The organism is Cupriavidus sp. YAF13, assembly GCF_052113425.1.
Taxonomy (GTDB): Bacteria; Pseudomonadota; Gammaproteobacteria; order Burkholderiales; family Burkholderiaceae; genus Cupriavidus.
The window spans coordinates 114,792-172,462 of sequence record NZ_JBFRDD010000005.1; the positions used below are offsets into that span (position 1 = coordinate 114,792).

At 63.4% G+C, this 57,671-nt stretch carries 46 protein-coding genes and 3 pseudogenes (1 of these 49 only partly in view); 19 read left to right on the forward strand and 30 right to left on the reverse strand.

Annotated elements, in window-relative coordinates:
• From AB4061_RS06440 to AB4061_RS06455, 4 genes are all read right to left on the reverse strand, one after another.
• Positions 1–1,214, reverse strand: partial view of a heavy metal translocating P-type ATPase gene (locus AB4061_RS06440; protein WP_441632006.1) — the 5' portion only. The gene continues 1,087 nt to the left of window position 1, outside the view; only the first 1,214 of its 2,301 coding nucleotides appear in the window; the start codon lies at positions 1,212–1,214; the stop codon falls past the left edge of the window.
• A 29-nt stretch (positions 1,215–1,243) separates the two neighbouring features.
• Positions 1,244–1,579: a DUF883 family protein gene (locus AB4061_RS06445; RefSeq protein ID WP_441632008.1), complete on the reverse strand. Its 336-nt coding sequence runs from the start codon at positions 1,577–1,579 to the stop codon at positions 1,244–1,246.
• 193 nt (positions 1,580–1,772) lie between these two features.
• Positions 1,773–2,549: a COG4705 family protein gene (locus tag AB4061_RS06450; RefSeq protein ID WP_441632009.1), complete on the reverse strand. Its 777-nt coding sequence runs from the start codon at positions 2,547–2,549 to the stop codon at positions 1,773–1,775.
• Between the two features lie 221 nt (positions 2,550–2,770).
• Positions 2,771–3,262 (reverse strand): NAD(P)H-dependent oxidoreductase, encoded by a 492-nt coding sequence (locus AB4061_RS06455; protein WP_441632011.1) that lies wholly within the window; start codon positions 3,260–3,262, stop codon positions 2,771–2,773.
• 235 nt (positions 3,263–3,497) lie between these two features.
• Here AB4061_RS06455 and AB4061_RS06460 point away from each other — a divergent pair.
• The 3 genes and pseudogenes from AB4061_RS06460 to AB4061_RS06470 form a co-directional block, all read left to right on the forward strand.
• A pseudogene (locus AB4061_RS06460) lies at positions 3,498–3,632 on the forward strand (pirin-like C-terminal cupin domain-containing protein); the annotation flags it as partial.
• Between the two features lie 78 nt (positions 3,633–3,710).
• Complete coding sequence (locus AB4061_RS06465) at positions 3,711–4,388, forward strand: isochorismatase family protein (protein WP_441632013.1); 678 nt, start codon at positions 3,711–3,713, stop codon at positions 4,386–4,388.
• Positions 4,389–4,416: 28 nt separating this feature from the next.
• On the forward strand, positions 4,417–5,229 hold the full coding sequence (locus AB4061_RS06470) for an acyloxyacyl hydrolase (protein ID WP_441632015.1): 813 nt from the start codon (positions 4,417–4,419) through the stop codon (positions 5,227–5,229).
• Positions 5,230–5,277: 48 nt separating this feature from the next.
• Here AB4061_RS06470 and AB4061_RS06475 read toward each other — a convergent pair whose 3' ends face one another.
• From AB4061_RS06475 to AB4061_RS06490, 4 genes are all read right to left on the reverse strand, one after another.
• Positions 5,278–6,582, reverse strand: coding sequence for an amidohydrolase (locus AB4061_RS06475; protein ID WP_441632138.1), 1,305 nt, complete (start codon positions 6,580–6,582; stop codon positions 5,278–5,280).
• A 314-nt stretch (positions 6,583–6,896) separates the two neighbouring features.
• Positions 6,897–7,634, reverse strand: coding sequence for a hypothetical protein (locus AB4061_RS06480; RefSeq protein WP_441632017.1), 738 nt, complete (start codon positions 7,632–7,634; stop codon positions 6,897–6,899).
• Between the two features lie 677 nt (positions 7,635–8,311).
• Positions 8,312–10,624: a two-partner secretion domain-containing protein gene (locus tag AB4061_RS06485; protein WP_441632019.1), complete on the reverse strand. Its 2,313-nt coding sequence runs from the start codon at positions 10,622–10,624 to the stop codon at positions 8,312–8,314.
• 373 nt (positions 10,625–10,997) lie between these two features.
• Complete coding sequence (locus tag AB4061_RS06490; protein ID WP_441632021.1) at positions 10,998–12,683, reverse strand: ShlB/FhaC/HecB family hemolysin secretion/activation protein; 1,686 nt, start codon at positions 12,681–12,683, stop codon at positions 10,998–11,000.
• Between the two features lie 206 nt (positions 12,684–12,889).
• Between AB4061_RS06490 and AB4061_RS06495 the strand changes: the two are divergent.
• Positions 12,890–13,039, forward strand: a pseudogene (locus AB4061_RS06495) (carboxymuconolactone decarboxylase family protein); the annotation flags it as partial.
• A 111-nt stretch (positions 13,040–13,150) separates the two neighbouring features.
• Here AB4061_RS06495 and AB4061_RS06500 read toward each other — a convergent pair.
• From AB4061_RS06500 to AB4061_RS06545, 10 genes are all read right to left on the reverse strand, one after another.
• Positions 13,151–14,146, reverse strand: a complete 996-nt coding sequence (locus AB4061_RS06500) for a fimbrial protein (RefSeq protein WP_441632023.1) — start codon at positions 14,144–14,146, stop codon at positions 13,151–13,153.
• Between the two features lie 628 nt (positions 14,147–14,774).
• The gene (locus tag AB4061_RS06505; protein ID WP_441632025.1) at positions 14,775–15,809 is read right to left on the reverse strand and encodes a fimbrial protein; all 1,035 of its coding nucleotides are present in this window, start codon (positions 15,807–15,809) and stop codon (positions 14,775–14,777) included.
• 236 nt (positions 15,810–16,045) lie between these two features.
• Positions 16,046–16,399: a hypothetical protein gene (locus tag AB4061_RS06510; protein WP_441632027.1), complete on the reverse strand. Its 354-nt coding sequence runs from the start codon at positions 16,397–16,399 to the stop codon at positions 16,046–16,048.
• A 71-nt stretch (positions 16,400–16,470) separates the two neighbouring features.
• A complete protein-coding gene (locus AB4061_RS06515; protein WP_441632029.1) occupies positions 16,471–16,923 on the reverse strand; it encodes a fimbrial protein in 453 nt (150 codons plus the stop codon).
• Between the two features lie 375 nt (positions 16,924–17,298).
• Complete coding sequence (locus AB4061_RS06520) at positions 17,299–18,297, reverse strand: fimbrial protein (RefSeq protein ID WP_441632031.1); 999 nt, start codon at positions 18,295–18,297, stop codon at positions 17,299–17,301.
• 315 nt (positions 18,298–18,612) lie between these two features.
• Positions 18,613–21,243 (reverse strand): fimbria/pilus outer membrane usher protein, encoded by a 2,631-nt coding sequence (locus tag AB4061_RS06525; protein WP_441632033.1) that lies wholly within the window; start codon positions 21,241–21,243, stop codon positions 18,613–18,615.
• A 186-nt stretch (positions 21,244–21,429) separates the two neighbouring features.
• The gene (locus AB4061_RS06530) at positions 21,430–22,209 is read right to left on the reverse strand and encodes a fimbria/pilus periplasmic chaperone (RefSeq protein WP_441632035.1); all 780 of its coding nucleotides are present in this window, start codon (positions 22,207–22,209) and stop codon (positions 21,430–21,432) included.
• A gap of 112 nt (positions 22,210–22,321) precedes the next feature.
• Entirely contained in the window at positions 22,322–22,873 is a 552-nt protein-coding gene (locus AB4061_RS06535; RefSeq protein ID WP_441632037.1) for a fimbrial protein, read from the reverse strand.
• A gap of 234 nt (positions 22,874–23,107) precedes the next feature.
• Positions 23,108–23,764: a response regulator gene (locus AB4061_RS06540; protein WP_441632039.1), complete on the reverse strand. Its 657-nt coding sequence runs from the start codon at positions 23,762–23,764 to the stop codon at positions 23,108–23,110.
• Between the two features lie 653 nt (positions 23,765–24,417).
• Entirely contained in the window at positions 24,418–25,572 is a 1,155-nt protein-coding gene (locus AB4061_RS06545) for an EAL domain-containing response regulator (RefSeq protein WP_441632041.1), read from the reverse strand.
• A 433-nt stretch (positions 25,573–26,005) separates the two neighbouring features.
• Here AB4061_RS06545 and AB4061_RS06550 point away from each other — a divergent pair, with 433 nt between their 5' ends.
• The 4 genes from AB4061_RS06550 to AB4061_RS06565 all read left to right on the forward strand — a co-directional run bounded on the left by AB4061_RS06550 (position 26,006) and on the right by AB4061_RS06565 (position 32,476).
• Positions 26,006–26,671 (forward strand): response regulator, encoded by a 666-nt coding sequence (locus AB4061_RS06550; protein WP_441632043.1) that lies wholly within the window; start codon positions 26,006–26,008, stop codon positions 26,669–26,671.
• A gap of 80 nt (positions 26,672–26,751) precedes the next feature.
• Positions 26,752–29,805, forward strand: a complete 3,054-nt coding sequence (locus tag AB4061_RS06555) for an ATP-binding protein (protein ID WP_441632045.1) — start codon at positions 26,752–26,754, stop codon at positions 29,803–29,805.
• 190 nt (positions 29,806–29,995) lie between these two features.
• Positions 29,996–30,388, forward strand: a complete 393-nt coding sequence (locus AB4061_RS06560; protein ID WP_441632047.1) for an RT0821/Lpp0805 family surface protein — start codon at positions 29,996–29,998, stop codon at positions 30,386–30,388.
• A gap of 663 nt (positions 30,389–31,051) precedes the next feature.
• Positions 31,052–32,476 carry an aminotransferase-like domain-containing protein gene (locus tag AB4061_RS06565; RefSeq protein WP_441632049.1) on the forward strand — a complete coding sequence of 475 codons (1,425 nt, stop codon included), beginning with the start codon at positions 31,052–31,054 and terminating at the stop codon, positions 32,474–32,476.
• Positions 32,477–32,537: 61 nt separating this feature from the next.
• On the opposite strand, the gene AB4061_RS06570 is transcribed toward AB4061_RS06565, so the two are convergent.
• From AB4061_RS06570 to fdhD, 4 genes are all read right to left on the reverse strand, one after another.
• Positions 32,538–32,795, reverse strand: a complete 258-nt coding sequence (locus tag AB4061_RS06570) for a MoaD/ThiS family protein (RefSeq protein WP_441632050.1) — start codon at positions 32,793–32,795, stop codon at positions 32,538–32,540.
• 55 nt (positions 32,796–32,850) lie between these two features.
• On the reverse strand, positions 32,851–33,411 hold the full coding sequence (locus AB4061_RS06575) for a molybdenum cofactor biosynthesis protein MoaE (protein ID WP_441632052.1): 561 nt from the start codon (positions 33,409–33,411) through the stop codon (positions 32,851–32,853).
• A gap of 46 nt (positions 33,412–33,457) precedes the next feature.
• A complete protein-coding gene (gene moaA, locus AB4061_RS06580) occupies positions 33,458–34,549 on the reverse strand; it encodes a GTP 3',8-cyclase MoaA (protein WP_441632140.1) in 1,092 nt (363 codons plus the stop codon).
• A gap of 245 nt (positions 34,550–34,794) precedes the next feature.
• Positions 34,795–35,664, reverse strand: a complete 870-nt coding sequence (fdhD, locus tag AB4061_RS06585) for a formate dehydrogenase accessory sulfurtransferase FdhD (RefSeq protein WP_441632054.1) — start codon at positions 35,662–35,664, stop codon at positions 34,795–34,797.
• Between the two features lie 500 nt (positions 35,665–36,164).
• Between fdhD and AB4061_RS06590 the strand changes: the two genes are divergently transcribed.
• The 3 genes from AB4061_RS06590 (at position 36,165) to AB4061_RS06600 (ending at position 39,624) form a co-directional block, all read left to right on the forward strand.
• Positions 36,165–37,565: a cytochrome ubiquinol oxidase subunit I gene (locus AB4061_RS06590; protein WP_441632142.1), complete on the forward strand. Its 1,401-nt coding sequence runs from the start codon at positions 36,165–36,167 to the stop codon at positions 37,563–37,565.
• A 4-nt stretch (positions 37,566–37,569) separates the two neighbouring features.
• Positions 37,570–38,577, forward strand: a complete 1,008-nt coding sequence (gene cydB, locus AB4061_RS06595; RefSeq protein WP_441632056.1) for a cytochrome d ubiquinol oxidase subunit II — start codon at positions 37,570–37,572, stop codon at positions 38,575–38,577.
• A 126-nt stretch (positions 38,578–38,703) separates the two neighbouring features.
• A complete protein-coding gene (locus tag AB4061_RS06600) occupies positions 38,704–39,624 on the forward strand; it encodes a bestrophin family protein (RefSeq protein WP_441632057.1) in 921 nt (306 codons plus the stop codon).
• Positions 39,625–39,693: 69 nt separating this feature from the next.
• Here the strand turns inward: AB4061_RS06600 and AB4061_RS06605 are convergent, their stop codons facing one another.
• Complete coding sequence (locus AB4061_RS06605; protein ID WP_441632059.1) at positions 39,694–40,752, reverse strand: Dyp-type peroxidase; 1,059 nt, start codon at positions 40,750–40,752, stop codon at positions 39,694–39,696.
• 209 nt (positions 40,753–40,961) lie between these two features.
• Between AB4061_RS06605 and AB4061_RS06610 the strand changes: the two genes are divergently transcribed.
• Complete coding sequence (locus AB4061_RS06610) at positions 40,962–41,117, forward strand: DUF2474 domain-containing protein (RefSeq protein ID WP_441632061.1); 156 nt, start codon at positions 40,962–40,964, stop codon at positions 41,115–41,117.
• Positions 41,118–41,214: 97 nt separating this feature from the next.
• The gene (locus AB4061_RS06615) at positions 41,215–41,412 is read left to right on the forward strand and encodes a hypothetical protein (RefSeq protein ID WP_441632063.1); all 198 of its coding nucleotides are present in this window, start codon (positions 41,215–41,217) and stop codon (positions 41,410–41,412) included.
• Between the two features lie 17 nt (positions 41,413–41,429).
• Here the strand turns inward: AB4061_RS06615 and AB4061_RS06620 are convergent.
• Positions 41,430–41,765, reverse strand: a pseudogene (locus AB4061_RS06620) (family 1 encapsulin nanocompartment shell protein); the annotation flags it as partial.
• A gap of 499 nt (positions 41,766–42,264) precedes the next feature.
• On the opposite strand from AB4061_RS06620, the gene AB4061_RS06625 reads away from it, so the two are divergent.
• Positions 42,265–45,006, forward strand: a complete 2,742-nt coding sequence (locus tag AB4061_RS06625) for an AAA family ATPase (protein WP_441632144.1) — start codon at positions 42,265–42,267, stop codon at positions 45,004–45,006.
• A gap of 75 nt (positions 45,007–45,081) precedes the next feature.
• The gene (locus AB4061_RS06630; RefSeq protein WP_441632065.1) at positions 45,082–47,358 is read left to right on the forward strand and encodes an FdhF/YdeP family oxidoreductase; all 2,277 of its coding nucleotides are present in this window, start codon (positions 45,082–45,084) and stop codon (positions 47,356–47,358) included.
• Here the strand turns inward: AB4061_RS06630 and AB4061_RS06635 are convergent, their stop codons facing one another.
• From AB4061_RS06635 to AB4061_RS06655, 5 genes are all read right to left on the reverse strand, one after another.
• Positions 47,359–48,891 carry an efflux transporter outer membrane subunit gene (locus AB4061_RS06635; protein WP_441632067.1) on the reverse strand — a complete coding sequence of 511 codons (1,533 nt, stop codon included), beginning with the start codon at positions 48,889–48,891 and terminating at the stop codon, positions 47,359–47,361.
• A gap of 6 nt (positions 48,892–48,897) precedes the next feature.
• Positions 48,898–50,025, reverse strand: a complete 1,128-nt coding sequence (locus tag AB4061_RS06640; protein WP_441632069.1) for an ABC transporter permease — start codon at positions 50,023–50,025, stop codon at positions 48,898–48,900.
• Positions 50,026–50,040: 15 nt separating this feature from the next.
• Positions 50,041–52,815 carry a ribosome-associated ATPase/putative transporter RbbA gene (gene rbbA, locus AB4061_RS06645; protein WP_441632071.1) on the reverse strand — a complete coding sequence of 925 codons (2,775 nt, stop codon included), beginning with the start codon at positions 52,813–52,815 and terminating at the stop codon, positions 50,041–50,043.
• 4 nt (positions 52,816–52,819) lie between these two features.
• Positions 52,820–53,806 carry an HlyD family secretion protein gene (locus tag AB4061_RS06650; protein ID WP_441632073.1) on the reverse strand — a complete coding sequence of 329 codons (987 nt, stop codon included), beginning with the start codon at positions 53,804–53,806 and terminating at the stop codon, positions 52,820–52,822.
• Positions 53,807–54,153: 347 nt separating this feature from the next.
• On the reverse strand, positions 54,154–55,161 hold the full coding sequence (locus AB4061_RS06655) for a zinc-dependent alcohol dehydrogenase family protein (RefSeq protein ID WP_441632146.1): 1,008 nt from the start codon (positions 55,159–55,161) through the stop codon (positions 54,154–54,156).
• Between the two features lie 56 nt (positions 55,162–55,217).
• Here AB4061_RS06655 and AB4061_RS06660 point away from each other — a divergent pair, with 56 nt between their 5' ends.
• From AB4061_RS06660 to AB4061_RS06675, 4 genes are all read left to right on the forward strand, one after another.
• Positions 55,218–55,394, forward strand: coding sequence for a hypothetical protein (locus AB4061_RS06660; protein ID WP_441632074.1), 177 nt, complete (start codon positions 55,218–55,220; stop codon positions 55,392–55,394).
• 111 nt (positions 55,395–55,505) lie between these two features.
• Positions 55,506–55,892, forward strand: coding sequence for a TraR/DksA family transcriptional regulator (locus tag AB4061_RS06665; protein ID WP_441632076.1), 387 nt, complete (start codon positions 55,506–55,508; stop codon positions 55,890–55,892).
• Between the two features lie 99 nt (positions 55,893–55,991).
• Positions 55,992–56,495, forward strand: a complete 504-nt coding sequence (locus AB4061_RS06670) for a BCAM0308 family protein (protein WP_441632078.1) — start codon at positions 55,992–55,994, stop codon at positions 56,493–56,495.
• A 161-nt stretch (positions 56,496–56,656) separates the two neighbouring features.
• On the forward strand, positions 56,657–57,322 hold the full coding sequence (locus AB4061_RS06675) for a phosphoribosyltransferase (RefSeq protein WP_441632080.1): 666 nt from the start codon (positions 56,657–56,659) through the stop codon (positions 57,320–57,322).
• On the opposite strand, the gene AB4061_RS06680 is transcribed toward AB4061_RS06675, so the two are convergent.
• Positions 57,223–57,498: a hypothetical protein gene (locus tag AB4061_RS06680; protein WP_441632082.1), complete on the reverse strand. Its 276-nt coding sequence runs from the start codon at positions 57,496–57,498 to the stop codon at positions 57,223–57,225. The two genes, AB4061_RS06675 and AB4061_RS06680, sit on opposite strands and share 100 nt — an antisense overlap.
• Positions 57,499–57,671: the final 173 nt, after the last annotated feature.

The following is a 57,671-nucleotide window of genomic DNA, read 5'->3' on the forward strand; positions in this document are numbered from 1 at the left end:
GGCGCGGTTGCGCTGGCCACGTGCGCCAGGGAGCCGATGGTGACCACATGCCCGCCGATCCTGCCGCGCAGGCCGGCGCCGGGATCCTCGGCGACCTCGCCCGGCAACGCCAGCGCCAGGCCGCGCTCGCGCGCCGCGGCGACCAGCGCGCGGGAACTGGCATGCACCGAGGCCTGTGCAAGCGAAGCCGCCAGGCGAAGCACTTCGTCCTGCGCGTGTCCCGGCGCCGCCTCGATGGCCGAAACGCGGGCCTGGCCCGTGGTCAGGGTTCCGGTCTTGTCGAAAAACAGCACGTGGCACTGCGCCAGCCGCTCCAGCGCACCGCCGCTCTTGACCAGGATGCCCCGGCTGGCTGCGCGCGACATGCCGCAGACGATGGCCACCGGCACCGCCAGGATCAGCGGGCAGGGGGTGGCTACCACCAGCACCGCGAGCGCCCGGTGCGCATCGCCGGTCATGATCCAGGCCGCGCCGGCCACGGCCAGCGCCAGCGGCACCAGCAGCAGGGCGTAGCGGTCGGCCAGGCGCATGGACGGGCTGCGGCTTTGCTGCGCCTCCATCACCAGGCGAACAATGCCCGAGTAGGTACTTTGCGCCGCCGTGGCGCCAGCAAGCATCTCGAACGGCGCGCCGGCGTTGACCACGCCGCTGCGCAGTGGCTCGCCCGGCGCGCGGCGCAGCGGCACGGCCTCGCCGGTCAGGGTGGATTCATCCAGTTCGGCAGCCTGGAGCAACGTCCCATCGGCAGGCACCACTTCGCCCGCGCGTACCAGCAGCCGGTCGCCGGGGCGTACAAGGTCTAGCGGTATGGGGCGCCATTCGCCGTTTTCGATACGGCTGGCTTCGCGCGGCGCGTGGTGCAGCAGCGCGCTCATCTCGCTGGCGGCGCGCGCTTGCGCATAGCTTTCCAGCGCGCGTCCGCTGRCCAGCATCAGGGCAATCACGGCGGCGGCAAAGTGCTCGCCCAGCCACCATGCGAAGCCGATGGCCAGCAGAGCCAGGACATCCACGCCGGCATTGCGGCGCCAAGCCGCGAGCACGGTGCTGGCGGCCAGGGCAATCAGTACCGGCAGGACGCCGATCAGCCACACGGTGCGCGCGAGCGCCGCCGATTCGTACCAGTACAGCAGCGATCCCGCGCTCAGCGTGAGCGCGCAGATCGCCAGAAGCCCGAGGTTGAGCCAGCGGTGGTAGCGAGGCTGCGCGGGCGCCATGTTGCCTTCAATCGGCCATCAATCGGCCATCAATCGCGGCGCGAGACCGACATGGCGACAAGTGCCCCGCATACGGCGGCAACCGCCGCGGCCGCACCCAGCGCGCGCCATGGGTGCGCATGCACGTACGCTTCTCCCGAATCGGCCAGATCGCGCACCTGGTCGCGGCCTTGCGCCTGCAACTCGCGCAGGCGCAGCTGCAGCGCCTCCAGCCGCGCCTTGAACTGCTCACGGGCCTGGCCGGCTTGCTCGCCGGTCAAGGCGGCGGCGTCGCGCAGCAATGCCTGCACATCGGCTAGCAGGACGTTGACATCGCGCTGTAGCGTGGCGCGGTGTATGGAAAATGCGGATCTGACGTCGTTCATGGCGCACTCCTGACGGGTGGAAACGATGAAGGTGCGGCGGGATGAAGCAAGGCCACATACCACTATAGATACGGCGCCGGCCCGACGGTTGATTGACATCAAGCCTGAGTCGGATGAGGAGCGCAGCCCACCCGCGCTCGCTTCCTGCCGCCGCTCGCTTCCTCCCGCAAGCGGATACAGCCGGGGCCGGCAGCTAGTGCCGGGCCCGGGCTGCGGCCCGCTGCGGCATCAGCAGCAGGCAAAGCGCCATGAAGCCCAGCAACGCTGCCGAAGCACTGAAGCGGCCCAGTGCCAGCCCGCCGGATTGCAGGGGTTTGTCGAGGAAGTCGCCAAGCACCGCCCCGAGCGGGCGCGTCAGGATGAAGGCCGCCCAGAACAGCAGCGTGCGTGAGATCCGCGTGCGGTAGTAGGCCAGGGCTAGCAATGCCAGCAGCAAGCCGAAGATCGCCATGCCGCCCACGTAGCCCATCCCGGCCGTGTCGGCAGTCCAGTCTCCCAGCGCCGTGCCAAGCGTCTGCGAGAACATGATGGTGACCCAGTAGCACAGCTCGGCGCGCGGCGAATGCACGCTGTCGACCGAGACCGTGCCAAGCCAGCGATACCACAACGCCAGCGACGCCAGCAACAGCAACGCCAGCAACGTGGATCCCCCGGCGTAGCCGATGCCAAGCGAGCGGTCCGCGAAGTCCGCCAGGGTCGTGCCGACCGTGGTGGTGGCCACGATGGTGGCCCAGTACAGCAGCGGCTGGAAGCGCGTGGCGCGCACCTGGGCGCAGACCACCATCAGGAACACCGCGGCAAAGATCGCTGTGCTGACCAGGTAGCCCAGTCCCATCGTCATGGACAGCGCATCGCCGCCGGTCTCTCCGAGCGTGGTCGCGGCGATCTTGATCAGCCAGAATGCCAGTGTGACTTCCGGCACTTTGCTGGCCGCTGCGGCGCTGGCCTCGTAGCTGGGGCGTGCTGTCATGTTGAACTCCTTCGACGTTAGGCTTGGCGCGGCGGACTCCTGCCACCGCAAGGATTGCCAGATACTAGTTCGCGCGGGATTAAGGCAGCATTAAGGCCGCGTTGTGGCACGACGGGCGGGTCGGAGGCGGAAAGTTGACTATCAGCCGCTGGCGCGTGGTGGCGGGAGGCTCATCGTGCCTGGCCCGAACGCGCCGGGCCAGAACGTGACGGGATTCGACGTCAAAAGACGCCAAGTGCAAGACCTGCCGCCAATCCAGCGCCCAGTTCGGCACAGTGCGCCAGGTCCTCGGCGCCGATCTCCTTGGGTGCCAGAATGCGTTCAGGTGTCTGTGCATGGGTGCAGACGATCAGGCCCGGCGCCACACACTTGAGCCGCCAGCCGGTAGCGATGCGTTCGACCTGGCGCAGCGCGTTTTGCCCGTCGCTGCCGGCACAGATCATGGCCGCGTACGGGCGGCCGTTCACACGGTCAAGCGCCGCGTAGTAGCAGCGATCGAAGAAGTCCTTCATCAGCCCGGACATCGCAGCCAGGTTCTCCGGCGTCGCGAACAGATAGCCGTCGGCCGCCAGCACATCGTCCGGACCGGTCTCGGCCGCTCGCTGCAGCCTGACCGCGACGTCCGGCTGCAAACGCGCCGCGTCGGCTGCCGCCTCGGCCATCTGCTTTGTTCCCCCAGTCATCGTGTGGTAGATGATCAGCAGCGTCTTCATTCGTTCCTGCTCGCCGTGCGCCGGTATGTTGCGAACTCTATCACGCCCCAAACACCGGCTCGCCGGCGCTGATGGGGGCTGTGAGCGCCAATTCCCTAGCTGAGGATCTGCCAGCGCTTGCACGAGAAGAGCGACCCCATCGTTCTCGAAATAGGACTCTGTCGCCCACTTTGGCAGTCTACCGGCCATGCCGCCTCACACCTATGCTCTAGCCGCAACGACACGATTGAATCCAATCATGCCCTTGATCGGCGAGCCCATTGATGAGCCTGTCGTAGGTTACGGTCCCTTCGTGATGAACAGCCAGGAGGACATCGTCCAGGCCTATGCCGACTTCAACAGTGGGCGCCTTGGCCAGATGGTTGGGTAGATCCTGTTCAGCCGCCACATGGCGGCGGAGCATCCAAAATCCGGTGCAGATGCACCTTCACCCCCAAGGAGAAGCACGATGAGCACACCTGCTAACTTCAATGGCCAGCGCCCGATGATTGACCCCAGCGATTCGGCCATGCTGCTGATCGACCATCAGAGCGGTCTGTTCCAGACTGTGGGCGATATGCCCATGCCTGAACTGCGCGCCCGTGCCGCAGCCTTGGCAAGGATGGCTACGCTTTCCAAGCTGCCGGTCATCACCACAGCCTCCGTGCCGCAAGGGCCCAATGGCCCGCTGATCCCGGAGATCCACGAAAATGCGCCGCACGCCCAGTATGTCGCCCGCAAAGGCGAAATCAATGCTTGGGACAATCCGGATTTCGTGGCGGCGGTGAAGGCCACCGGCCGCAAGACGCTGATCATCGCGGGCACCATTACGAGCGTGTGCATGGCCTTTCCCTCGATTAGTGCTGTCGCGGATGGCTACAGGGTTTTTGCCGTAGTCGATGCATCTGGCACGTACTCGAAGATGGCGCAAGAGATTACGCTTGCCCGTGTTGTACAGGCTGGGGTGGTACCGATGGACACTGCCGCGGTCGCTTCGGAACTGCAGAAGACCTGGCACAGGGATGATGCCATGCAGTGGGCCGAGATCTACACCAAGATCTTCCCCGCGTACCAGTTGCTGATCGAGAGCTACACCAAGGCCCAGAACGTGGTGAAGGACAGCGAGGTGCTGGACTCGGCGCGCTGACGCTCCGCGCGTGCCGGTGCGCCGCTGGATGGCACGCTTGACGCCTGTTCCGTCCAAGTCGTTCCAAATCTGGGACGCTGATATGTGCTGGCGGTATCTATTCGACCGCTTGTGGCGAACGCATACTTCAGGTTTTTCGCGTGAAGTCCAGCCAGGAGGGGCGGCGAGCCGGGGAATGGTTCGCCATGCCGATGGCATCCTCTGGATTTGTGTTCACTTCCAACGCGATCAAGTTGTCAAAGAAACAAAAATTAATCTTCACAAGGCTTTCGTCATGCTTAGATCGGTCTTCTCCTTTGTCCTGATTTCCAGTGCGTTTGCCAGCGCCGCCGCGCTTGCCGCGCCCGCCAGCGAGGATGCCGCGTGGTTTGAGCCGGTTCGTCTTGGGGCAGCGCTGGGTGCGGGCGGCGAGGCTTCGATCGCGCGCCTGGAGGCGCGATGGAACCTGAAGACCGACCTTTGGGCGACGAGCTCGCGGTCAATCCGTGTTCGCCTGGGTCTCGAAGCTTCCGTTGGCGGGTGGAATCCACATGGCAGCAATAGTACCCTCATGGGCGATGTGGGCTTTACACCCATCCTCCGGGTCCAGGGTGCGGGCCGCTCGGGGCCTTTCGCGGAAGTCGGCGCCGGTGTGCACCTGCTGTCGCGGACTCGCATCTCGGACTCAAAGGTCTTCTCGACGGCATTCCAGTTTGGCGATCGCATTGCTGCCGGCTACCGGTTCGGGGACGCGATCGACTCGGAACTGGCGGTGCGCTTCCAGCACTACTCCAACGCCGGCATCAAGGAGCCGAACCCCGGTATCAACTTCTACATGCTTCAGTACTCGGCCCGCTTCTAAAAGGCTTGCGCCCGCGCTCAGGCGGGAGCATCGCACGGCGAAGCGCGTTCAAGGTGCCGCAAGCAGGCTAAGTACGGCCAGGCTCATGGCGGTGACACCGGTCTTGATCGACGGCTCGGGCACCGGGGCGAAGTAGGGCGAGTGATTGAAAACCAGGGGCTTGCCGCCGCTCTTGTTTGCGGCCGAGACGTCTTCAGGGTCAAGCACTCCCACAAGGAAGAACATCGAGGGCACCCCCTCGCCGCCGTACTCCGCGAAATCCTCACTGGTCGTGAGCGGAAGCGTACGGGCCACCTTGTCCTTGCCCAGGCCGGTCTGCAACGCGGCCTCGACGCGTGCGACCACAGTTTCGCTGTTCACCACGCCGAGGCCATTGTCGGTAATCGTGATCTCCGGCTCAGGTGCGGCGGCCGCGCTTGCCGATGCCCGCGCAACGCGCCGCACCCCGTCGACAAGCAATGCCCGCACCCCGGAATCGTAAGCGCGGATGGTGCCGCGCAGGACCGCGCTGTCGGGAATGATGTTGCCCGAGCTTCCTGCCTGGAGCGCGCCGACGGTGATCACGCCGAATGCCATCGGATCCTTTTCCCGGCTCGTCACGGCCTGCACATCCGTGACGAATCGCGAGGCAATGATGATCGGGTCCAGCGCCTTGTTGGGTGCGGAGCCGTGTCCGCCACGGCCTTTGAAGAGGATCTCGAATGCGCTGGCCGCAGACGTCATTGGGCCAATGCTGTAACTGACCGTGCCGTAAGGCCGGGGATCCGTGTGCAAGGCGAGCGCTGTGTCAGGCTTGGGAAAGCGCGTGAACAGTCCGTCGGCCAGCATGGCCCTGGCGCCGGCGCCGATCTCTTCAGCCGGCTGCGCCACGAACATCAAGGTGCCGCGCCACTGGGCCTTCATGGCGACCAGGGCGCGCGCGGCGCCTACCCAGGTTGCCATGTGCAAGTCGTGGCCGCAACTATGCGCAACGAGGCTCTCGCGCCCGTTCCACGTGGTGACTGTCTTGCTGGCATAGGGCAGAGAGGTCTTCTCTTCCATGGGGAGGCCATCCATGTCGGTGCGCACCATGATGGTCGGGCCCGGGCCGTTGCGGTACAGGGCCACCACGCCAGTCTTTCCCACGTTCTCGGTCACCTCGAACCCGAGCGCGCGCATCTCCCTGGCGAGCCGCGATGCCGTGCGGGTCTCGGCGAATGCAAGCTCGGGGTGCGCGTGCAGATCCTTGTACAAGGCGTCCAGCTCGGGATACATGGTCGCCACCAGGCCGCTCAGCCGGGTGGCTCGCCCGTCGTCAAGCTCGCTGGGTTGTGCCAACGTTGCGGCACCGGCATTGACGGCGGCAAGCAGCATGGCCGCGGCCGCCGCACGGCGAGCGAACGCGCGTTTTTGTTGCGCTATCTTTTGCAATTTCTTCTGCACTTGGAGTCTCCTTTCTTCCTGACCCCCAAAGCAAATGCACCGGATCTAAATCCGTTGTTGGAAATGGGGACGTGCGTCTGGAGGCGTTGACGGGTAGCGTTGAGAGAGTTTGACCAACAGGGGCATTCTAGAGACGCATTCGCCCGATTTGAATCGGACAAGTATTAAAAGCACGGCGCTCAACCCTTCTTCCACGGCGGCCGAGATCGAGCACCGGAAATCGGCGCACGTGGAAGGTCGCAGCCTTACTCGTCGATCAGCCGGGAGTGCCCATGCAACGAGATATGCGAGTCGGGCGGCAGATAGGCCACGGCGCTCGGGCGCGAGCCGGCATCGTACGTCGGCATAGCCAACTTATAGCTAACGCTATAGCCCGCGTTATCGTCAGCGCTATCGCCCGCGTCATAGGCTACGGGCACCCTGGCGCTGCGCGCGGCCGCTTGCCTGGCAGGAATCGGCGCGGCATACGAATGCCTGCGGGCTACGGCGTGCTGGACCGGCGCGGCGATGGGGCTGATGGTTGCGCTGGTGATTGCGTTTTTAGCCTGCAAAAGGGCGGGGAGAGGAGCCGCGGGCGCGGGCGAGCCAACCGCGGCCACCACGGCTTCCGGCTGCTCGGCCACAGCGGCTTGCAGCCCCGCATCTGGTGCGGGCGATTGCGCTGGCGAAGACACGGGCGAGGACACTGGCATGGACACAGGCTTGAATGCGGGCAAGGACGCGGGCAAGGGCGCAGGCGCGGGGCCCGTCAACCAGGCCGCCACCAGCCACGCCGCCACGGCCGCCATGCCGCAGCCCACCGTGCCGGCGGCCAGCCCGCGCAGCCGCTCGCGGCGCAATGCCCGCACATGGGTGGGGCGCGTGGCGGCAAGATGGATTTTCACGGCCTCGGCACGGTATGCAGCGAGCGTATCGCGTATATCGAAGCGCGTGCCCCATGGTGGCGGCACATCGAGTTGGGAAGGAATAACGGAACTAGACAAGGCTTACCTCCGAAGCGCAAAAGCGACGCAACGCTGCCGGCCTATCCGGGCGAAGCTGATCAGCGGGCCGATATTAGCACCGCAAACATGGGCTGAGAATCGGACAAATCCGATTCTGCGTAACGGCGGACCCGGTTCTTGATTACCGGGCTCTGGACCTAGATGCGTGTGTGGACTGAGGAGGAAGGCAATTGTCCTGGCTTGATCAATTCGGACTTATCCGATCTCCCGCGCCATTAAATTCAGACTTATCCGATTTCCTGCGCCATGAAACCCCGTTAGACTTTTGTTTGTCGGCATACCCCTATGTGTCGACGATCTACCTTTGCAGAGTGGGTGACCCCCTCCGACCCCGCAATCGCGCCCCAGGCTGTTATCCCCGTGACAGCCTGGGTTTTTTTTGGCGCGACGTGACGAACATCAGCAAAGTGGGCAAAGGGCGGAATCGACATTGGTTAAAGCGCCAAAAACCCCCACGGCGCTTTGCCTGGAAGGAAATCTCTCCGCGGAAAGAGAATTGCGGAGGCTCTTTGTAGTGAGTCGGTCCGTTGCGGCAGCGGTCAGATGGTTGGGCACCAAGGTTTAATTGCAATCTGCACGAAAGGCAGGCGCCGGGACGGCGCCCGCCTTTCCTTGGCTCATCCGCGTCGTGTTATGCGACGAGTGTCTCTAGCGCGTCAGTACCAGCGCGTATTCCAGCTGATGGACATCGTTTGCCACCAGGGGCGGACGACCGGGACCTGTGCGGACCAGCCTTGCTGTACCGGCCAGATTTGCTGTACGGGCCAGACTTGCTGCACCGGCCAGACCTGTTGCACGGGCCAGACCTGCACAGGCCAGACTTGCACGGGCTTGGCTTGCTGAACGGGCTTGGCTGGCTCTACCGGCTTGGCTTGTTCCACGGGCTTGGCCGGCTCCACCGGTTTGGTTTGCTCCACGGGCTTGGCTGGCTCTACCGGCTTGGCTTGCTCCACGGGCTTGGCTGGCTCTACCGGCTTGGCTTGCTCCACGGGCTTGGCTGGCTCTACCGGCTTGGCTTGTTCCACGGGCTTGGCCGGCTCCACCGGCTTGGTTTGCTCTACGGGCTTGGCTTGCTCGATGGTTCCGGTGTTGGAATACAGCGTCGACTGCACTTTGACCTTGCCCTGCTCGGCGGACATGCGGTTCGTATTGGTGAACATGAGGCTGGAGACCTCAACGTTGCCACGCTCGCTGGAGAGAGTCCCCCTGTTGCTGGYGGTCGTCGCTTTGACCGACAGATCCCGGCTTGCGGTGATATTGCCGGAATTCGAGAACGTCGTCCCATTTACCTTGGTGGCTCCGGTCGCGCTGCTGAGCCTACCTGTGTTGGTGATGGTTGTGCTATTCACGGCGAGGTCGCCTCCCTGGGCAAGCACATTTCCATCGTTGATCAGGGTTGTCGTACGTAACGAAAGCGCACCGTCTGCTTTGATGGTGTTCTTGTTCTGCAACGTGGTTGTGCCCACCGTGACGTCGCGGTCCGACTCGATTGTCCCGCGATTGATCAGCGTCGTCGAATTGATCGAGGTACCGGACGCGCCGCGGATCGTGCCGTCATTTTGCATGCTGTCCGAGCGAATATCAGCGGTGCCCGCCGCGATCAGTTGCGCGCCGGACTGTATGCTGAGCTTGTTCTCGGTGGCCTTCCCGGCGGCAACGAAGCCGGTGCCGCCGCCGCTGGCGTTCTCGTCATTCGGAGGGAGCGGACCAGTGACCTTGCCGTTTCCGTTACCGATCGAATTTCCGCTTTCGTTCCAGCTTACGTTTCCGTTTCCGTTACCGTTGCCGACCGAACTTCCGTTCCCGCCCCAGTTTACGTTCCCGTTTCCGTTCCCGCTGCCGACCGAATTTCCGTTTCCGTTCGAGCCTACGTTTCCGTTACCGTTATTGTTACCGATCGAATTTCCGTTTCCGTTCCAGCTTACGTTGCCGTTGCCGTTGCCCGTCGAGTTGCCGCTTCCGTTTCCGTTACCGTTGCCGATCGAATTTCCGCTTCCGTTCCAGCTCACGTTTCCGTTGCCGTTGCCGATCGAGTTCCCATTTCCGATCGAGTTCCCGTTCCAGTTTCCGTTCCCATTCCCGTTGCTCTGAGAGGGCGAACCAATGACATTGCCGCTCTTCTCGACCTTCAGGTCGCCCGTGAGCGCTTGCACCTTGCCTGCGATGTTAACGCCGGCGCCACCTTCGGTGCTCCGCAGCGAAATGGCGTTCGCGTACATGCCGCCAAGCGCGGCCACGTCAATCGCGCGCGCGGGCACGAGATCGTTCGCGTTGGTCTGCCTTGCGTCGATGCGGTCGCCGTCATACGCGATATCGTTGCGGCCTGCCACGGCGCGGATCTGGTCCTTTGCACGCACCACCGCATCGATCTTCATGGAGCGCGACAGCAGGTCCACCTTGTCCACCGTGCTGGCATCGAACCCCTTGCCGCCGATGGCGATGTCGCCGCCAGCCACTACGAAGCCGGACACTGCGCCACCGCTGGCGAGGGTCGGCGTGCCCGTGGTCAGCGTGACGCGGGAGGCGTTCAGCACGCTGCCGCCATCCACCGAGATGCCGTTCGGGTTGGCGACGATCAGCGCGGCGCGCTGCCCGGCAATTTCCGTTGCACCGTTCAACATGGTGCGGGAGTTGCCGACCACTTCATTCAGGATGACGCTGGCGGCGCCATTGGCGAGTGTGGAATTGCCCGCGACGTTGCCGCCGATCTGCGTGGCAGCACCGTTGGCGCTGTTGTTGAGCACCAAGCCATTGGCGCCCACGTTGTAGTTCTGGAACTGGTTGTGCGATACGCCGGCGGCGTTTGGCGCGTTGATCTGCACGAGCGGCACGCCATTGGCCGTCGCGCCGATAGCCGGACCGCCAGGTGCCGCGCTGATCTGTGCGGAAGCGATGGAGGCGTGAAGCGCCGGGACGGCCAGCAACAGTGCGCGCAGCAGGGTGCTGCAGCTGGGCTGGCGGGCAATCATGGATGTCTTTTTCATCATTTGGGCCATGTAAGTAAAGTGAGAGACGGCAGCCGCCGGCATACGGAGATTCGTGCCGATAGGGGGCGGGCATGCCGGGTCAGGGTGCTGGAGCTTCAGTGATGGCTGTGGTTGGCTTCCTCCGTCAGGTTGTGGATCAATGCAATTTCCGTTCATCCGGCTTTCGTGCGGGCACCGTATGCGGGCGGGAGTCGCCGGAAGCAGAACGCTGTTTCGCTCCCCTCTCCCATGAAATGGGAGAGGGGGGTGAGGGAGAGGGGGGCTACGGCAGCGCGGGATTCAGCCCGGCGATGAATCGCCGCACACGACAAACAACACACAGCACACAACACACGAAACCCGGATGAACCCAATGTCAAAGCTTCATGGATAGCTGCACGGCCACCGTCACCCGGGCCGCCTCGAACCCGGCCGGCTTGGCCACCGGCATGCCAACCGACACGTCGTAGCCAACCCTGCCGTACGCACCTCGGATCCCGAGCGCCGCGCCAACGAGCGTTCGCCCTGCGAGTTCGCGCGTTACGCTGCCACCCACGGCGCCCGCGTCTGCCGCGGCATAGGCTTCCTGCCCGGTGTTCCCGATCGCCAGTGCGACTTCATTGCGCAGCACCCATCCGCTTTGCCCCACCAGGGTGCGCGAGCCATCGAAGCCGCGCACGCTGTACCGGCTGCCGATCGAGAGCATCTCGGTCGCTGGAATTGCATTCGGCGCGGCCTGCGCATTCATGCTGGCGCGATAGCCCAGGCGTTGCCGGCCGACGGAGAAGGGCGCGTCGACGCTCGCGTTGGCGCTGAGGATGCTGTAGCGGCCGTTCCATTGCGTTCTTCCGCTCACATAGCCGCTGTTGGCCGACCACGCGGGAATGCTCCCGCGCAGGCTGAGGCCACCGGTGAACGTCATGCGGCGCGCGCGTTGATAGTGGGAGTAGCTGAGCGTGTAGCTGGTGATGTCGCGCGTCTGCACGCCGATCGGCCATTCGCCAAGCCGCACGTCGTCCGACCGCCGCGACAGCTTGGCGCGCACCGTGCCCTTCATGGTGCCGGTACGGTAAGCCACGCTGCCGGCGCCCACCTCGAACGTGCGCGTGCGGCCCGTGTAGGGCAGGTTGCCGGCGGTCGTGGCGATCGTCTGCAGGAAATCATACTGGTTCGCGCCCACCCAGAAGGAGCCATAGCCATACGGCACCGTCCATTGCAGGCCCATCGCGCGCGATCCCACGGTATGGTTGCCGAAGTGCGCATCGTTGTTGTAGGTGGCGATGAGCTGGTCGTACAGTCCCAGGGGCGAGTCGACCACCAGTACGCCGCCGAGCTGGTTCTTGCCCGTCGCGTCGATGCCGGAATTGTCGGCGGTGACGATGGCGCGCCAGCGGCGCACCGCTGGCGCATGATGAATGGCGAGATCGGTCTGGCCAAACTCCTTGCCCGGCTCCAGCACCATCCGTACCGATGCGTCGCCGGCCACGGTGCGGATGTTCTCCAGTGTCTGGTCGAGATCGCGGAGATTGAGCACATCGCCTTCGCGCATCGGCATTGCCATGTGGCGGCGGCCTGGGGCGTCGCCGGTCTCGGCGATGCTGCCGATGCGGCCGGGCACGAGCTCGATCTCCAGCTTGCCGGCGCGCAGGTCCTGCTGGTCGATGAGAACTTGCGTGGTGAGATAGCCGCGCTCGATGAGCAGGTAGCGCAGATGATCGCGCAGGCGGGTGACCCCTTCGGATCCGACGCACACGTCCCGCACCTGCACGGCGCGCACGAGCCATGCGAACGCCTCGGCGTTCTTCCATGCAAGTCGCGAGATGTCGAAGCACGGCGACTCGGCGGGAAAATCGAGTATTGCGTGCGGGGAAGTCTCGCCACCGGACAGGACCGGCGCCGCGGCCGCGGCGCGTGTGAGCGCCTCGTCGACCTGCTGCGCCTGTCGGCGTGTCGCTTCGCTGGTCTCGGCCGCCGCGTGCGGTGTCAGGGACTGGGCGATGCCGGGAGAGATCTGAAGCAGGAGCAGTGCCGCTGCGCCGCCGATCTTAAGGATGGATGTCATGCTGCCAATGCTGCGCGCCCATGTCTGAAACACGGGTGCGGAATTGTTGCGGAAGCGCTAGCCGCCGATACCGAAGCCGCTTAGTGGGCCGGGTGGCAGTCGCTGTGTCTGTGTCGATGCTGTCGTTATCGAAGCAGGTACATTCTGAGTGTCTTAGGCAGGGAAGACAATCGGACAAGTTTGAATATGCGGCGGAATCTTCGAGAAAGTTCGGCGCGTTTCGCCGGTATCGCACCGGCCTGCCACTGCGCCTGCCGGATCCGGCGACGCGCGTCACCGCGGCGCGGTGGCGCTTGCAAGCGGAATGGCACATTCACCATCCGATCGCGGTCGATGCAGGCCTGCCCGCCGCGACAACATGCTGCGACGGACGCGCGGATCGCGTCGTTGACTACCTCGCCCTGTGAGCGCAGTCCGGTCGAATCGCGATCTTCCGGTCTTGACACGGTGACGCGGCCAGTGCGCTCTTACTGGTAGTCCACCAGCACGGACATCATGCCGGAAATCGTGCCGGGAGTGACCGTCGCTTCAGTTTGAACGTAGCGGGCCATCATCGGGATCGAGTAGGTGCCGCCGGTCGAGGTGCTATAGGCGCTGAGCGGCTGCCGTTGATTGAACGTCGCGGGCGTGCCGTTCGCGCCAGTGATCTGGATCGCCACGCCCTTCGCCGTCGAGCCGCCGCTGACCGGCAGCGCGCCGGCGAAGGCGGGCGCCGTGCCTCCGATGGGGGTGAGCGTGTAACCGACGCGTGCGAAGCCGGGTGGGCAGTTGTTGAAGCGAAGCTCGAACCCTTTCGTGCCCGACTGGTCGCCGGTCGATCCCACGCCCTTGAGCTTGTGCAAGACCATCCCGGGCAGCGCGACGCTTTGATCCGGCGTCGAGCAGGTGCCGTTGACCAGCTTGACGGTGGCCGCCAGGGCGATCGCGAGACCGTAGGTGTTCGGCGTTACCATGCACATATCGCCATCATTTACCCAACGAGTCACCGTGCACACATAGAAATAGGACGGGTTGCCGCCTGCCTGGCCCGCGAGGCTGCCGGCCGCCAGCGGGCGGTCGTCGCGCACCAGTTGTACTTCGAGTGGCGAATTGACCGTGATCTCGCTGCCCCATTTGACGTTGAACGCAGTGATGGGCTGGCCATTGACCAGCAAGCGAGTCGAGATGCCCGATACGTTGGTCGCGATTAACGGCCCAGTTGCGGGTGAAATCCCGCCGTATGGCCAGAGCGATATCGCATTAATCTTGCACGATGACGAGGAGCAGAGTTGACTCAACGGAATCGTGTAGCGACTGATCACGGTGCCTGTTGGCAGGGTGGCTGGCAGGTTCAGCGTCGTTCCAAACGCCGTGACCGCATCGAGTGCAAATGCTTTCGGCGAAATCAACACGACGAAGACAAGAACGAATGCCGGGATCAGGCGCGCAGCGAGACCGCGTAGGATCTGATGGAGTTGTTGCATAGCAGAAATATTTCCCTTCCCATCCGGTAAACGAGGGAAACCGAGGTTCCCCTGTGCCACCCCAATTTTTCGGATCATGCATTGCGTTGTCGGGACGCGCGGGCTTGATCTCGGATGCTATCGGGATTGCAGGCCGTTTAAAATCGGACGAGTATTAAAATGCATTCCGTCGACGGAAATACGTCGTCGTTAGCGTATCGAGGGCAGGTCGATGCCGCGTTCGGGCAAGACGCTCCCGATAGATTGTTCCTTAAGCTATCCTTAAGTTGTTGTGAGCGGTAGCGCGGTAGGGCGAGACCGTTGGCCGCGCGGTCGCCAACTGCCGCTTGCCGTGATAATGGGTAACTCATCGTGAACGTAGCGAGGCCATTCGCATAGCCGGCGTCACCTTCGATGCGGTCTGGATGTACTGTGCCGTCAGATAATCGACAGACTGACCGCCAACCGTTACCGTTCAGGCCGCCTGCGTGGCCGAAAAACGAAAAGATAAAAGCTGGCTGCCGCGAAGCCAAACATTGCCTTGCGGCGACAAAACCGTGCATCTATCCTTTCGTGGCACTACGACCTCCTTGGGGTTTCCTGCGTCGGTCGAAAAATCCAGCGTATCTCTTTCAAAAACCGGTCTGCACTACTGATACGAAAACGTGATCGTGCTGAGCGCGCTCACGGCACCCGGCTTGATCGTTTCCGCCGTCTTGATATAGCGCGCTTCGAAGGGCAGCGAGATCACACTGCCAGTTGCCACAGATTTACCGACCAGCCACTGATTAGTATTTCCCTTGGCCGATGAATCCGGCCCAAAATTCAACGGACTGGTCGTACCTTGCTTCATTATTTGAATACCCAAGCCTGTTGCCGTCGAATTCTTCGCCAGGCTAAGGATATTGCCGGTATTCGCAGGATTGGTGGCATCCGTCAACGTTGCATAGACACTGACGCCCGCATCGCATTTGAGTCCCAACGAAAACGGCGCCGACTTGGTGGCAGAGACATCTCCTACCGCTTTCAGGCTATGCGTTACCAACTGCGGCATGACGACCGTGTTGGTCGCGCCGGACGTGATCGTGCATGCTTTTGCTGTAACGGTGATGCTCAATGCAGATATACCTATCGACTCTCGATTCGACACGACAGTTCCATTCAGCATGGCGCCTAGGGTCGAGGTGGTTTGAGCCGGGACACGATAGTTTCCCGTTGGGACAGACCCCGTTACGACGAGCGTCGCCCGCTGGTCGTAGCCCCAACCGCCAGAGCCCGATGGTCCGGCCGGAAGCACAATTGGCTTAGCCCCAATAGACACCAATGGCACGTTGAGATTTCCTGTTTCCAGTGCGTAACCTATGCCGGGAATTCCGGTTTCAAATACAGCAGCGGGGCCGGTTTTGCTCTGATACGTCACACCCGGAACGACTCTCCCGAGCGGCGTTACGAGGATTTCATCGATCTTGCAGCTGGCGTTGTCGATTTGTGCAACATATGCGGTGCTGGCAGTCGATGACGGAAACTGAATCCCTGGGGCTAACGAATCTCGAACATGGCTGATCGTGGTCGGAAGCGCCGGCGACGGAGTCCAACGCGAATCTACCCTACAACCGGCAAACGCTGATTCAGACAGAAACATGACGCCCAGGATTAGAGCACCCGAAATCATTTTAAATAGCATATGAAGTCCACTTACCATATACGTGTCGGATCCATCAAGGTTCCCAATGCCATCCGAACATCGGAATGCATCATCGGGTGCATGTTCCCATCTCTGCCTAGGCAAGATGCCCGCGTTAACGTCACATCCCGCGCGTCGCGGCCGCACGACTCGACACGGTCGGCGCATAGTCGTGCGCACGGCAGCTCGAGGCTCCGGGTACGTCGCCGTGCGTTTCCGCACCGGCAGCGACTACATCAGCAAGGCAGCGGGCCGGTGTGATTGAGCTGGCGATAGGCAAATTGCAGGCTCCATGGCGCGTAAACGTAGTGCAGCGCTCGCCCCACGGCTATGCCGGCGGCTTGCGGGCGGCCCTCATCGCGCACCTTATCGCCCGACTCGTTGCCCAGCTCCATCGCGACAAGGACCAATAGCGCCGCCTTGACGTCGGAGTAACGGTCGCGTGGCAAGAGCCTGGCCGCGATGTTCTGGGCCATGTCCTGCTTTTGCGGCGGCAGGCTTGCCAGGGATGCGGTAGCCAGCGCGCAGTATCCGCTGCCCTTCGAGGCAAGCTGCCATAACTGCCATTTTCTCGGGGAATTCATCTTCATTGGAGAGTCCTTATGTCTTCAAGTCGTTGTCAGCGGGGCGGCGGGGCAGACCGAACCGAAACCGGTTGACGCTACTGATACGAGAACGTGATCGTGCTGCGCGCGCTAGCCGTGCCTGGCTTGATGGTCGGTTCGGTCTTCACATATGTTGCGTCCAGGGGAATGTTGAGGCTGCCCCCCGACGCCGCCGAGCGGCCGACATACCATGGGTTGGTGTTTCCCTTCGCCGACGAATCCGGACGGAGCCCCAGCGGCGTCGTCTCGCCCGAGCGGAACATTTGAACGCCAACGCCGGTTGCGGTGGAACTGCCGGACAACGTCAGCGCATTGCTGGTATTGGTCGGATTCGAGGCATCCGTGAGTGTCGCGTACAGCCTCACATTGCCATCGCAATTCATGTCCATGGAAGAGGATGCCGATGCATCCGACACCGCGCCGACCGACTTCAGGCTATGTGATACCAGGGTGGGCAGCACAACGGCATTGGTCGCTCCGGATGTCACCTTGCGTCCGCGCGTCGTCACGTTGATCGTCCCTGAGGCTCGAAAAGCGGGGGTATCTGTAGTGAGTTGCTTACCGCCTGCATCCCGCGGCCTTGCGGCGACCATAGCCTGAAGCGGCATGGTGAAAGTGCCAGCGACAAGGCGTCCTGAAGCAACAAGGATATCGAGATTGCAGGTCGTTTAGAATAGGACGAGTACTAAAATGCGTGCCGTCGACGAGGATACGCTTCGTTGTTAGCGCATCGAGTGCTGGGCGATGCCGCTTGCGGGCAAGGCACCCTCGATCGGTGGGTTCTCAAGTGGTCATAAAGGCATTGTGAGTGGTAGGGCGCTAGGACACTAGGGCGGCAGGGCGAGACCGTTGGCAGTCCCACCGTCAACGGCCGCTTGCCGTGATCACTGGTAACTCATCGTGAACGTAGCGAGACCATCCGCCGCACCCGGTGTCACCTGCGATGCGGTCTGGATGTACCGTGCCTTGAACGGGATCGTCACGGCGTCATTGCCGAACTGGCCGACGAACCACTGATTCGGATTGTTGCTCTGGGAAGAATCGGGGCCATAGCTGATCACGCTATCGTCGGTGCCGCGCTGTAACTGGATGCCGATACCCGACGCCTTGGAGTTCGACGACAGGGACAGCACGGCGGACCGATTCGCCCAGTTGCTGCCGTCAGTCAGCGTCATATACATCCGCGTGACCGCGCCCTGCGTGCCGCCCGAACACTGCAGCCGAATCTCGAACGGCTGGCTGTTTGTCGTGGTGCCAACGCCCTTGAACGCGTAGGTCGGAATCCTGCCAAGCGGCACAGCGACGGAAGGCGTCGTCACCTTGCATGCCGGCACCTGTGGCCTGATGGCGAGCGAGCCGTTGATGAAGACGCGTCGAATTGCCTGGTTGCCGTGATCGCGCAGCGTAGTTGCTCCAATTTCGCCAGTCAGTGTCCCCGACGCCGTGATCGGGCCTGTTTTGACCAGTTCCACGTCGAGTCCCGAGGCTGGGGAGAGACTTTCGTTCGCCCCTGTAAAGGTAAAGCTTTGCGGCCACCAGGAGTTATTGGCGATGCCTTTGATACGCACACCCACACCGGATACCGGCGTGGCATAAGTGCTAAAGCGCCCCACGGGCCCTTTCCCCTTATAGTCGGCGACGCCTATAGATTGCCCACCACAGGAGATGTTTCCGCCCGGCCCCGATGCTTTCCCGGCACCCGAGAAGAGAACCGTACCGTCAGGCACGGCAGGATCAAAAGTGGGGGCGTTCCAAGCGGGAAGCATGATTTCCAGATAGTCGACCATACCACCGGGGGTGGCCTCTATCGTACAAGGCCTGCCGGCTGCCTGTGCCGCCGAAAGATGAAGAGACGAAAAGATGGCTGCAGTGAAGCCAAGCATTGCTTTCCGGCAACACACGGCGCTTCTTTGAACAATGGATGTTCTTCGTGGCATTTTGATTTCCGCAGGGTTTCCAGCGTCGGAAGGAAAAGCCCAGTGTGTCTCTTTCAAAGGACGCTTGACGCTACTGATGTGAGAAGGTAAGCGCGCTCCGTGCGCTAACCGTCCCTGGCTTGTTCTGCCGTCCGGGGGAAAGCTGAGGGTCCCGCCTGACGCCGATGTGCGTTCATTCTGTTTCCCCGTTATTTCTGCCATTTCGTAGATCTTTAGGTGCTCAATCGAGCATGTGGCGTTCTACGCGTCCTCTCATCGTCTCTATCGACGCGCCTGATTCGAAGCGTAGTTCGGACGAGGCGCGCCATCCGCGCATGCCGCGTCGATGCGCTGCAGCGGCTGCAGCCCCTTTTGCTTCTTGCGCTCCGGCAGGGAGTAGGGAACATGACATACCGACGATTCGTCCTTGCCCCACCTGACAGTCAGTTCGCCCTGCGACTCCAGGCCGCGCGCGAGGATCTTGCCCATCTGGCCGACCGAGCCGACTTCTTTCCCGTGCTCGTTGACCACCGTGGCGCCAAACGGGAGCGGCTTGCCATTCGGCCGCCGGGGCTGGATCAGCGCCGAGCGCCCGGACTCGGTGGCAAATTTCACCATCGGGACGGATCCCGCCAGCGGGGCCACGCGCTGGCTCGTTTCCTTGAGCTCAACGTCGGTCGACAACCCCTTCGGGTCCAGCTCGATCATATTCATATTGAACGGCGTGAGATACGGCACGATCGCGTAGCCCCGGCTATCGACCCGCACGCCCGAGGCATTCGTCACGCGCGCGCCCTCCGCTCCCTGTGCTTCGACGATCGCGAACGTTTCCGAAAGCGGCTGCGACAGCGTGATCCCGCCGGGATGCGCGACCATGGCGCCGCGTGCGGACACGGACGCCTGCTGGTAATCCGCGCCGCCGCTGACGCTGGCGCTGAGTTCGGCATTCGGGGCGCGATACGTCACGTTGGCGCCGCCATTGGTCGTCGAACTGCCGTTGCCGTTCGCGTGATTGGCGTTCAGGCCGTAGGAGAAATTGTTGTCCACGCCGGCCGCACCGGAGACCGCCGTTTGCAGCTGGGTGCGCCCGGCGGTGTCGTACATCATGTTGCCCGACATCGTCACTGGCATCTTCCCGCCCAGCGGAATCGTCAGGCCGACGTAGTACAGCGTGCTCATCTGGCCGCCCGAGTTGCGCTGGCGCGTGGCGGAAACACTGTAGCCAAGATTCTTGTAGGCGTTGCTGTAGCCCACCGAATAACTCACATCCGAGCCGCTGCGGTTCCAGTACGTCGCCGTGGATGCGGTGGCACTGATATTGCCGCCGCGCTCGCCGAGCCGCTGGTTGAGTGTCAGCGATGCACGATTCCGTTGCCGGTAGACCGTGTCGATGGAGAGACCGCGTTCGGCCTGCTCGCGGGCGAGCATGGCGTCGTTGAGCCCGAAGTAGCCGGCCGTCGAATAGCGGTAAGCCGCGATCGAGACGTTGGTGCCGGTCGCCACCACGTTTTTTGCATAGCTCACCCGCACACTGGAGCCATCGAAGCGCTTCACGCCCGGGATCGAGGTGCGGGCCTGCGTGACGTCCGCCCCGAGCGCGCCGTACGAGGTATTCAACACGCCGCCGGCCATCACGGAGACGTAGCCTTCGGCCACGGTGATACCGCCGTATCCGGTCAGCAGGTTGGTGAAACCGTGCTGCCAGGTGCCCTGGGTGAAGAGTGGATTCTTCGAGCTCTGCTGATTGCGCACCGTGCCCGCCACGACACTGTAGCGGCTGGTGCCAGGACGCAGCGAGAGCGGCACCGCCGCATAGGGCACGGAGAACGAATGCACGGAACCATCCGCTTCCGTGACGGCAACGTGCAAGTCGCCGCCGTATCCGGTCGGGTAGAGATCGTCGATCTCGAACGCACCCGGTGCGACCGTGGTTTCGTAGAGCTTGACGCCGTTCTGCGAAATCGAGACCTTCGCGTTGCTGTTGGCCACGCCGCGCACGACCGGCGCGTAGCCGCGCAACGATTCCGGCAGCATCCGATCGTCCGTGGAGATGCGCACCCCGCGGAACTGGGTGGAGTCGAACAGATCGCCTGAGGTATAGGACTCGCCGATGACGAGCTGCGACGACAATGACGGCAGGTTACGCTGCAAGTAGGTGGCGACGTTCTGGTACTTCTGGCGCCCTTTGTCATCCAGGCTGTACGACCCGTCGTGACGGAAATGCCAGCTCCCCAGGTTGGCGCCCACGTTCAAGCCCAGATATCCCTGGGTCTGTGCGTGGCTGCCCTGGCTCTTGGCGCTGTAGACGTTGGCGTTGTAGCCGAGCATGCCGACAGGGACGCCGGCCTCCCACTGGTCTGGGCTGACGTAGCCGCGCGCGTTACGAACCAGCGAAATCTGCGGAATGCTGAGATTGAGGCGCTGCTCGCCGAAGTCGAAACTGGAGCTGGCGTCCGGAATGGCTTGCCCGAGGCGTACGCAGGCATCCGGCTCGGCGAAGGAGGCCTTCACATGGTGAGGCAGCTTGCCAAGATTGACCCCGGCCTGCTTCAGCAGCGCTTCATTGAAGCAAGGCTGGGCATCCGCCGTGCCGGCAACGGCCTTGAACGGCACACTGGCGCGCCCCACCCAATTTTGATCGACATAGATATCGACACTGTACGTTCCGGGCGTGACGATATTGCTGCGCTGGAACTTAGACAGATCCACGCTGCCGCCGCTGTTGTTGAGAAAGCCGCTCTCGAACTCAAGTGGCGTGGACTGGATCTGCGCGATTTGAAACGCCTCCGGCGTGCTACCGTCCGCGTTCGCATTGCTCTGCCAGCCGGCCAGGCTGGTCAGGAGCAAAGCGCATATTGGCCGCAACTGCGGCATGTGGCCAATATCGGATTTCAGACGCTGAATCGGCGGCATACAAAACACTCCGGGAGTAAATCGTCAGGCGATCATGGATCGGACCACGCCATCGGATCTACGGTCCGACCTTGCCACCCGACATTGGTACGTGGCGCACGGATGCGCAACGCTTACTTGTGTGAGATTTCTGTTGGCCCAGCAGTGAAGCTGGTCAGGGTGCGCTTACCGCGCTAACCGGCTACGTTAGTGCCGCGTGTCGATGGCGACGGACATTTGCGTATTCTTGCCGCCGCCCCAATCGTCGATGCTGCTGTAGTCGACCGTTGCATCCGCGGCGGGCATCGATTCCAGCCCCTTGATCAGGAATGTCTGCGATGCGCCGGGGCGGACATAGCCCATGCCTGCATCGAACGTCTTTCCACCCATCTTCAACTGGACACTGCCGAGGCTGACAACAAAGGGGCTTGGGTTGACGGCCTTCAGGACATACTGGTTAGCTTCCGGGCCGCTGGCGATGTGCCACTTGAGCAGTGCCGGGGCGTCCTCGGCCTTACCCGGCAGGCCGGCCGGCCGGTACATCAGTTTGATCCGAGTGCGAAAGGCAACCTGAAGGCGGTTGCGCTCGTCGTCGGCGGTTGGCTTCGGGGGGACGTCCAGTACGTTGAGCCAGAACAGCGATTCCTTGTCGGTCGGCAAGGGCTCATTTGTATAGATGATGCGCAACGTCTGGCCTTTGCCGGGCTCGACGCGGAACATGGTCGGGGTGAGCGTGAATGGCACGTCGATCTTGTCAGGTGAATCATTTTCGTTCCCGGTATCGATCCACGTCTGTACCAGGGAAGGAAGGCGGCCATCATTCGTCACCTTGAGGGTCACCTCGCGCTCTTCGGCGGGAAAGATGACGCGCGTGCCTGACACGACAACGGCTGCGGTGGCCGTTGTCGCGATCGATGCGGACACAATCGATGCGGACACAATCGCCATCACCTTCGATAACTTCGACTTCGGAATGTTGAGGGTCATATGAGTATCCTTTGCGTTAATACCTCCTGTCGCAAGCCACCGGCCGATACCGGCCGGATGGCTTGCAAGCTGGTACGATCAATCCCCGGTGATCAGAGATCCGTCTTTGCGCTTAGGGGTACATCAGGGTGTATTGCACGAACGAGTTCGCGGTACCCGCGGTTGCCAGGCCAGTCGCCGTGTATTCGGCGGCGTAGCTCATATTCGCGACACCGGTCTTGCTATCGATGACCACGGTCTGCGAGTTCTGGTCGGCGCTGGCCGCACCTACCTTGATCGGCATGGACTGATCGTTCAGGATGCCGATTTCCACGTTGGACGCGGCGTCGGTGCCCTGCAGCTTCAGACGGCCGGTGCTGGCGTTGACGGTCGTGCCGGGTTCGAAGGAAACAGAGACCTTCGTGGGCGCGCCTTCAGTGACGGCGCAGCCCGTCAGCGAGAGGACGAACGGCGTGCGGCCGGCAGTGGCGCCCGCCTTGGCCAGCGTGGTGGTGCTCACGCGCGGCAGGGCCACGGCCAGATCGTTGGTGCCAGCGTTGATCTTGCAGGTGGAGGCGATCACGCTGCCGGTGAATGTGATGGTGCCGTCAGCAGCTTGTGCCGAGCCAGCTGCGGTCATCAGGCCAGCCGTTGCCAGGGTGATTGCCAGAATTTTCGATTTCATTTTCAGATTTCCTCTCGGAGGTTGTTAAAAGTAAGCTGCTAGGGTTGCTTGATATGCATGGCCACTCGGCAATATCGCGAGTGAATGGCTTTGCATTCATGCAAGGGTTGAGGCTGCACACTCTTTCATGAGTGATTACCTCGGTACTGAGTGCCTCACAGCCGGTACTGTGGGCGACCCGGTATCAGGGAAGCCAGCCAGAAGATGGCGGGGAGCCGCTGCGAATGCAGTTCATCAATGCTGGCTATGACTAATGTCATTGCCATACTTGATGAGATCGACATTGCTCTTGATTCCGAGCTTTCGCATGGCGCTCATCTTTTGGCAGCTGATTGTCTGCTTGCCCTTCTTGAGGAGGACTGCGATTTCACCGACGGTCAAGCCCGATATGTAGAGGCGCATCACCTCGGTTTCGCGGGCAGAAAGCGGTTGTGACCGATCGATGTTGGACTGCAAGCAAGCTAGCGCCAGGCGGACCCGTGGAGAAATATATTGCCCGCCAGACGCGCTGACATGAATGGCAGTGATTACCTCTGTTGCATCGTCATGCCGACCCACGATAGCGGAAACGCCGAGGGCCAGAACAGACTTGATGATGGCGGGCTGCTTGTGCCTGGTCAGTACAACAATCTTTGTATTCGGGTGAAGGCGGCGAAGGCGGGATATATAAGACAGCCCGTCGCCGGATTCGCCTCCACGAATGGAGTAATTAGTTACGATGACATCGCAATTGATGTCGGACAAAGTATTGAAGAGTTCAGCTGACGATTCACATGACGCCAGGACGTTTATCGTAGAAATTGAATTTAGTGCGCATTTCAAGCCATCCAGTATCAATGGAGTGTCGTCGGCTATCACCACGTTTATATTTAATTTACGCATATTAACCATGGCCCCTTTGTTTGCTGATTGTCTGGTTATCCCCTATAGCGATTGTGGCGTGTGGAGTTGCAATATGTGTATCTTGTACGATTCTTGGTCCGAGATACATAGGACATGTACGAAATTTTCAGGGCTTAATAGGACAAGTCCTAAATTTAACAATTGTTGACACTTTTCATCCCGCAGGGTCACAGACCGGAATTCCATCAAACCTTCATCTGCGCCCTGGCATCTCCGGCGATGTCAGGGCGCGCTGTGGCGCGGGTTTCAGGGCGTTGATCCGTGTTGCGGGCGCTACATAACAGCGCGCAAGTGGCCGTCTTGGCAGGCTTGCGTTTCGCTGTGCCCATGGGGCTGGCGCTTGATCCAGGCGCAAGGATTGCTGGCGGGGCGGCCGCAGCGAAGCGTTCAGGGCGGTTCATGAGGCAAAGCCTTGTTGTGGCTGATGAGAGCCGGGAGGCGATCAGGAAAGGCAGGGCGTGTGGCTGCTTATGCAGAAGCCACCGCGAAAACGACAGCGCTAGCGCCAAGGGGGAGGCCACACCACGGATCGCCACAAATCACCACGAGCCGCTTCCGTTCAATGGTCAGAACGACGAGCGGCAACCGTAGGCGACGCTAAGTGACCCTAAGTGATGGTAGGCGCAGCGCCATGCGCCGGATCAGCTTGCGGAGAAGAAGCGGACGATGGCGTCTCGCTGGATGGCGGGCGATATCAGGAAGCCTTGCGCCCTGTGGCAGCCAAACTCCTGGAGAAGCCGTAGTTGGGCTTCGGTCTCCACGCCTTCTGCCACAACGGTCAGGCCCATCTTGCGCCCAAGCTGCACCACGCTCGAAAGGGCGGCACGGAAGGCATCGATCATGATGGCGTCCTTGATCATGGACCGGTCCAGCTTCAGCTCCGTGAAGGGCGTTGCCACCAGTCTGTAGAACGAACTGAAACCGCTGCTGAAATCATCCTGGGCCAGGCCAAAGCCGTGCATGCGCAGCCGGCATGCGCCCGCGTAGTAGTTGCTTTCCTGCGCCTCCATGGAGTCTTCGGTCAACTCGAAACAGATACGCCGTGGATCTCCCTTGGCCGCTGTTACCTGCGCATGCAATCGATCGGGAAGATCCGGGTCGTCCAGCAGTTTGGTCGTGAGATTCACGGAGACGGCAATATCGTGGCCGCAGGCCTTCCATTCTCGTTGTGCGGCTAGCGTCTGCGCCAGCATGGTCTGCAGCAAGCAGGCCTCAAGCCCCTCGCGCTCGATGGCGGGCAGGAAGGCACCGGGCAGCAGCAGCCCGAATTTCGGGTGTTCCCAGCGCACCAGCGCCTCCGCCGCATGGCCCAGGTCGTCAACCAGCGCGTACTTTGGCTGGAACCAGGCTTGCATTTCGCCGTTTTCCATGGCGGCGATCAGGGTATCGCGGTGAAAATCCGGGGTGTTGCCGGGACGGGCGGGACGTACGCGCTTCACGCTCTCGCCGTACGCGCCAAGCGCGGCATGCACGCCTTGCTGGGTGAGTGGCTTCGGCAAGGTAGCCATTACCGCGATGCCCAGCGACTCGGCGACCTTGCGGGCGCCGACCAGTATCGGCCGTGGCGCGGTGCTTGTGATGACCAGCGCCGGTGCGATCGCAGACGTAGGCAGGCTCTGGATGATCTGGATGCCGTCAACGCCGGCGATATTGAGGCCGGTGACAACCAGGTCGAAAGTGCATTCGCCCAGGCGCTGCAAGGCTTTGGCTCCGTCGGTATAGCCTTCCACATGATGGTCGCCCTGACAGGCGAACATCTGCATCGTGGTGGAGAGGTGCAGCGGATTCTCTTCCACGACCAGGATGCGGTGACGGCTCGCGCTGCCCGGGCCTGCGGGCTGATCGTGGGCGCGCGCGCCACAACCGTGCAATGGGGTGCCATGGAGTTGGGCTTGTTGCAGAGCGAGGGTGCTGAGAGATCCTTTCATACCGACAGGATAAAAGGATGGCCGGCATTAAAGAATAGGACGAGTCTGAATCTAGCGGTTAGAGCGAAAGAAATCGACGCGCCAGCCATGCCCGGCTGGCAAGCGAGGGGGCATYGGCAGGGATCGTATACCATTGATATGGTCTACTTCGCACTTATAGGCGGGAAAGTGATCGAAGAGTATCATTGCGACCGAGGTTGAAAACCCTGGCGCGGTGTGGACCAAGAACTGTTGGTGGTGACGTCGCTATTTGCCATTCGCACCTTGGGGTCTTGTGCAATTTTCTACAAGCGTGGGCTTGATGGATGACTTTCATTTGCGTGTCATGGTGGCGGACGATCACCCAGTCACGTTGCTTGGCATAGCCCATTCGCTGCAGGGGGCCGGTGGCATCGAGGTAACCGGGACAGCCTCGKATTCCACGGAACTGATCGATGCGCTCGGCAAGCAGCCGTGCGACGTTCTGGTGCTCGACTATGTCATGCCGGATGGTAAGTACGGCGACGGACAGGCACTCATCTCGATGATCTTGCGGCGCTTCCCCGAGGTGCGCATCGTGACCATCACCATGGTGGACGATCCCGCGGTGCTGCGCGCCATCCAGACGCTTGGCGTGACCTGCATACTGAGCAAGTCCGATGCCATGGCGCATATCGTCACCGCTGTGCATGCCGCCTATACCGGTGGGCAATACGTGTCGCCCACGGTTGCGTCCTTGCTCGAAGATCAGGAGGACCCTGGCGCCACGCGCAGGCTGAGTGTCCGGGAGGCGGAAATCGTGAGATTGTTCCGGGCGGGCTACAAGGTGGGCGAGATTGCTGCCCAACTGCATCGTAGCAAGCAGACCATCAGCGCGCAGAAGGTTGCGGCAATGAAAAAGCTCGGGGTCACGCGCGATGCGGACCTGATCCGCTACAGCGGCAACGAGACGCAGCCGGAGCCGGAAGGCGGCCAAGAGGAAGCATGACGCCGGCGCGCCCCCCGGCACGCTCTGCCGGGCTGTGCGCCTGATAGATCCAACATAAGCAGAATGATGTCGACTTCGCCGTGAAACTGAAGCCCCTTGTCAGGCACCGCATTTCCCGCGGCCGCCGCGACTTCAATCCTGAGTTGATGAAGCGGTATCAGCTTACCCTGCTGTATGGCGGTGGCGCCGCAATATCGGCCTTCATCCTGCTGTGTTCGGTGTTGGCCTTGTGGATGGCTGCCAGTGACTACAATGCGGCGGCACGCGCTGGCTTTCTGACGCAGGAATCCAGGCTCCTGGTCAGCATGACAGGGGCCGGCGCGGTCTTGAAGCGGGGCACGGGCTATGCGGAAGGCGTGTGGGACCGCCAGGCGCTGCCGTCGCCAGCCTTGCGTGAACAGTACCTTTCCAATCATGGCCAGCTGCGGATCAGCCAGGATTCGGGCCGCCGGGTCTATGCCGTGGCCACCGAGGTCAGCGACGCCCGGCCCGCGTCGAGTTTCTTGCCGCTTCTGGCCATGGTGGAGAAGCAGCTCAAATCCAGTGTCGTGCTGACGCGCACGCCCGAGCTTTCCGCGAACACGTATTTCCTTTCCGTGCAAGGGGATTTCCTGGCCACGCTGCTCCGGTCGGGAAGCGGCTACGGTGTGCCGGCGTCCCGCCTGCCCGATGCGCTCAGATTGTTCAAGGAGACCTGGCCAGACATCGTCAGCCTCACGCAGGCTGCGGTAGCCCATCCCGAAGCCACGCCGGCGGACGTGATCTGGATGGCGCCGCAATTTGATCCGCTCTCGGGCGAGCTGGTGGTCCGCTTCGTGCAGTTCTTGTTTGACAGCGATCACAGGCCGCTCGCCATTGTCGTTGCCAACAGGCGTCCAGGCCGGTTCCTGAATGGCCTGCAGAATCCGGAGGAGGGGGGCGAATTTGCCATTCTCGACGGGCACGGCAAGGTGCTGTTGACGCCTGACGGCGAGCGCAGCGCCTTCATCAACCGTGTGGCAGCCACGCAGATCGCTGCGGCGCGGCCGGGCGTGCAACAGACCTTCAAGGATGGCATCTTCAAGATCAGTGACCGCCTGCCGGGGACGGACTGGAGCCTCGTCTACGCTTATACGCCTTACACGATCCTGGCCGGCCTGAAGTACCGCCTGCTGACGATCAGCGCCCTTGCCCTGGTGGGATGGCTGTTGCTGTGGGTCCGCATTGTCATTTTTCGCCGCAAGATCCTCCTGCCCTCGTATGCGCGCGCGGTGCGCCTGAAGGAAAGCCAGAAGCTCAACCGCGCGCTGATCCATACCGCGCCGGTGGGCCTCAGCCTGCTTGCGCAGGCCGATGGCAGCGTGATCGTGGACAACAATGTGATGGCCCGCTATGCCGAGCAGGTTGGCGAGCCGCCGCTGAACCAGCGCATGTGGGAACTCTATCAGCGCGCGTCGGCAGCGCGTGCGGACCGGCCGAACAGGAACCGGCCGTTGCTCGGCCAGGAGCTGACCATCGGGGCGGGCACGCAGGCCATGACGCATCTGCTGGTGAACTTCACCCGTGTCATGTATCGAGGCGAGGCGGCTCTGCTTTGCGCGCTGCTGGACATCAGCGCGCAGAAGAAGACGGAGCAAAAGCTCAGGGAGGCGCGCCAGGCGGCGGACCAGGCCAACAAGGCCAAATCCACGTTCCTTGCCACCATGAGCCACGAAATCCGTACGCCGCTGAATGCGATGATCGGCTGCCTGGAACTCATGGGGCGCTCGCCATTGTCTGCCGGCCAGCGGCGAAGGCTGGAGATCGTCGAGTCGTCGTCCGCTTCGCTGCTTCGCATCATCAATGACGTGCTGGACGTGTCCAAGGTCGAAGCGGGGCAGCTGACATTCGAATCCATTCCTTTCCGTTGCGACCAGCTGCTGCAGAATGTGCGCGACACGTTCGCGCCGCTTGCGGAGGCCAAAGGCCTGGCGCTGACTTGTGACATCTCTCCCGATGTCGGCGGCTACTTTCTTGGCGATCCGACCCGGATCCGGCAGGTGATCGCCAACCTGGTCAGCAACGCGATCAAGTTCACGGAATCCGGCCATGTGGCCGTTCGCGCCGCCTTTGTGCCAGACAACGAAAGATCTGTCGTGCAGTTCGATATTGCGGATACCGGTATCGGGATGGACCCGTCCGCCGTGCCAACCCTGTTCGCGCTCTACACGCAGGCTGACAGCTCCATCCATCGGCGTTACGGTGGCACCGGCCTCGGGCTGCCGCTGTGCCAGCGCATTGTGGAAGCAGCGCAAGGGCATATTTCGGTCGAATCCACGCCGGGGCAGGGCAGTACCTTCACGGTCAGGTGGCCATTGCAACGCACGGAATCGCCCCTCCAGGGCGCACAGGACAGCGGAGCGGCGTCGGCCAAGGCATCGGACGCTGCAAGCGCGGTGGAGTCCAGTGACGGCGAGCCGCCCATCCAGGTGCTGGTCGCGGAAGACCACCCGGCAACCCGCGCCATGCTGGCCGATCAGTTCGAGCAACTCGGCTTTGACGCGACGATTGTCGAGAATGGCGCGAAGGCACTGGAGGCGCTTGCGCAAAGGCAATATGACGTCGTGCTGACGGACATCGGCATGCCGGTGATGGATGGCTATGCCCTGGCCTCGGCCATCCGGCGGCAGTATCCAGGCCTGCCTGTCGTGGCGATGAGCGCGCATAGCACACCGGAACAGGCGCATCGCAGCCTGGAAGCGTCCATTTCCACGGTGTTGGTCAAGCCCTTGCCGCTCGCGGTGCTGGGGCGCGTTCTGAGGTCGCATGCGGGTCGAAGCGCGCCGAGAGAATCCGCTAGTGACAAGACATTGCCGGAGTCGCTGGAATTGCCGGAATTGCCGATCACCCCTCAGGTGTGCGAGGCGATGCACACTGCCACGCGGGAGACAATGGCGGCGATGACGGAGGCCTTGCCGGCCGGCAACGCCGATGCAGTCCTCAATGCATTGCACTCGCTGAGCGGAGGCTTCGCACTGGTGGGAAATGCGACCCTGGCGGAACTATGCATCGGCCTGCAGCAGTTGGTTAGAAGCGAGGGGCTCGAGAGCTTTCAGGGGCTATGGCCAGCGTTCCAGCAGGAAATAGAAGAGGCGCTGGGGGCGTTGAAAGCCTGAAGCCGGTCATCGCGGCTGCTTGCGAATGCAGCCGCGGCAAATCGGCTCGGGATGCGCACTCGATCATGGGTGGCTATTGCGCTACCATAGGCAGCTTTTTCATGTTCTGAAAAGAGCTGGCGGCCCAGTCGGCAGACGTTTGCCGGGTCATGCTCCCCGCTCTTTCAGCACCCCACTTAAGGATACTTTCATGTCGCTTCGCCTGTTTCTCCGACGCGCGCTGCTCTGCGCCGTCACGCTTGTTCCGGCCGCGCCGGCTCTCGCCTATTTCGACACGTTCATCCATGGCACCGTGATCGGGAGCATGAGCCAAAAGGAAGCGGCCGCACTATACAAGGCGGTCAGCAAGACGCTGGACGATGGCACCGACGGTGCTGTGGTGCCCTGGACCTACCCAGCGTCAGGAAAGCGCAAGCCGATCGAGGGAAATCTAACGCCGATGAACGGTAAGACCGACAAAGGCCAGTCCTGCCGCCAACTGAAGCTTCAGTTGAAACGCGCCGACCAGGAAGACAACTGGACCGGCTGGTTCTGCAAGCAGGGCGACGGGCGCTGGCGCTCGCGCAAGCTCAGCGACGGTTGAGCACCTGTCGGGTTCGCTGTCCGCATTGACGCCGTCGGGCATATTTCGCGTCGTTGGCCAACCGCCTTCGCGATTTGAGGGGGCGGTTTTCCAACACGAGGCGATGCCCCGGCTCATCCCCGATCCGTAGCCACACAAGATAGAAGAAGTGCCTGTCAAGGCATGCCGCCCCAAACGCGCTTGGTCGATTTTCGCGCCAAAAGTGCTCGCCGGCTGCGCCGGAACCAATAACTTCCCTTCCGCATAGCTTGTCACGTGGCGATCTGCGCACAGCATCGCGATGTGAAGTACAGCTTTCCATATCTCACGCCTAGACTGCAACTGTGTTCTATTTCGGCGCACTCATGTGTGCTTCTTATGAATACAGCTTCGCCCCTACTATTCCTTCCAACAAAATCACGCGTGGCCGGTTCCAGTCCCCAAGGCTCGGCGATGCGTATTCATTGGAGCTAYCGTCGTGAGAGACGAAGCAGGGAAGATAAGCGAACTTCGCCCCCACCTTGTCGCCGGGTTGCACCCCGGACGACTCAACATCATTGCGCTGCCCGGCATCAGCGCCATCAGATTTGACGCATGCCGTTCGGCCGCGCAGATGCAACTGGACGATCCAGCTTTCCGCCGCCTCGATGCACCTGGCTGTGACCCGGTTGGAGGGCGCGTCCAATGAAGCTCTACGAGAAGTTCGCCGACGATATCGAGCGGTTGATCCAGCAGGGCGTCTACCGCCATGGCGAACGACTGCCTTCCGTACGGCAGGCTAGCCAGCAGCACCGGATCAGCATCACTACGGTACTGCATGCTTACCTGCTGCTGGAGAGCCGCGGCTTGCTGGTGAGCCGGCCGCAGTCCGGCTACTTCGTCGACCTGCAGCGCGGAAGCGACGAGCGGCAAATGCAAGAATTGCGAGCCTCGAAGCCGATAGCCATGTCCGCCTCGGTGGACGTCAGCCGGCTAGTGCTTTCGACGTTGCGCTCGATTGGCGCCGGCGATGCCGTGCCGCTCGGCTCGCCGTACCCGGATCCCGTTATGTTCCCGTTCGAGAAGCTGAACCGGTATGCCTATATGTCAGGCCGCGAAAAGACGCTCTGGAACGTGACGAACGCGCTTCCGCCCGGCAATCCGCGCCTGGTCCGGCAGATTGCGCGCCGCTACCTTGAGAACGGCATGCCGGTCGACCCGAATGAGATCATCATCACCGTCGGCGCGACCGAGGCGATCAATATCTGCCTTCAGGCAGTGGCAAAGCCAGGGGACGTGATCGCCGTCGAATCGCCAACGTTCTACGCCATGCTGCACGCGATCGAGCGCATGGGCATGAAGGCGATCGAGGTATCGACGCATCCGGAGTACGGCATCGATATTGCCGCCCTCGCAGGGATCATGAAGTCGCAGCCGATCGCGGCCTGCATGGTCATGCCCAACTTCCAGAATCCGCTTGGATTCCAGATGCCGGATGAACGCAAGCGCGAGCTTGTCGAGTTACTGACGAGATCGGACATTCCGGTCATCGAGAATGCCGTGTACAACGAACTGTATTTTGGCGACACGCATCCCAGCACGTTGAAGACCTATGACCGCAAGGGCATCGTTTTGCATTGCTCATCGTTCTCGAAGAGCCTGACGGCAGCCTATCGCATCGGCTGGGCGCTGCCAGGCCGCTATCGCGATCAGGTCGAGAAGCTCAAGTTCCTGAACACCTTGGCGACCCCGACGGTTCCGCAGCTTGCCATCGCGGAGTATCTCGAGCGTGACGGCTTCGAGCATCATCTGCGGAGGATTCGCAAGGCCTACGCGCAGCAGGCCAACCTGATGCGAGCCATGGTTTCCCGCTTCTTTCCAGAGGGAACGCGCATGTCCAGCCCGGCCGGCGGCTACGTGCTCTGGATCGAGCTACCCGCGAAGGTCGATGCAATGCAGCTCTATCAGCTAGCGCTCGACCGTGGCATCACGATCGGACCAGGGTATATGTTCTCGAACTCCGGCAGCTACCGGAACTTTATCCGCCTCAACTACAGCAGCCCGTGGTCGAGTCGGATCGAGGAAGCGGTGATCGAGGTCGGCAAGCTCGTCGCGATGTGTGCCCGCTGACCGCAGCCGGGTGGTGATGCCGGGGCGGCCCTCCGTCCGGGGCCCCGCCGTCAGGCATCGATCAGCCGCCCGTGACAGGGGGAAAGAACGCGATCTCGCTGTCCTCGCGCACCACGAAGGCACCGTCAACCAGCTCCAGGTTGACAGCGGCCCGTACCGGCCGGTCGGTCTGCAACGCTTGCGCCGAGCGTGCGTCTCGCGATGCGAGCGTTTCCCTGATGCCCTCTACGGTGATGCCGGGCGCATGGATATCGACGATCTCCTGCGTGACGCCAAGATGTTCACGAATGCTAGCGAAGTACCTGATGGTGAGTTTCATGTGCGCCGTCCTACTTCTACTTCTACTTTCGGGTTCTGGCTGGATGGGCAGGGGATCAGCCCCAGCGGTTCACAGCCAGTTCGTCACGTGCCTTGGATTCGACCCATTCCGATGTGCCGTCGCGCCGGATCTCCTTTTTCCAGAAGGGCGCATAGGTCTTGAGGAAATCCATCAGGAACTCGCATGCATCGAATGCTGCCTCACGATGTTGAGACGCGACGATGACCAGGACCACCGGATTGCCGAGCGCGATACGACCGATCCGATGCACGATCTTCACGGCATCCAGTCGCCAGCGGGCGTTCGCCTCCTCGATGATGCTCCATAGTGCCCGTTCGGTCATCCCTGGGTAGTGTTCGATCTCGAGCGCCGCAATATCGTCGGCATCGCCGAATTGGCGCACGACCCCCAGGAAGTTCACAACCGCACCCACGTTGGGATTGCGCATGATGGGATCGACCTCCGTTGCGAAGCCAATCGGCTGCTGCTGCACGCGCACCTCGAAGCCAGCGGCGATGGCGCGCTGCGCAAAGTCCGCGTTTTCTGCGTTTTCCGCCGCGTCCGCGGCATCCGCGGCGTCCTCGGCTGTCATCTTTGAATGGAACGTGGATGTCATTGTTGTTCTCCAGGTATCGGCTCGCTTCGTGCCCATTGGTGAAGATTCAACCCCCGACGAGCGACATGCGGACAGTCGGGTAACGCTTACCTTGCCTATGGCTGCGAGCCGCCGCGCGCAGCTCGGAATAGCGGTCGGCGCGGCTGGTCCACTGGTGGCGGATCGCCTGCGCCAGTTGTGCCTCCGACACGCTCTCCGACAGCCATGGCCTGAGGCTGGTCCCTTGACCGGCGAACAGGCAGGTATAGAGCTGACCATCAGCCGACACGCGCGCGCGTGAGCACGATCCGCAGAACGGTTGCGATACGCTTGCGATGAAACCCACCTCGCCGCCGCCATCCGTGTGACGGTAGCGGACCGCGGTGCTCGCTCCCGGCCCCTGTTCGACGGGGGTCAGGGGAAACTCGGATTCGACCCTATCCCGAGTCTGCCGAGCCGTGAGCACCGCGGCATCGGACCAGAAGTCGGCCCCGCCGACGTCCATATACTCGATGAATCGCACCACCACGCCAGTGCCTTTGAACAGGCGCACGAGCGGGAGGATCTGGCTTTCGTTCACGCCCCGCTGGACCACCGCGTTGACCTTGACCGGCGCAAGCCCAGCCGCGGACGCGGCCTCGATGCCGTCCAGGATGCGCGACACCGGCACGTCGGCGTCGCTCATGCGACGAAATACAGCGTCATCTACCGCGTCGAGACTGACGGTCACGCGGCTCAGGCCGGCGTCCTTCAGCGCGCGGGCTTTGGCGGCGAGCAGCGTGCCGTTTGTCGTGATCGCGATTTCCAACGGCTTGCCGGACACGGTCGTCAGCTTCGCAAGTTGCTCCACCAGTGCTTCCAGGCCGCGCCGCAGCAGTGGCTCGCCGCCGGTAATGCGGATCTTCTCGACACCGAGCGACGTGAATGATCTTGCGATCTTGACCATCTGCGCAAACGACAGGCGATCGGCCGACGGCATGAACGCGTAGTCGGCAGGGAAGACCTCCCGCGGCATGCAGTAGGTACAGCGGAAGTTGCACTGGTCGATGACCGAGAGGCGCAGATCGCGCAGCGGGCGACCGAGCGTGTCAAGGACGCCGGCATCGACGTCAGCCGATGTGCGGGTGTCGGCAAAGAGGGAGACAACGTTCTGCTTGATGGCGCTCACGATCTATCCGGTGGCATGCGAGGCGAGGCTGTGGAAGGGCCGGTCTCCGGCATCTGCCTTTAAGGCTTCGGGCCGGAGGGCGAGAGCGGCCGGTCCGCCAATGCGGGTGGCTTGCACTCAGCATAAGCCGGACCCGAGCGGGGTCGGGCATACAGTTCGCCCAGGATCCGAAGAGTACAGTTACACATCGCGAAGCTCGGGAGTGCCCTGCGGGAAGCGCATCGGCGCATGGCCCTTCACCGCATTCCGTGATGCTGGCTCGCAGCCGCGGCATCGATTGCCGCGTCGCCGGCCACTGGCGTGTACTCCACGAAGCCGTCGCCACGGCAGAAGCAGAGCAGCCGTATCCCCGCCTGGCGCGCGATGTCGATCGCGAGGGTCGTGGGGGCCGAGATTGTCGCGATCATCGGGATATGGAGGCGCGCGGCCTTGCGCACAAGCTCGTAGCTGGCACGGCTGGAAAGCAGAACGAAACCGGCACGCGTATCTGTCTTGCTTCGTGCAAGCTGGCCGATCAGCTTGTCGAGTGCGTTGTGCCGGCCGACGTCCTCGAAGACCTCGAGCACGGCACCGTCCCTGGCGCACCATGCCGCGGCATGGACGCCCCCTGTCCTGCGCATGAGCACCTGGTGCTCGGGCAACTCGCGCGTGGCGCGCCAGACGGATTCGATGCCGATGTCAGCCGCCGAGCCTGCGTGAAGAATGCGCGTCGGCTCCAGGTCCAGCAGCGCGATGCTCTCGATGCCGCAGACGCCGCATCCCGAACGCCCGGCGAGGGATCGCCGCCTTCCTTTCAAGGCGGCGAACGCCTCCTGGGAAATTGTCAGCCTTACTTCCGCGCTGCCGGCATGGAAGAGTGCCTCGATATCGAATACGTCGGAGACGCGCTCGACAATCCCTTCGCTGAGCGAGAAGCCCAGCGCGAATGCTTCCAGATGGATGGGCGTGGCCATCATGACGGCGTGCGAGATGCCGTTGAACACCAGCGCAACGGGCAGTTCTTCCGCAATGTGATCCGAGATTGGATACGCGTCGTCGTGCCTGTGGCGTATCACCGTGCACTCGACGCTACCGGTTCGATCAATGACGGACGGGCATTGCAACATGGGGACCCCTTGAAGGCATTAAGTCAGCCGTTCAGATCGTGCGCGGGTGCAGGCGCCGCCGTTCCAGAGCACGGGCGTGGCGCATGCCGTGGGCAGTCCGCATCTGGCCTGACAGTTGGATTTATATGCGCCGCCAGGCCGAATCGCTAGAGCACAGATCCGATGACCGTTGCCGTTGCCGCGCGCTGTATGCGAACGCYGCGACTTCGGTCAGGCAGGACACAGTTTGCATGCTATCGCGACGCGCACCCGCTTTTCGGGCACAGCTCAATACGAATCGACGGAATACAGTTCACGTGCAGCGACATTCGTTTGCATGCCCTCTCAAAACTGCACTATCGTCGTATCCAGATTTGGTGCCCTCGCAGTCTCGGTGTGTCTCCGGTCAGATGGTTCAGCGTGTCCCCGGCCTCGCGCGATCCGCGTGGGCGATCTTCGATTTGACTCGTGCGGTCCTGGCTGATGCCGTGGACCTTTCCTTCCAGGTGCAAGTGAGAATCATGGAAATCTTCGATGCCTTACATCTTGCCAGGCTGCAGTTTGCCTTCACCGTTTCATTCCATATCGTCTTTCCAGCGATCAGCATCGGCATGGCGAGTTTCCTTGCCGTGCTGGAATGGCGCTGGCTGACGACGGGGGATAGCAGCTACAAGGATATGTTCCTGTTCTGGTCGAAGGTATTCGCGGTCAGTTTCGGCATGGGCGTGGTGTCCGGCGTTGTGATGGCCTACGAGTTCGGTACGAACTGGAGCGGGTTCTCGCAGGTCGCGGGCAACATCACGGGACCGCTACTGACGTATGAGGTACTGACGGCCTTCTTTCTCGAGGCAGGCTTTCTCGGCGTGATGCTGTTCGGCTGGCAGCGGGTGAGCGCCCGCGCGCACTTCTTCGCGACACTGATGGTTGCCTTGGGCACGCTGATCTCCACATTCTGGATCCTGGCGTCGAACAGCTTCATGCATACCCCGCAAGGATTCGCCATGGAGAACGGCCGCATTGTCCCGGTCGACTGGCTGAAGGTGGTGTTCAATCCGTCCTTTCCCTACCGCCTTGCACACATGACAATCGCGGCATTCATCGTGGCGGGATTCATGGTCGCCGCCTGCGGCGCCTGGCACTTGTTGCAGGGGCGGCGCGATGTGCCGGTCAAGCGCAGCTTCTCGATGGCGCTGTGGATCCTGCTCCTGGTGACACCGGTCCAGATCGTCGTGGGCGATGCGCATGGCCTCAACACGCGCGAGTATCAGCCGGCCAAGATCGCAGCGATCGAAGGTCTTTGGGAAACGGAGAAGGGTGGCACGGCGCTCAATCTGTTCGGTCTTCCTGACATGGAGTCGGAAGAGACACGCTACGCGCTGAAGGTCCCTCATCTCGGCAGCCTGATCCTGACGCACAGCTGGGATGGTGTGATTCGCGGCCTGAAGGAGTTTCCGCGGCAGGACCGGCCATATTCGCCGATCCTGTTCTGGACGTTCCGGATCATGGCGGGGCTCGGGATGTTGATGCTGCTGACCGCGCTGCTCGGCCTGCTGCTGAGAAAGCGTGGCCGCCTCTACGAAACGCGCTGGTATCAGTGGCTTGTGCTGTGCATGGGGCCATCCGGGCTGATCGCACTGCTGGCGGGCTGGATCACGACCGAGGTCGGCCGCCAACCCTGGACCGTGTATGGCGTGCTGCGCACGGAAGATTCCGTCTCTCCGATCAGCGCCCAGCTTGCCGGGGTTTCCTTGCTGATTTTCGTCATCGTGTACTTCCTGGTCTTCGGGATGGGCGTCTACTACATGATGAAGCTGATGACGCGCGGGCCGGTGCTGAACTCGCATGCCGCCGCATCGCTCAGGCACCCAGGATTGCGCAGCCGCGCACTGGCCGCACCATCAGATGCGCTGGAAGGAGAATGATTCCATGTCAATCGATCTGCCCGTGATATGGGCCGCCATCATCGGCCTCGGCGTTTTCATCTATGTGATGCTCGATGGATTTGATCTTGGCATCGGCCTCCTGTTTCCATTCTTCGAAGCCAAAGGCGACCGGCAAGTGATGCTCAATACCGTCGCGCCGGTGTGGGATGGGAATGAGACCTTTCTGGTGCTCGGGGGGGCGGGGCTGTACGGCGCCTTCCCGGTCGTCTACGCTACGCTGCTGCCGGCGAACTATCTGCCGCTGATCCTGATGGTCGTCGGCCTGATCTTCCGGGGCGCGGCATTTGAGCTGCGGGCGAAGGCAAACCGCACGCAGCATCTGTGGGATCTCGCCTTTATTGGCGGCTCCGCGCTGGCGTCCTTCTGCCAGGGCATCGTGCTGGGTTCGCTCCTGCAGGGGATCCGGATCGTCGATGGCCGCTTTGCCGGTGGACCGTTCGACTGGCTCTCGCCATTCAGCGTGTTCTGCGGCATCGGCGTTCTCCTTACCTACGCCGCGCTGGGCTGCGGATGGCTGATCCTGAAGACGGACGGTGAGCTGCAGCGCAAGATGCGCTTGCTGATGCGGCCTCTGGTGTGCGTGCTGCTGGGTGCCATCGCGATCGTCAGCCTTTGGACGGTGCTGGGATTGCCCGCGGTTGCCCGTCGCTGGTTCGGCAGCGRCAACCTTGGCTGGTTCCTGCCGGTGCCTGTCCTGGTGCTGGCCTGTGTCTGGGGCATCTTCCGCGCAGTCCGGCTGCGCCGCGAAGCGACCCCCTTTCTCCTGACGCTTGCGCTGTGCTTTCTCGGCTATAGCGGCTTGATCATCAGCATCTGGCCGAACATTCTTCCGCCGTCGCTGACGATCTGGGAGGCTTCTTCCAGCCCGTCCAGCCAGCTCTTCGCGCTGGTTGGCACCGTCATTGTGCTACCGGTCATCCTGGTCTACAACGCACTGCAATACCGGGTATTCCGGGGCAAGGTGCGCGAGGGCGACGCCGGCTATCACTGACACATGCCAGATACCGGTCGCGCCGGCGTTCCGGTCCTTTGCCGGACTGCATGGCCGCACCGCAGTTTGCTCCAGCTAGCCCTGGCGCATTCCCCCACCCGCACCAATGCCGGAGAGTAAGCCGCCATGATTGTGAGGCCGAGACAAAATTGGTTCCTGATGCTGTTCGTCTGGAACGGTTCGGTATTGCAAACCATCATTCCCCAGCTTGTTTTCATGGGGGCTGTCAGCAGCCTCGCCGTGTTTACCCATGGGAAGGTGTTTGGCGAAAAGATCCCGCTAAATACGGCGCCATTCACGCTGTTTGGCCTGGCGTTGGCCATCTTTCTCGCGTTCCGGAACAACGCGAGCTACGACCGTTTCAACGAGGCTCGCCACCTGTGGGGCAACCTGCTGATTGCATCGCGCTCGCTCACTTCGCAGATGCTTTGCTACCTGCCGGAACACCTGGCGGCGGCGGATCGCACCCGGCTCGCCAATACGCTGATCGCGTTCATCTATGCGCTTAAGCATCGGTTGCGCACGACCGACCCGACAGAGGACCTGCGCCGCTTCCTCGGCCCTGAGCAAATGGCGGCATTGCATGGGAAATCCTACACGCCGACGGCCTTGCTGAATGACCTTCGCCGCAGCCTCGCCCGCTACCAGGGACAGGCCGCCGCAGCCGACACCACGCGCTGGATACTCGACACCCAGATCAACGAGTTGGGTAAGGCGCTTGGGGGATGCGAGCGGCTCGTCTCCACGCCAATTCCATTTGCCTATAACGTGCTGCTGCACCGCACGGTCTACGCCTATTGCGTACTGCTTCCGTTTGGCCTGGTCGACTCGACGGAGTTCTTCACGCCATTGCTATGCGTCTTCATCTCCTACACGCTGATCGCACTGGAGGCGATCGCAAGTGAAGTCGCCGAGCCCTTCGGACTGGCACCGAACGCGCTGGCGCTCGATGCCATGACGCGCAATATCGAGCGGTCGATTCTCGAGCTTTGCGATCGCGAGATGCCGGCGGAAACGGTGGCAGTCCGGCCTTATCAATTCACGTAGCCGATCTTCCCGATCGGCGGGAGTCAGCAGGTGCCGAGCATGCCAACCAGGTCACCGAGGTCAACGAGGTCAATCGGCTTCCGATGCCGCTTTGAGCGAACCAATCTTCAGGGAGCCGTCCTGGCGTTGCGCCTCGGACGGCGAAGGGGAGCCTTGCCCCCCACTATCCGCTTGAATGGCGTTTGGGTGACGCTCGGCAAGGGCTTCCAGCAGCGTGGCAGAAGGAACGAAGAACAGTCCTCCGGTGACTGCCCTGCTGAAGTCAAGCAGCCTGTCATAGTTTCCAGGCGGCCGCCCGACGAACATGTTCTCAAGCATCTGCTCCAGCGGCTTGGGCGAGCGGGCATACCCGATGAAGAACGTGCCAAACTCGCCTTTGCCCGGCTGTCCAAAGGGCATGTTGTCGCGCAGGATCTTCACCTCCTCTCCGTCTTCCTCGAGGGTGGTGAGCGAACTATGCGACGACGACGGCTTGACCGCTGCATCGAGCTCGATGTCCGACAGCTTTGTGCGGCCGATGATTCGCTCTTGCGTCTCGACGGAAAGATTATTCCAGCCAGCCATGTCATGCAGATACTTCTGCACCATCACGTAGCTGCCCCCGGCGAACGAGGCGTCCTCATCACCAATGATCGTGAAGCGGATGGATTCGGCTCCCGTCGGGTTCTCGGTGCCATCGACAAAGCCGACCATGCTGCGCATGTCGAAGTAGCGAAAGCCATGGATTTCGTCAACCACCGACACGGCCGCGCCAAGCCGGCTCATCAACTGTGTTGCGAGTTCGAAGCACAGATCCATCTGGTCGGCGCGAATGTGCAGGAGCAGGTCGCCCGGTGTCGCCATGGCGCGGCGATCGCCGGCACCAAATTCGCGAAAGGCATGCAGGCTGGCCGGACGCGGGGCTGCGAACAGTCTGTCCCAGGCATCCGAACCAAATCCGCAGACGCACGAGAGGTTGCCGCCGGGGACTCGCTTGCCCACGGCACGAACGAGGGCGCCGATATCCGCGCACAACGCGCGCACTGTATCTGCGCTGTTCTCGCCTGCGGACACGACTGCGACGATGAAGATCGCGCTACGGGTGATCGGACTGCTTACGGCTTGCTGCTCGGGGACGATGTTTGCCATGTTGACGAGTGTCTTCCAGGACGAGTTTCAAGAATGGTGGAATGATCAATGGCCGTTCGCGATAACCTCGAAATAACCTCGCGATAGCTGGACCGCTGTCTATCCTATCATTCAAAGGTGCCTATGCTGGGTGGATGGCTGACTTGCTTCGCGGGAAGGTTAAGTTCGCCGAACGCGAGCGTCGCTAATCCCTCCTGAGGATCAGAGAGATGAACAATAGGCTAGATCGGGCTTCAAGGTGGCGCAGCCGCTGGAAAGAACTATTTTGGCTGATCGGACTCTGGGCCGCCGGCGTGCTGTCAGTCGCTTTGGTCGCGGCACTCATCCGGCTCGCGATGGGGGCAATTGGATTCAAGTCTCATTGAATACGAGGATGGACCCTGGGTTCATCGACCGGCGGTGTCTATTGACAAGTGCGGCTTGGCCAAGGCAGGACCTTGCGTTTTAGTGGGGAGCCCGAACATGCAGGAATTTGACTTTTACATCCATCTCAAGAAGCCGACGCTGGGGCTCTACGTGCTGAAGGGGGCAGGCCTGCCCGACCTCCAGGATGCAAGTCAGTGGCAGTTCGAAGGGCATGTCTGGCAGAGCGACCTGCCGGCCGGGCTCCTGAAGGAACTGCAAGCCAATGGCCACGCGTTTCAGGAGCTGGGCGTGTGAGTGTGCTCCCGATCCTGTGCGAGCTTGCGCGCCGCATCCTTCAGTGGCTGCAGGTCGGGATTGTTCGACCCACGCTCGACGCTATCCATCTCCAGGCGCGACAGCGCAAACGGGACCCGTAGTTCCACCAGCGCCCGCACATCCCGTTGGACCGCTTCGATGCCTTCGCCCGGTGGCGCGATTTCCCGCAGTTGGCCCGTACCGACCGCGGAGAGTGCGAGACCCTTCGGCCCAATCACATCGACAACACGCCGAGCCGCGAAGTAGCGTTTGAGGGTGCGGGATGCTTCCTGCTCAATCTGCTCCCAAGCAACGTTGGAGATTGGCGCCAACTGCCGATGGAGATTGTTCATTTGAAGGCTTCCTTTGACTGGCCGCTGCGCGTCGGCGCGTCATTGCGTCGGTGCTCGAGCATTCTCAACGAACGTCAGGGACCGGGCAAGAGCACAGCAAGGCCTCTGCCGCATCGCATTGTGCAAGCCGATCCCACTGTGCTCTAAACGGTCTCTCTGCCGTGCCCGGCGATCAGGAGCCGTGCCGCCGCACCAATCGCATGCCATCCAATTTTCCTTCACAGAACGGACGGAAAAGAGGGAGAGCACAGTCGACGCGCACCGATCGCTATCAACTGTATCTTTGCGGCGGCTTGGCGATCAGCTATGTTAGCCACAGGCTGATCTTACTGCCACGAAGTCAGAAACTCACCAAGACAGGGGCAGAAAAATCAGTCAACAGCTGGATGATTCCAGTGGCTTGGCTTGGCTTGGCCTCGCAATGCCAGCACAGCCCGGCTGCCATGCCGCATCCGATTCGAACAGTCTCTACGCTTCGACCAACAGGGATCCTCACGCCATGCCAGACCTCTGCGATATCTGTAATGCACGCCCCGCGGTTGCCCGTGTCGCCGTGATAGAGAACGGCGAGCGCAGGACGCTCTCAATCTGCGACTATCACTACCGGCAGATGTTGCGGCACCAGAACATGCTGAACCCGTTCGATTCCCTGCTGAGCGGGGGAGGCGGATTGTCCCATCTGTTTGGGGGCATGGGCGGCGAGGCCGACGATGCGAGCGCGTTCTCCGCCGAGGTGCCGCGCGAATCGGTCGATGCCACTGACGCCTTCAGCGAGCAGACACTAGAGCTGTTGCAGCGCGCGGCAGAAAAGGCGCACGAGTTGCGCCGCGCCGAGCTCGACACGGAACATCTTCTGTACGTGCTTGCCGACAACGACATTGCCGGCGCGCTGCTCAAGGAACTCAAGATCTCTTCGCAGGACATCAAGGCCTATATCGACGAGCACGCGCGCACGGGGGAGGCGGCCCCCGACGCGCCACTCGACCGGATGACGATATCGCCGCGTTTGAAGAAGGCCTTTCAGTTTGCCTTCCAGGCGTCGCACGAGCTGGGTCACTCGTACGTCGGGCCCGAGCATCTGCTGATCGGCCTTGCCGCGGTACCCGAGAGCATCGCGGGTGCCCTGCTCAAGAAATATGGCGTGACACCGGAAGGCCTGCGCCAGAAGGTCGTCAAGGTGGTGGGCAAGGGCGCGGAGGATGGCCGCATCGAAGGCGGCACAGGCACGCCCAACCTGGACAAGTTTGGCCGCGATCTCACCGCGATGGCGCGCCAGGGCAAGCTCGATCCGGTGCTGGGCCGCGCGCAGGAGATCGAGAGCACGATCGAGGTGCTCGCCCGGCGCAAGAAGAACAATCCCGTGCTGATCGGCGAGCCGGGTGTGGGCAAGACGGCCATCGTGGAAGGACTCGCGCAGCGGATCGTCAACGGCGACGTGCCGGAAGTCCTGCGCGACAAGCGGCTCGTCGAGGTGAACATCAACGCGATGGTTGCGGGAGCGAAGTACCGCGGCGAATTCGAGGAGCGTGCGCAGAAGCTGATCGAGGAGGTCACCGCGAAGCAGGACGCGCTGATCCTGTTCGTGGACGAGTTGCACACGATCGTCGGGGCCGGGCAGGGCGGAGGCGAGGGCGGTCTTGACATCGCCAATGTGCTCAAGCCTGCGCTGGCGCGGGGCGAGCTCAGCCTGATCGGTGCAACGACACTGAACGAATACCAGAAGTACATCGAAAAGGATGCGGCACTTGAGCGGCGCTTTCAGCCGGTCCTCGTGCCGGAGCCGAGCGTCGAGCAGACCATCGTGATCCTGCGCGGCTTGCGTGACAAGCTGGAGGCACATCACCAGGTGACCTTCTCCGACGATGCCTTTGTCGCGGCGGCCGAATTCGCGGATCGCTACATCACGTCGCGTTTCCTGCCCGACAAGGCGATCGACCTGATCGACCAGGCTGCGGCACGGGTGCGGATCGGCGCGACATCTCGTCCGGCGGCGATCCAGGAACTGGAAGCGGAAGCCGCGCAGCTCAAGCGCGAGCAGGACTATGCGTCGTCGCGCAAGCGCTTCGACGAGGCGAAGCGCTTCGAGGAGCGCATCGGCGAGAAGCAGAAGCAGCTCGACGAGGCGATGGAGGCGTGGCAGCGAAAGACCGGCTCGGAGACGCTCGAGGTGACGGTGGCGACAGTGGCTGAGGTCGTGTCTCGTCTCACCGGCATTCCGGTCGCGGAGCTCACGCAGGCAGAACGGCAGAAACTCCTCGCCATGGAGGCGAAGTTGCGTGAGCGGGTGGTTGGCCAGGAAGATGCGGTGGTCGCGGTGAGCGACGCGGTACGTCTGTCGCGCGCGGGCCTCGGCCAGACGCACAGGCCGATCGCGACCCTGCTGTTCCTGGGACCCACCGGCGTGGGCAAGACGGAGCTTGCGAAGGCCTTGGCCGAAACCGTGTTTGGCGACGAGCAGGCGATCATCCGCATCGACATGTCCGAGTACATGGAGCGCCACGCGGTGGCGCGGCTGATCGGCGCGCCGCCGGGCTACGTGGGCTACGAAGAGGGCGGCCAGCTGACCGAACGCGTGCGGCGGCGCCCGTACAGCGTGATCCTGCTTGACGAGATCGAGAAGGCGCACCCCGACGTCTACAACGTGCTGCTGCAGGTGTTCGACGACGGCAGGCTCACCGACGGCAAAGGCCGCGTGGTCGACTTCAGCAACACGATCCTGATCGCTACCAGCAACCTCGGGGCCTCCATCATCATGGCCAACCTGGCGCGGCCCGAGGCCGCGCGCAAACCTGACAAGGCAGTCCGCGAGGCGCTGATGGACGTGCTGAAGGGGCACTTCCGTCCAGAGTTCCTGAACCGGATCGACGAGATCATCGTGTTCAACGCACTCGCCAAGGAGAATATCCGCGCGATCGTACACATCCAGCTCGATCGCATCGTGCGTACCGCGGCGGCACAAGACATCACGCTCAGCTTTGGCGAGGCGCTCGTCGACCATTTGGTCGACGTCGGCTACCAGCCCGAGTTTGGCGCACGCGAACTGAAGCGCCAGATTCGCCAGATCATCGAAACGCGTCTGGCGAAGGAGATTCTCGGCGACGCGCTGAAGTCGGGCGACAGCGCCACGATCGACTACGACAAGGACAGCGGTGACATACGGTTCGACAAGCGCCAGGCCGAGCCCAAGCCAAAGGACACCGCGTTTTCCGCCGGATCAAAGCCGAAGAAGCCGGCCGCATAGTCGATAGAGATAGCGAGGCGCGTCAAATCGGCTCGATCGCATAGCGCCACAGTTTTCATCCATGGAGTTCATCAAATGACCAATCGACGCGAAGTGCCCGGCATCAGGGAATACGACGGCCCTGCTGGCGGCTGGGGAGCGCTGCGAGCGACGGCCCAGGCCATCCGGCTGCAGATGGAAACCATCAAGGCCCCGATCACGCTGCTTCGGACCAATCAGCCGGACGGCTTCGATTGCCCGGGTTGCGCCTGGCCCGACAAGGAGCACCGCTCCAACTTCCAGTTCTGCGAGAACGGCGCGAAGGCCGTCACGTGGGAGGCGACGACCAAGCGCGTGCGCCCTGAGTTTTTCGCGAACAACACCGTGTCATCGCTGCTGCAGCGCTCGGATTTCGAGCTGGAGGACATGGGCCGGCTGACGCATCCGCTCGCATACGACCGCGCCACGGATACGTTCCGCGCTGTCGAGTGGGAGGAGGCATTCGGCCGGATCGGGCAGATCCTGCGCGGCTTGCCGCCAGACCAGGTGGAGTTCTATACGTCTGGCAGGGCCTCGAACGAGGCCGCCTACCTGTACCAGCTCTTTGTGCGGGAGTACGGCACGAACAATTTCCCTGACTGTTCGAACATGTGTCACGAGCCGACCAGTGTCGGGCTGCCGCAATCGATCGGCATCGGCAAAGGCACGGTATCGCTTGACGACTTCGACAAGTGCGATCTCATCATCGCGATCGGCCACAACCCGGGCACGAATCATCCGCGGATGATGGGCACGCTGCACGAGGCATCACGGCGCAACGTGCCCATCATCGTATTCAATCCGCTGCGCGAACGTGCCCTGGAGCGCTTCGCCGATCCGCAGAATTGGCTTGAGATGGCCACCTACGGCTCGACCCGGATTGCCTCGACCTATTTCCAGGTCAACGCCGGCGGCGACGCGGCAGCACTCAAGGGCATCATGAAGTCACTGATGGCGATGGAGGCGGAGCAGGGCAACGTGCTTGACCGCGAATTCATCGCCACGCACACGGCCGGCTTCGACGCCTTCGCTGCGGATCTTGAGGCCACGACATGGGAGGATATCGAAAAGGCGAGCGGACTATTGCAAGCCGATCTCGAACAGGTGGCTATCGCCTATGCGAAGTCGAACGCCGTGATTGTCACCTACGGCATGGGCGTCACTCAGCACAACAAGGGCACGGCCAATGTCCGCCTGATCGCCGACCTGCTGCTGTTGCGCGGTAATTTCGGCAAGCCAGGCGCTGGCATCTGTCCGCTGCGCGGGCACTCCAACGTCCAGGGAAACCGCACGGTCGGCATCACGGAGAAGCCGTCGGAGGACTTCCTCGGGCGGCTCGAGGGCGTCTTCGGCTTCCAGCTTCCCCGTGAACACGGGCACGACGCCGTCAACGCCATGGAGGCGATGATCAACGGTTCCTCGAAGGCCCTGATCTGCCTGGGCGGGAACTTCGCCGTGGCGCTTCCGGATCCCGAGCAATCCTTTCCGGCGATGGCAAAGCTCGACCTGAGCGTGCACGTCGGCACCAAGCTCAATCGCACGCACCTGCTGGTGGCGAAGGAAACCTACATCTTCCCGTGCCTTGGCCGTACCGAGCTCGATGTGCAGCAGAGCGGGCCTCAATCCATCACGGTGGAAGACTCGATGTCCATGGTCCACGCCTCGGCCGGCAAGCTTGCTCCTGCTTCCGAGCAGTTGCGCTCGGAGCCGGCCATCGTTGCCGGCATCGCGCACGCAACCTTGCCGGACAGCAAGGTGCCATGGCTGGAGCTGATTGCCGACTACGACAAGATCCGTGACCTGATAGACAGGACCATCCCGGGGTTCGAAGCCTTCAACGAACGCATCCGGACGCCGGGCGGCTTCCGCCTTCCATTGCCGCCGACCGAGCGCAAGTGGCTGACGCCCTCGGGCAAGGCCGAGTTCTCCGTGTATGGCGGCGTGCACGAGGATGCCGAGGTTCTCGGGGGTGAGAACGTGCTGCGCCTGATCACGATCCGCAGCCATGACCAGTACAACACCACGATCTACGCCCTGGATGATCGCTATCGTGGTGTGTTCGGGCGCCGCGACGTGCTGTTCATGAACGAGGCCGACCTGACGTCGCATGGACTGGAACACGGAGACCTGGTCGACATCGAAACGATCGTCTCGGACAGGCCGCTGCGGCTCAAGAACATCACGGCGATCGCCTACAGCATCGCTCGGGGATCGGTGGCCGCCTATTATCCGGAGGCGAACGTCCTGGTACCGCTTGACTACATCGACAAGGAAAGCGGCACGCCGTCATACAAATCCATTCCCGTTCGCGTGACACGTGCGGCTGGCAATTGACTATTCAATACCGGGCCGGGCGGATGCCGCATCGCCCGGCCATTCTCCGCCGAGCGCTCGATATAGCTGCACGGCCGCCAGCGCCTGCGCCGTTTGCGTCTGGATCAGTTCGTCCTCCCGCTGCAGCGCGCCGACGCGCGCGTCCAGCACATCCTGCAGCGTGCGGCGGCCGCCTTCGTAGAGGCGCGTGGCGCTCCGGCTGTTGCGCTGCGCGGTGGCGACCACCTCGGCCAGCCGGGCGCCGCGCTGGTCCAGGCTGCTGCGCTGGCTGTAGGCGTTATCCACTTCCTCCAGCGTGCGCAGCACCGCCTGGTTGTATTCCGCCTGCGCGGCCTGCAGGCGGGCGTCGCCGGCATCGATGCCGGCCTGGACGCGGCCCGCGGTGAAGATCGGCAACTGCACGCCGACGCCCACCAGCCCGCCGGTGCCGCTCAGCGCTGGCAGCCCGTCCACGTGCAGGCGCCCGTCCTGGCCGAGGAACGTCAGGTAAAACCGGGGGAACCGTTCCGCCTTGGCGCTGCCAAGCCGGGCAGCCTGCGCGCGGACCAGCGCGGCCATGGCGCGCACATCCGGGCGCCGCTCGATCACGTCGGACGGCAGCTGGCCGGCAGGCGGCGCCGGCACGAAGAGCGCGGGCGGCGGCGACAGCGCCGCCGCGGCCTGCGGCACCTGGCCGGCGAGCGCCGCAAGGCGGCGTTCCCGGATCGAGATCTGGCTGGTCAGCACCGGGCGCTGCGCCTGCAATGCGCCAAGCTGTTCGCTCACGCGGTCGACATCGTAGGACAGTGCCTGTCCGGCCGCGTAGCGCGCGCGGGTATAGCTCAGCAACTGGCCGACGATTGCCGTGCTCCGGTCCAGCTGCTGCAGGCGGCGCTGCAGGCCGCGCGCCGCCAGGTAGTTCTCGGCCACGTCGGCGGCGATCACCAGGCGCGTGCCGCGCAGGCGCTCTTGCGCGCTGAGGGCAACGGCCGCGGCGGCTTGCGCGTCGCTGCGGCGGCCGCCGAAGACGTCGACCTCCCAGGCCACGGTCAGTCCGGCAAGATGTCCGTCAAGGCCGGGCGAGGTATCGGGCAGGCCCGGGGGGCTGCGCAAGTCGGCCACGCCGCGCGCCGCGCGGGCCTGCGCCGACAGCGTCGGGTAGAGCGCCGATTCCGCAACCTGCCCGATCGCGCGTGCCTCGGCCACGCGCGCCTGGGCCACGCGCAGATCGAGATTGGCCGCCAGCGTCTCGGTCACGCGCCGCGTCAGTTCCGGGTCGTTCCAGTTTCGCCACCACTGCGCCAGGTCCTGCGCCGCAGCCGGCGCGCCCTCGGCGGGGGCTTCCCTGAACGCGGCCGGCGCCGCGATGCTGTCGGGCACGGTGACGTCGACCGTGGCGCAGCCGGCCAGGCCGACGGCGGCGATGCTTGCGAAGCTAGTAATGAGGCCGGCGAGGATGCCGCGTCGTGGATAGGTACTCAAGGCGGGAATCCGTTGGGTGAGCGGGCTGGCGGAAAGGCGTGCGTGGTAAATATGGTCAGTGTGGTCAGGCATGGCGGTCTATCCTTGCTGCGCCAGCATGGAGCGGAACCGCGTGAGCGCCAGGGCCAGGAAGATCCCGCCTGCCGCTGTCACGCCGAGCAACTGCGGCCACACCACATCCACGCCCGCGCCGCGGAACAGGATGGCCTGCGTGAGCGTGACGAACTGGGTGGTCGGCAGGAACTGCACCGCGTGCTGCATCGCCTGCGGCATGCTCTGCACCGGCGTGGCGGCGCCGGACAGCAGGTAGGCAACGGCATAGGTCGGCACCGCCAGCAGGCCGAACTGCGGCATCGCCGGCGCGATGGTCGCCAGCCACATGCCCAGCGCCGTCACCGAGAACAGGTAGAGCGCGGTGCTCAGCGCAAAGAGCCCCATCGAACCGGTGAGCGGCACATCCAGCCACAGATGCACCACCAGCCACAGCGACAGCAGGGACGCCAGGAAGATCACCGCGCCATTGGCCAGGATCTTCGCCACCGCGATCTCGCTGGCGCGCACCGGCATCACCAGCAAGTGCTCGATGGTGCCGTGCTCGCGCTCGCGGATCACCGCCGCACCTACCAGGATGATGGCCAGCACCGTGATATTCACCACGATCTGCATGGTCGACGTGAACCAGTGCGACTCCGTATTGGGATTGAACAGCACCGTGCTCTCCGCGCGCACGGGCAGCTGCGCCTCGATGCCCCGCGCGTGCAGGAATTCAAGTGCCTCCCGCGCGAAGATCTGCTGCAGGTAGCTGGCCCCGAGGCCCGCCTGGGTCATCGCGGTGGCATCGACCAGCACCTGCACCGCCGGCGTTCTTCCCGCCAGCACGTCGGCTTCGAAGCGCGGCGGGATCTCGATGGCGAAGATATAGCGTCCCCGGTCCATTTCCGCCTCGACGGCGTGCCGGTCCACATCCACCGGCGTCTTGAAATACGGCGGCCGGATCGCATCGTGCAGGCGGCGCGAGAGCTCGGAGTGGTCGGCATCCACGATGGCCACCGATGCGTTCGACACCTCGGCCTTGATGCCCTTGGCGACCGAATGCACGGCCAGCGTGAAGGCAAAAACGATCAGCGCCATCAGCGTCACATCGCTGAACAGGCTGCGCAGCTCCTTGCCGCACAGCCGGGCCACGTTCTTGCACCATTGGTTCATCGCGGCATCTCCCGGCTATGCTTCCTGCTTGCGCAGAAGCAGACGCGCGCCCGCCAGGTACAGCAGCGCGAAACCCAGCAAGGCCAGGTACATGGTGCCGAAGCTGCCCGCGCCAAGCCCCTTGGTAAAACTGCCAAGGCTGACCAGCTGGAACCACGACGACGGAAACCCCAGGCCGATCCAGTAGCTGCTGCCTGTCAGCGTCGACACCGGATACAGCAGGCCGGAGAAGTTGACCGATGGAATCAGGCACAGGATCGCGGTGCCGAAGATGGCCGCCACCTGCGAACGCACGAAGGTCGACATCAGCAGCCCGAGCGCGGTGGCCGCCAGCACGAACAGCGCGGCGCCGATCGACAAGGCGAGGAAGGAGCCCTTCAGCGGCACCTGCAGCAGCACGATGGCCAGCGCCACCAGGGTCAGGTAGCTGATCATCGCCAGCCCCACGTAGGGCAGCTGCTTGCCGATCAGGTACTCGCCCACGCTGGCCGGCGAGGCATAGAGGTTGGTGATCGACCCCATCTCCTTCTCCCGCACCACGCCGAGCGCGGTCAGCATGGTCGGGATCAGGATCAGCGCCAGCATGATGATGCCTGGCGTGATCGCGTAGATGCTGCGGAACTCCTGGTTGTAGATAAAGCGCGTCTCGATCGACACCGGCAGCGCTGCCGGGCGTGCCGGCTGCGCGCGCATCTGCCCATTGGCGTAGGCCAGCAGCACGCCGGTGACATAGGCGCGCGTGGTGGCGCCCGGGAACGGGCTGGACCCGTCGATGCGGAATGCGAGCTGCGGCTGGCGCCCGGCCAGCAGGTCGCGCTCGAAGCCGGGCGGCAGCTCGACGATCAGCATGGCGGCTGCGGCGCGCAGGCGCCGGTCGGCGTCCGCCTCGCTGTGCACGCCATCGGTCTGCACGAAGTAGCGCGAGCCGGAGAACTGCTCCACCAGCTCGCGGCTGGCACGGCTCTGGTCACGGTCCAGCACGGCGAAGCGCACGTTCTCTACATCGAAGGACACGCTCCACGCCGCGGCGCACAGCAGCACGATCGGGCCGAGGATGGCGAATGCCAGCCGGAGCCGGTCGCGCGCGAGCTCCATGGCCTCGCGCCTGGCGAACGCCCAGGTCCGCGCCAGCCGCGAGCCGCCGGCATGCGCGGCTGGCCTGTCGGCCGGCGCGGGGGATGGGGCGGGCGGCGCGGGCGCTGCCTTCGCCGCAGCCGCAGCAGCAGCGGCAGCGCCGTTCTCCGGGGTCTCCGCCTGCTCCAGGTAGCTGACGAACGCATCCTCCAGCGTCCGCGCGCCGCAGCTTTCCCGCAGCGCGTCCGGGCTGCCCACGGCCAGCACGCGGCCGCGGTGCATGAAGGAGATGCGGTCGCAGCGCGCCGCCTCGTTCATGAAGTGCGTGGAAACGAAGATCGTCACGCGCTGCTGGCGCGACAGCTGGACCAGATGGCGCCAGAACATGTCCCGCGCGCCGGGGTCCACGCCGGAGGTGGGCTCGTCGAGGATCAGCACTTCCGGATGGTGCAGGCAGGCCGCAGCCAGCTGCAGGCGCTGGCGGATGCCGAGCGACAGGGCGGCAGGCCGCGCATCGGCATGCTGGTCCAGCTCGAAATCGAGCAGGGCCTGCCCGACCGCCTTCTGCGCGCGCTCGCCCTCCATCCGGTAGAGCCTGGCATGCAGGTCCAGGTTCTGCCGTACCGTCAGCTCCTCATACAGCGAGAACGCCTGCGACATATAGCCCACCCGCATGCGGGTACGCATATCGCCGGCGTCGATGGTCTGGCCGAGCAGGCGCGCGGTGCCGCTGGTGGCATCCAGCAGCCCGGTCAGCATCTTCATGGTGGTGGTCTTGCCGCAGCCATTGGAGCCGAGAAAGCCGAAGATCTCGCTGCGCTCGATGCGAAAGCTCACATTGTCCACGGCGGTAAAGGCACCGAAGCGCCGCGTCAGCCCCTCGGCCTCGATGGCGGGTTTGTCGCCATCCGGCGGGCGGGGCGGGATCACCAGCCCCGTGGCATCGCCGCGCCGGGCCGCCGGCAGCAGCGAAATATAGGCCTGCTCCAGGTCGCCGGTGCCCGCGCGCGCCAGCACATCGGCGGTAGGGTCGCACACCAGCACCTTGCCCGCATCCATGGCCACCAGATGCTCGAAGCGCTGCGCCTCCTCGATATACGCGGTGGCGACGATCACCGTCATATTGCTGTGCTCGGCGCGCAGATCCTCCACCAGGGTCCAGAACTGGCGCCGCGACAGCGGGTCCACGCCCGTGGTGGGCTCGTCGAGAATCAGCAGGTCCGGGTTGTGGACCAGCGCGCAGCACAGGCCGAGCTTCTGCTTCATGCCGCCCGAGAGCTTGCCCGCCGGACGGTCGGGGAAGGGCGCCAGCCCGGTGGCGGCCAGCAGGCGCTCGATGCGCTGGCGCCGCTCGGCGCCGCCCAGGCCAAACAGCCGGGCAAAGAAGTCCACGTTCTCGTAGACCGACAGCGTCGGGTACAGGTTGCGTCCCAGCCCCTGCGGCATGAACGCCACGCGCGGCAACAGCGCCTCGCGCGCCTGCCGGTCGCGCAAGTCCGCGCCCAGCACGGCGGCATGGCCCTGCTGGATACGCTTGACCCCGGCAATCACGCCGAGCAGCGTCGATTTACCGACGCCATCGGGGCCGATCAGGCCGATGGTGGCATTGCCGGGCAGCGTGAGCGACACATTGTCCAGCGCCACGCTGGTGCCGTAGCGGTGCGACAAGCCATCGATCCGGATGGCCGTGGCACCGTTGGGGTGCGGGCTTGGCATGGCGTCAGGCCGGCTGCCGGGGCAGCGTCAGCGCAGCGGGCCAGGACTGCCTGGCATCCAGGCGCACGAAGCCATCGCCCGTCATGCCGGCTTTCAGTTTGGCCGCGTAACGCTGGGCAACCTCGGGCGCCAGCTGCAGCTTGACGCGATACATCAGCTTGGCGCGCTCGGCATCGGTCTCGACATACTTGGGGGTGAACTGGGCCTCGCTGGCCACAAAGCTGACACGGGCCGGGATCGGTTCGTCCTTCATTGCGTCCAGCACGATGCGCGCCTCGTCGCCAATAGCCAGCTTGCCGGCAGCACCCGCGGGCAGGAACACCGTGAAATACATATCGGCCAGGTTCAGCAGCGACACCACGCGGCCGCCCGCCGGCAGCACCGTGCCGACCTCGATCACGCGATACTCCACACGCCCGGCCACCGGCGCGCGGATGGTTGCCTCATCCAGCAGGATCTTCAGGCGGGCAATCTGGGCATCGGCCTCTGCGATCGCTGCGTTGGCCTCGCCAAGCGCCGCGCGCGCGCCGGTCACGCCCGCGCTCTCGCCATCCAGGCCAAGCTGCCGGCGATCGCGCTCCACGGAAGAAATCTGGCGGTCCTGGTAGAGCTTGACCGCCTCGGTCAACTCCAGCCGCGCCAGCCGCTGGCGGCTCGCGCGCCCCTCGATCTCCGCCTGCGCGCGCGACGCCGCCTGCACGGCACGCTCGCGGGCTGCAGTGGCAAGGCTGAGTTGAGTCAATAATTCGGCGTCATCCTGTCGGGCCACCACGGCGCCCGCAGCCAGGGCATCGCCCTCGCGAACCGGCAGATCGATGACGCGGCCCGGATACTTCACCGCCACGTCAAGGCGGCCGATCTCCATGCGCCCGTTGCTGTGGACCACATCAGCCGGCCACGGATCGCGCTGGCTGCCAAGCCACCACGCGGCAGCGCCAATGGCGCCGGCAACGAACAATACCGCTATACCCCAGCTTGGTTTGAGTTTCATCGGCTACCTGTGCACCTGTGCGCTGAATGATGGAATGCCGCCGGGCGCTCCAGGGGTTTCAGGGTGTCGGGCAAAGGGGAGGGGAGACGACAAAGACAGACCTTGATCCGCGGGGCGACGGCGTAGGTTCGAATGCTATCCGGCGAGGTGGGGTGCGAACTTGATCTAGCGCAAGTTGGTGCCGAAGGGGGCACTTTTTGGAAGGGGAGTTCTAATTGGTGCCGTGTTTGGTGCCGTGTTTTGTACCGTGTTCAATGTGTCGGTTGCCCAAGCAATGTCACGTTTGGCGACGCTCACTAGCCGGCCCTCTGCCTTGCTGCCTGCCAATCACACCGGCAGCAGGCACGCTAGGCGATGCGCAGTACCGCCGCGCCTGCCAGGCGGCCCGTGCGCAGGTCGGCCAGCGCCGCATTGGCCTGCGCCAGCGGATAGACCGTCGTGGTGGTGCGCAGCGGCGTGGCCCGGGCGATTCGCATCAGTTCCAGCCCGTCGTCGCGCGTGAGGTTGGCCACCGACACGATCGACCGCTCCTCCCATAGCAGGCGATAGGGGAAGGCCGGAATATCGCTCATGTGGATGCCACCGCAAACCACGGTACCGCCCTTGGCGACGGCTTGCAGCGCCATCGGCACCAGCGCACCCACCGGTGCGAAGATCAGCGCGGCATCGAGCGGCTGCGGCGCGGGCTGGTCGCTCGGACCGGTCCAGCACGCCCCGGTGTCACGGGCGAGCTGGCAGGCGGCGGCATCGCCGGGCCGTGTGAAGGCAAAGATCTCGCGCCGCTGGGCGACGGCGATCTGCGTCACCAGGTGGGCCGCCGCGCCAAATCCGTAGATGCCGATAGACCGGACCTCACGGGCGTTGCCCGCCATGCGCAGTGTGCGGTAGCCAATCAGGCCCGCGCACAGCAACGGCGCCGCATGCTCGTCGTCGTAGTGATCCGGGATCGGGAAGCAATAGCGGCGGTCGGCTACCACGTACTCGGCGTAGCCGCCGTCACGCGTATAGCCGGTGAACTGCGGCGTATCGCACAGGTTTTCGCGACCCGCGGCGCAATAGCCACAGTGCCCGCAGGTCTGCCCGAGCCACGGCACGCCAACCCGGTCGCCCGGGGCAAGGTCTGTCACGCCAGCGCCACAGGACTCGACCCTGCCGACGACTTCGTGTCCGGGAATGAGCGCCGCTTTCGGGTGCGCGAGTTCGCCGTCGACAATGTGCAGGTCGGTGCGGCAGACGCCGCAAGTGCTCACGGCGATACGTACTTCGCCTGGGCCGGGAATTGGCACGGGGACTCGCGCCAGGCGCAGGGCCGGCCCGGTGCCTTCGAAAATCATTGCGCGCATCGTCTCGTGCATGGCGACATCCTCGGCGGTGCCCAGCATTTATCCTAGGTCACGCCGACTGGCGCCGCTTGATCCGCATCGATGGCGTACGCGAGGCGCCAGTCCCTGTGCGCAAGGCGGCATGCAGCACGCTGGGGTTGGACGAGCCGCTGGCGCGGGGCGATGTCGCCGATGCGATCGAGCAGGCTGCATCCGCGCCCACGCGCACCATGCCTGCGGCTAGCTCTGCGCATGGCCGGAAGTGAGATTGACGCGGATCAAGCTAACTGGCAGCCACCAACTATATTGAAGATTGAAGCGGAACGAGGGTTCAGCGCGCTACGCCGAAGGCACTTTGCCGCGCCCGGGAGTCGACGATGTCCGATTTAACTTTAACGAAAGAGCAACTCTCCAGCCTCGTCACCTTGCTGGACAGCGCAGAGCAAAGGATCCGTGGCCAGGCGGATGCCGCAGCCGTTTCCCGTACTGTGTCCGCCGAGCGCGGCGGGAGCGACGACGCGGATCTCGCCGAGCATGGCACCGAGGAGCGCATGGACGATGCCGTGGCGGAACACTATCGCATGGAACTGGCCGACATAGCGGTGGCGCGTAAGCGGATCGCCAGGCTCAGCTACGGCGTGTGCTTGGACTGCGGCGAACCCATTCCTTATCCGCGGCTGCAAGCCTATCCCACGGCCAAACGCTGCACCCCGTGCCAGCGCAAGCACGAGCACATGTTCGGGGCGCCGAGTGGCATGCGATGAGCATGGGCGGGCGTTCCAGTGGGCGGGCTCGCCAGGTGAGTCCGCCATACAGCAGGCAGGCCGCATGGGCGCTGCCCGAGTCGATTTCAGGAGCCAGACATGAAAGTCCGTGAGCGTTCGAGCCAGGTCAGGCCGGCCCGTTGGGACCGAATTCCCGAGGATCTCATCCACGATGCCTACAAGCAGCCGGGGCAGGCGCCTGCCGTCGCTTCCTGTCCTGCTTGCCACGCGGTCTTACTGAAAGGACGTTGGCAATGGCGGGCCGTGCCGCCCGGCGCCAAGGCGCTGATGTGCCCGGCCTGCCACCGCGTCGCCGACCATGTGCCCGCGGCGCAGTTGACGCTGGATGGGGCGTTCCAGCAGGCGCACCGGGACGAGATTCTCGGGCTGGTGCGGCACCGCGAAGCCCTGATGAGAGAGAGTCATCCGATGGAGCGCATCATGGCGACGCAGGCTCAGGCGGATCGCATCACCATCACGACCACGGGCTTTCACCTGGCACGCGATATCGGCTCTGCCGTGCATCATGCGTATCGGGGCAAGCTGGAAATCGACTATCCCGACGCCGACGAGACCCTGTATGTTCATTGGCACCGCGCTTGATGGCCGCAAGCCCGCCCGGTGGCTGGCATGGCAACCCGGCGGGCAGGGCGGTCATGGCGCGCGTGGGGGCCGTCTAGCCTGGCAGACACTTCGTCGTACGGCGTCGATGGAAGTCGCTGGCCGGCTAGCCAGCTAACCCCTTGCCGGCAAGAGGTGATGTCATGACTTTCCAGGACAGGAACGAGGCCGCCGCGCGGCTGGCCGAAGCGCTCTCCCGGTACTGCGACGCCCATCCCCTGGTGCTGGCTATTCCACGGGGCGGCGTGCCGATGGGCAAGATACTCGCCGACCGGCTCGGCGGCGAACTGGACGTGGTCCTGGTCAGGAAGCTAGGGGCGCCATTCGACCGCGAGATGGCGGTCGGCGCGGTCGATGAAAGCGGCTGGGTCTACGTGACGCCCTACGCCGCGCGCGTTGGCGCCGATTCCCGCTATCTCAACCAGGAGCGCGACGAACAGCTTGCATTGCTGCGCCGCCGCCGGGAGCAATACACGCCGGGGCGCTCCGCGCGTGCGCTGGACGGGCGCACGGTGATCGTGGTGGACGATGGGCTTGCCACGGGCGCCACCATGATTGCCGCATTGCATGCCGTGCGGCAGCAGCATCCTGCCCTTCTGGTATGTGCTGTGCCCGTGGCCGCGCCGGCTTCGCTCGCCGAGGTGCGGCGTTACGCGGATGAGGTGGTCTGCCTGCGGTCGCCGGCCAATTTTTCCGCCGTCGGTGAGCATTATCGGGAGTTTCCGCAGGTTGAGGATGAGGAAGTGGTGGCTTGCCTGGAGGGGGATTCGGGGCAGCACGGGGAGGGGCGTCTGGCGGGACGGGGGTAGGGGGGACGTCCGAGATTGTCGAGCACGTCCGCCACGTCGACGTCGGCGCTGTCCCCGAGCGAGACGAAGCGAGAAGAGCCGATCCGGCGCGATCTTGCCCAGTGCGGCACCACCGTGGTCAGGGCGCCGGAGTGCGAGAGGATACGCAGCAGATACGGCCTGGCGGCGCCGAGCATCGTCTCCTGCTGGGTTTGCCCGCTCGCGCCGTCCCGTTGGGGACATGCCGCAAGTCGCGTTCAAGGTCGATGTAGCCGAGTCCGACAAGGCCTACAACGTGGTCGACATCCTTCAAGCCTGAAAGAGGTGCCTCTGCCCCACTGCAGAAGGCACGACTCTCTCTTCCCCGAAT

Excerpts from the sequence above, each read along its gene's own strand:
- AB4061_RS06500 (WP_441632023.1), bottom strand. The coding sequence starts at position 14,146 with ATGCAACAACTCCATCAGATCCTACGCGGTCTCGCTGCGCGCCTGATC.
- AB4061_RS06665 (WP_441632076.1), top strand. The coding sequence starts at position 55,506 with ATGTCCGATTTAACTTTAACGAAAGAGCAACTCTCCAGCCTCGTCACC.
- AB4061_RS06655 (WP_441632146.1), bottom strand. The coding sequence starts at position 55,161 with ATGCACGAGACGATGCGCGCAATGATTTTCGAAGGCACCGGGCCGGCC.
- AB4061_RS06615 (WP_441632063.1), top strand. The coding sequence starts at position 41,215 with ATGCAGGAATTTGACTTTTACATCCATCTCAAGAAGCCGACGCTGGGG.
- AB4061_RS06610 (WP_441632061.1), top strand. The coding sequence starts at position 40,962 with ATGAACAATAGGCTAGATCGGGCTTCAAGGTGGCGCAGCCGCTGGAAA.
- AB4061_RS06575 (WP_441632052.1), bottom strand. The coding sequence starts at position 33,411 with ATGACATCCACGTTCCATTCAAAGATGACAGCCGAGGACGCCGCGGAT.
- AB4061_RS06640 (WP_441632069.1), bottom strand. The coding sequence starts at position 50,025 with ATGAACCAATGGTGCAAGAACGTGGCCCGGCTGTGCGGCAAGGAGCTG.
- AB4061_RS06445 (WP_441632008.1), bottom strand. The coding sequence starts at position 1,579 with ATGAACGACGTCAGATCCGCATTTTCCATACACCGCGCCACGCTACAG.
- AB4061_RS06670 (WP_441632078.1), top strand. The coding sequence starts at position 55,992 with ATGAAAGTCCGTGAGCGTTCGAGCCAGGTCAGGCCGGCCCGTTGGGAC.
- AB4061_RS06630 (WP_441632065.1), top strand. The coding sequence starts at position 45,082 with ATGACCAATCGACGCGAAGTGCCCGGCATCAGGGAATACGACGGCCCT.
- AB4061_RS06490 (WP_441632021.1), bottom strand. The coding sequence starts at position 12,683 with ATGACATCCATCCTTAAGATCGGCGGCGCAGCGGCACTGCTCCTGCTT.
- AB4061_RS06565 (WP_441632049.1), top strand. The coding sequence starts at position 31,052 with ATGAAGCTCTACGAGAAGTTCGCCGACGATATCGAGCGGTTGATCCAG.
- AB4061_RS06525 (WP_441632033.1), bottom strand. The coding sequence starts at position 21,243 with ATGCCGCCGATTCAGCGTCTGAAATCCGATATTGGCCACATGCCGCAG.
- AB4061_RS06605 (WP_441632059.1), bottom strand. The coding sequence starts at position 40,752 with ATGGCAAACATCGTCCCCGAGCAGCAAGCCGTAAGCAGTCCGATCACC.
- AB4061_RS06625 (WP_441632144.1), top strand. The coding sequence starts at position 42,265 with ATGCCAGACCTCTGCGATATCTGTAATGCACGCCCCGCGGTTGCCCGT.
- AB4061_RS06635 (WP_441632067.1), bottom strand. The coding sequence starts at position 48,891 with ATGCCTGACCACACTGACCATATTTACCACGCACGCCTTTCCGCCAGC.
- AB4061_RS06680 (WP_441632082.1), bottom strand. The coding sequence starts at position 57,498 with ATGCTCGGCGCCGCCAGGCCGTATCTGCTGCGTATCCTCTCGCACTCC.
- AB4061_RS06470 (WP_441632015.1), top strand. The coding sequence starts at position 4,417 with ATGGCACGCTTGACGCCTGTTCCGTCCAAGTCGTTCCAAATCTGGGAC.
- AB4061_RS06570 (WP_441632050.1), bottom strand. The coding sequence starts at position 32,795 with ATGAAACTCACCATCAGGTACTTCGCTAGCATTCGTGAACATCTTGGC.
- AB4061_RS06540 (WP_441632039.1), bottom strand. The coding sequence starts at position 23,764 with ATGGTTAATATGCGTAAATTAAATATAAACGTGGTGATAGCCGACGAC.
- AB4061_RS06535 (WP_441632037.1), bottom strand. The coding sequence starts at position 22,873 with ATGAAATCGAAAATTCTGGCAATCACCCTGGCAACGGCTGGCCTGATG.
- AB4061_RS06465 (WP_441632013.1), top strand. The coding sequence starts at position 3,711 with ATGAGCACACCTGCTAACTTCAATGGCCAGCGCCCGATGATTGACCCC.
- AB4061_RS06520 (WP_441632031.1), bottom strand. The coding sequence starts at position 18,297 with ATGCTTGGCTTCACTGCAGCCATCTTTTCGTCTCTTCATCTTTCGGCG.
- AB4061_RS06450 (WP_441632009.1), bottom strand. The coding sequence starts at position 2,549 with ATGACAGCACGCCCCAGCTACGAGGCCAGCGCCGCAGCGGCCAGCAAA.
- AB4061_RS06650 (WP_441632073.1), bottom strand. The coding sequence starts at position 53,806 with ATGAAACTCAAACCAAGCTGGGGTATAGCGGTATTGTTCGTTGCCGGC.
- AB4061_RS06510 (WP_441632027.1), bottom strand. The coding sequence starts at position 16,399 with ATGAAGATGAATTCCCCGAGAAAATGGCAGTTATGGCAGCTTGCCTCG.
- AB4061_RS06590 (WP_441632142.1), top strand. The coding sequence starts at position 36,165 with ATGGAAATCTTCGATGCCTTACATCTTGCCAGGCTGCAGTTTGCCTTC.
- fdhD (WP_441632054.1), bottom strand. The coding sequence starts at position 35,664 with ATGTTGCAATGCCCGTCCGTCATTGATCGAACCGGTAGCGTCGAGTGC.
- AB4061_RS06505 (WP_441632025.1), bottom strand. The coding sequence starts at position 15,809 with ATGCTATTTAAAATGATTTCGGGTGCTCTAATCCTGGGCGTCATGTTT.
- AB4061_RS06455 (WP_441632011.1), bottom strand. The coding sequence starts at position 3,262 with ATGAAGACGCTGCTGATCATCTACCACACGATGACTGGGGGAACAAAG.
- AB4061_RS06560 (WP_441632047.1), top strand. The coding sequence starts at position 29,996 with ATGTCGCTTCGCCTGTTTCTCCGACGCGCGCTGCTCTGCGCCGTCACG.
- rbbA (WP_441632071.1), bottom strand. The coding sequence starts at position 52,815 with ATGCCAAGCCCGCACCCCAACGGTGCCACGGCCATCCGGATCGATGGC.
- AB4061_RS06600 (WP_441632057.1), top strand. The coding sequence starts at position 38,704 with ATGATTGTGAGGCCGAGACAAAATTGGTTCCTGATGCTGTTCGTCTGG.
- AB4061_RS06475 (WP_441632138.1), bottom strand. The coding sequence starts at position 6,582 with ATGCTGCTTGCCGCCGTCAATGCCGGTGCCGCAACGTTGGCACAACCC.
- AB4061_RS06530 (WP_441632035.1), bottom strand. The coding sequence starts at position 22,209 with ATGACCCTCAACATTCCGAAGTCGAAGTTATCGAAGGTGATGGCGATT.
- AB4061_RS06675 (WP_441632080.1), top strand. The coding sequence starts at position 56,657 with ATGACTTTCCAGGACAGGAACGAGGCCGCCGCGCGGCTGGCCGAAGCG.